Genomic DNA, 57,671 nt, shown 5'->3' with positions numbered 1-57,671 from the left:
GGATTAGATATACCTCTACACTAAATATTATCTTTTCGTCTTTGAAATAAACTGCGTATACGTGATGGTTTCTTCTCAACTTGGTTATCATCTAGCTGTTCCTTCGGTTGGCTATCAAAGGCGAATCGATTAGAAAGGTAATATAAGCCTTCTTCGAGAACAATTAAAAGAATGACAATTAATATTATCCAAAAAACCATATGGAGGTTCCTCCTGAACTAATTATTATCTTACATTTTACCAAAGTTGCAGAAATTATTTTATAGTTTTTTCATTTATTCTTTAATTTCGTTAACGATTGGAGAGATATCGTTATTGAAGTATCAAAATATTAATGAAAATGTGGCTGTTTATTGCTATGATAAATGAGGTGGAGAAAGGTGGCGATATGATGACAAAGCTTAGTCCAGAAGAAAAAAGAGAAATAGTGCGGGAAGAACTCCATCAATTAGTACAATCCAAATATATTTCGTTAAATATAGCGGCTAAAGTTGTGAATGCACATACAAAATTTTATATAGACCAGCCAAAAGAAAACACAGTATCACAAGAGAAGGAAAGTCCACAGCAACCAGTAGTAGAGCAACAAGGAAATGTGAATGAAGAGAAGGTGGAAGAATCACTAATACAAGACGAAATTATGCCGTCTGTAAATGAACCAAAACCACAAAAATTCACCAAACCTGTATTAGAACCAAAGAAATTATCTGCCAAAGAAGTAAGAGACCGAAACATTACTTGGGGGTTGAATCTTGGTATTATCCTTCTACTTATAGGAGGTTTAGTACTGGCTACAAGTTATTGGGATACATATGGTGATTTGACTAAGACAGGGTTTATTACAGCAGTAGCGGTAGTATTTTATGGCCTAGCATGGCTAACCGGTCGTATTCTCCAAATAGATAAAACGGCATTCGCCTTTTTAGTTTTAGGAAGTCTATACTTGCCGATAGTAGTTATATCTGCAGGGTATTTTGGGATATTTGGGGATTTCTTATCCTTCTCGGGAGAAGGTAAATATTTATTTGGTGCTATCGGGACATTTGTCTTGATTCCGATTTATTATTATTCGGCAACTAAATTGCAGTCACGATTGTTTGTGTGGTTTTCCTATATCTCCATTAGTGTATTTGTCGGACTAGTAATAGCTGCTATGCAGTTACCAGTAGATGGATTTTACTTAGGAATCATGTTTTATAATATGTTATTAATTCTTGGTTACCGCAAGCTAAAAAATCACGTGAACCTAAAGCAATTCATAGCCGAGTTTATTCCGTTTATTCAAGCGAATTTAATTCTTTCTACGTTGTTAATGCTTGTATTCTATGATCATGAAATAATATATAGCTTTAATTTGCTTTTAACGGCAATCTTTTATTTTTCTATGATTTATGTTACCAATCATAAATCCTATCATTTTGTTTTTACTGGAATGATTATTTACGGATCCTATCAGCTAGTTGAAAATTCTATTCTCGAGGGTGTTGGGGAAATTGTCTATGCTTTATTAGGGATTTTCTTTTTAGCATTGCCAAAGGTTATCAAAGACACCGGCTCGTTAAAGAAGATTTTCCAAATCACGAGTGCGATCGTGTCAACGTTAGCCTTTCTTTATATTAGCCTCCAAGGGTTAGTCTTACGAATGGGCGAAGGCTCCATCGTTTTACTGATTGCATACCTTTTGATAACCTTTAACTTTGCTTATTTAGCCTCAACGGCTAAAAATAAATTATTTAACTATCTTAGCCCGATATTCCTCATGAGTAGTGCTTATCAGCTTGCATTATTAGCGAAAACTTGGATGGGATATGAATCAACCATCCTACCATTCTTTGTATTAGCTTTCTTGTTATACACCGTAGGAGGATGCTTGGTGAAGGTATCCCTTTGGATTCCAATGAAAGAAAGTACACGGGATATTACTGGCATAACGATGTTAATCAGTATTTTCTTTGGATCTATCCATACAGGGGCAATGGAACTGAGTGTTATGCTTGTTCTGTTAAGTATCATTGGTATCGTGATGTACCACTATGAAACTCGTCCGGAGATGAGTCCAATTGCACCATGGATGCATGCATTGGCTCTAGGAGCAGCGGGTATGATTCTGTATCAACACTTCTTTATGGATATGAATTTATTCTATGAAGTGTCATTTAGCCCAATTCAGATAGTTTTAGGTGGACTTCTTGTGCTCTTTATTAGCTATGGATGGAAGAGTGTTAAAAGAAATACGTTTTTCATTATTAGCTTCTATGTTGCTCAACTTTTCTATGGGCTAGGGATACTTAATAGTCTTGGTTTAGGGGAAGATTCATTATCACGTATGCTTATTTGCATAGGTGGAATAGTTATGGCTTATCTCCTATATAGACAAACGAAATGGTTCTTTGTTCCGTTTGTGCTCAGTAGTATGACGTTAATTTCCTATTTGAGTTTACTAGTAGTCATTTATGAACAAGTATCCGTTGTACCGGAATGGTTCCAGTGGGTTCAATTTGTATTAGCTTCCATATTACTGCTGTTACTAGGCCTATTGTTAGGAAAGAAAGAACAATCGCTTTCCCGTGCCTTTTACTGGGTGGGGTATATATTCTTGCCACAGGCGCTATTAGTTAGTTTGGTTGTTGCTTGGGGAGATGGGCTATGGGCTTTCCTTATAGCAGCCACTGTTTATGGAATTACCATTAAGTTAGTAAAAACAGAATGGCAAGTGAAAACATTCCTTTATGCGGGAACAACCGCTTTATGGGTGTTTGTATTTCTTACATTCTCAAAACTCGATTGGTACACACATCTATCCTACTCATTCTTCCTGATTAGTCTGTTGCTGTTTATTGGTTGGCTAGTTGGAAGTGATGTATGGAAGAAGCGAATTCTATATTATTTTGTACCATTCTCGAGTATTGGTATGTTAAGTTTCATGCTTCAATATCCGTATGACCTACTGACGTTTGTTTCAACTATCGTATACGGTGTATTAGTATTAGCGGTGCTAAAGCGGATGAATTGGGACATCATAACCATTCTGCCATTACTTCTCATGTATGGTGGAGTGATGAACTTCAGTGGTAATGATCATGTAATAGAATACCAGTTATTGCTCCATGCCCTATTTGGTTTAGTATTAAGTGTAGTGGGATTACTAATCTATCCGCTGCTTTACCAAGTGAAGGAAAAGTTCATCACACTTGATTGCTTTACTATTCTAGGAATACTTGTGTTCTTAAACCTATATCAGATTGGTTCTGGAAGTTTACTGGATTCATTACTTCCTGGCATATTAATTGTTCTATTCGTATTCTTAAATAGAAAAAGAGTTTCAGATGTTCCCGTAAAATGGATGACTTTTATAGCGTTTGTCTATGTATTACAGCCATATTATGTGTTATTAGAACATTTCGAGCTTCCAGCGTTATTTACAAGAGAACTCTATGTACTACCATGGGTTGTAGTAGCTGTTGTTCTCCGAAGATATGGTTTAACCGATAATAAGTCACTGGCAAACAATATCCAGTGGTCAGTACTTGTAATCGTCGCATTACTTCTTGTACAGGATGGCTTAGCAAGCAATACAATCTATGATGCAATAATTGTCGGGATACTATCACTCGCGTCATTAATTGCTGGTATGGTGAAGCATGTCAAATCGTTCTTCTTTGTTGGTGCAGGAGTGTTATTATTTAATGTGTTTATGCAAACAAGACCATATTGGGGTCATTTACCTTGGTGGAGTTATTTAATTATCGCAGGTTCTTTACTATTAGCTATTGCTAGTTATAATGAATGGCAAAGGAAGAACAATACAGAAGGTAAAGAAACCCTTGTTAAGAAATTTGGGAGAATTGTAATAGAACGAATAAAGAAGTGGGACTAAACTAAAACAACGTAAGCATAGCAAGCACACAGGAGAATATCATTACTGTGTGCTTTTTTTCAAATAGATAAGTAAAAATATTACCCACCTGCATAAGAACAAATGACAGAGTGCAAGCGTATGATAGGAAATAGTGAATATAGGAGGAATAGCGATGGATAACATTGATAAAAGAAATCGTTTGGATGAAGCTCCTTTTAGTTACCGTGTTTTGAAGGATGGGTCTGTTTTCCTTTATTACTTTGGAAAACAAGTAAAAATACTAAAAGGAAAAGAAGCAACCAAATTTTTAGACAAAATGAAAATGGCAAGCGATGAAAAGGAATTACAATTACTTATGGCCAAAGTAACAGGTAATTTTAAGAGAGGAAATGAACGAAAATGACTGATTAGATCTACTTTGTGTTCTTAAGCATTTGACATGTAAGAGCTTTCAATGGGTAGAATAGAAGTATCATGCAAATGCAGACAAAGGAGAATATAAACATGTCACAGCAAAGCGTCATATTTTTTGATATTGACGGAACACTACTTAATCACGATAAACAATTACCGAGTTCTACGAAAGAAGCAATTCAGGAGTTAAAGAGACAAGGACATATTGTAGCAATTGCTACAGGACGTGGTCCATTCATGTACAAAGACTTACGTAATGAGTTAGGAATCAATACATATGTTAGCTATAACGGACAGTATGTAGTAGTAGAAGGGGAAGAGGTTTATGGAAACCCTCTAGATAAAACTGCTATTAAGAGACTATCGGAAATTGCGCTAGCCAATGAACACCCATTGGTATATATGGACCCTAACTACATGAAGGCAAATGTCCCTGAACATCCAAGAATTAATGAAAGTATTAGCACACTTAAGGTTGGAATGCCGTCTCACGATCCACTTTATTATGAAAATAATAAACTTTACCAAACCCTTTTATTCTGTACGGAAGAGGAAGAAAATCAGTATGTAAATGCATTCCCAGAATTTGATTTCATCCGCTGGCACAAAGTTTCTACGGATGTATTACCTAATGGCGGCTCGAAAGCGAAAGGAATTGAAAAGGCTGTTGAAAAACTGCAAATTCCAACTGAACGCGTATATGCGTTCGGAGATGGCTTGAATGATATTGCAATGCTATCAAGCGTCCATAATAGTGTTGCGATGGGAAATGGCGTAAATGAAGTAAAGGAAATAGCAAAATATGTGACTAAGCCGGTTGATGAGGATGGTATTCTTCACGGGTTGAGAATGGTTGGGTTACTGTAAGAAGAAATGCTGTACAAGCGGAAAAGCTTGGCAGCATTTTTTTCATTACAGCCAAGGGTTAGACATGGTATGATAGGATAAAGTTATTTAATAAAGGGATGTAGCAAATGAATTTTGTTTCGATAGATTTTGAAACGGCAAATGAGAAACGTCATAGCCCATGTGCCGTAGGGATTGTCGTAGCGAACGAGAAAGAAATAATTGATGAATACTATAGCTTAATAAACCCAGAGACATATTTCAGTCCTTTTAATATCCGTGTTCATGGAATACGTGAAGAGGACGTATTGGAGGTGAAAACCTTCTCAGAGATATGGCCTACCTTGAACGATTATCTCTCAGGAAATCTTGTACTGGCTCATAATGCAAGTTTTGATATGAGTGTTATTAGACAGACGCTTGACCGTGACCGGTTAACATATCCAGAAATGGATTATCTTTGCACTGCCAATATCGCCAAACAGGTATGGCCTGACATGGAAAATCATAAGTTGAATACCTTGGCATATCATCACGAGGTAGAGTTTCACCACCATAATGCGTTAGAGGATGCACGAGTAGCTGCAATTGTGATGCAAAAAGCACTGGAAGCTTCAGGAACGGAATCGATTGATTTATTTTTGGAGAAATTCAAGATTACGAAGGGACGAATCTTTGAAAGAGGATATTACCCACCAAAGATTAGAAAGTCAAAGAAGCACACAACATTGCGAGTTAGGTAAATGATTGTTATGCAGAGGATTTTTATATATAGAGTGCCAAAATAACTTGGCACTCTATTTTTTATAGCTATAAAGCTTCATATAATAAAAAGAAACATATCTCAGGTGTAATCCGTATAACAAATAAAGGAAGAATCGATTAATTGGAGGGATTTCAGATGAAAGATCCTAAATGGCTACTAGGTATTGTAATGGTAACTACTCTTGTGAGTTCGTTCGTCTTAATATTTACTGGTCTTTACAAGATAGGTGTTGTGGTGGGTGGAATATTTTTGTTCTTAGCAGCCGCGCTAAGTATATGGTATTCCAATAAAAATGAAGATTATGTGCACCAAAATAGTTACGTAAAAAACAGTGATCGGAGACGTCATAGATAAGCCGATGTGAGAGGAGTGGAGTCTTTACGACTTCAATTTTATTATATCAATGCTAGGTTTAATTTTCGGAATAGTATGTTAGTATGGGAATGGAAGTAGGAATTTTTTGCTGTGAATATTAAGTAAATGATTCAATTTAATTAATAAACGTGGGGGAAGTTACAGTACAAAGGAACAATAGAAAGTATGAAGCGAGGGAATAGAGTGAAGAAATATATGGTGTTCTTCGTTTGGTTAATTATTATCCTGATAATTTTGGCCGCTTTCGAAAAGAAATATTACGGTAAGTATACAGAATTGGGTGAGCATACCAACAGTAATACCACTGATTTACTAGATGAAAATGAAATACCGTATAAAATTGAAAATGGAATAATCTACATACCTGAAGATGCTTTTGATGATTTTATTTTTTGTTGTTCTTAACTCATTGATTAGTTTTACAACGATGTTCGGAAGTAAAGAAAAATCGAGTAGACATTAATAAGGTGGGAGAAGTATTGTCAGCAATCCATAATAGAGTTAAAAACATAATATTCGCTTTTGTTATTCTACTATTAATCGTGGTGAATGTATCCCAATATATCGAAAAACAAAAATATATCCAGTACATGTCTGATAACTTAATGGTTGATTTTGGTAATATGAATAGTAGTATTTTGCGCGCAAATAGTGTCTTAGATAGGATTCTGACGACTAAGGAATTATCTCAGGAAGATGCTAGCTTATTAAAAGATGCATCGGTCCTAATTGCATCGGAATTACAAGATTATCATCAAATAGCTGTCTATGACTTAAAGAGAGAGTCTATAGACAACCTTTCGGATACTTCCGAAACTGTTGCGTCAGATATTGCGATCTATTTTTCCGATTTATTTGGTAATCTGCCTTCTGTACATGGATCAGTGAAGTTAAATGAATATCAACTTGAAAAAATTAAGACGATAAAACAGTTAAGTGATAGATGGCGTGATGAAGTAGAGGTACATGCTGTAACGGTGAATCCAGGTCAAACGGTTGAGGAAACGATTGATCGATTTCTAAATGGAAACTATCAAGAGATTTATGAAAAGAATGCCATTACGAAAGAATACTGGGTGGACTTTTTAGTTAACCTGTCCAATAAGACAGAGGCTTATCTTAATCAGAAGAATTTAAATACAGAACATGGTTTTGGAAGCTATTTATCCTTGAATTGAGGGGGATTAATTCGTTTAGGATGGTCCTATTAGTAATTGACAGGGGGATTGTATATGCCTATTTGCCAAAAGTGCGAGGAAAAGTGGAATTGGATACAAACAATCAAAACCTTATTTAGATTGAAATGTCCATATTGTAAACAAAAGCAATATGAGTCTGCGTCATCCAGAGTTAGAAGTGGCATGGTCACATTAACTTTTCTCGTTGTGATATTACCATTAAATTCTTTGTTAGATGTTTCATTTGGGATGGGACTTGTTATTGGTATTATAATGGTGATTCTCATATTAGCCCTATATCCGTTCATTTTAACGTTGTCCAACGAAGAAGAGCCATATTGGTAAAGGTAGTAGAGAAGGTGGGAGGGATTGAATGTGCAAATAAGAAGAGCAGAGATAAGTGATGCTCCAGGAATTGCAATAGTGCACGTTGATAGTTGGAGAACGACTTATAAAGGCATTATCCCAGATGAATTCTTAAACAATTTATCTTATGAACAACGAACAGAATTATGGAAAGACAATATTGCTAGAGAAGATAACTATGTTTTAATTGCAGAGAATAACGAAGGTCAAATTATTGGTTTTGCAGATGCCTGGAAGAGAGAAAGTAATATTGTAGAAAAGTCCGGTGATTTGACTTCTATTTACCTACTGGAAGAATATCAAGGACAAGGAATAGGGAAGTTGCTTTTAAGAGAACTTTTTTTTCATTTTAAACAATTAGACTATGAAAAAGTATTTGTGGAAGTACTTGAGGAAAATAAAACTCGTTATTTTTATGAGTACTATGGTGCGAACTTAGTTAAAACGATTCCAATTAAAATTGGTGGAAAAATACTTAATGAATTAATTTATGAATGGAATAATGTAGACGAAGTAGTTGATAAATTTTAATTCAGCTTTGACTTAATACTAAATGAAGATATAAAAACTTAAACTAACTCTAATCAGATAGTCCCATACGAATGTTATCGAAATAGTAATGATGAACTGCCTCTAATTACGGAAGCAGTTTTTTTACGTTTATGTATACTTTTCCTGTTTTCAAACGTCTATTACATGTAGGGGGAGGGAAATGAGTAATAAAATACTCTTAACAGAATTAAATAAAGAATTGAATATTGTTTATCGGTACTTATTGAGTAAAGGTGTTCCACATCTTGATGCCGAGGATGCCGTCCAAGAAGCAGCTTATAAATACCTCAAGTACTCAGATTCGATAAAGACACCATATGTTCGAAGTTGGTTAATACGTGTTGCATTAAACTACTACTATGATCAATATCGAAAGAATAAAAAGTACATACTTAATGTTGATAATATGCTTATCGAGGAAGAATCTACTGAACTACCAGAGTTGATTCTAATGATGAAAGAACGAATAGAGGAACTTAACAAGCATCTCTTAAAGTTGAGACCCCTTTACGTGGAACTAATTCTACTAAAATATCATTCTGAATTATCATATGATGAAATAGCTGAGATACTAGGAATCAGCAATAGTTCGATAAAAACTAATCTGTTTCGTGCACGGAAAAAGTTGTTGAAGCTATATAAGGAGGGCGACTATGGAAGAGAATAAAAATACGAATCACAACCAAGAAAAGGACTTTGTTAGCAGTACCACATTTCAAAAAACTGTACGAAAATCTAAATGGAAACAAGTAAGTTTATATATCTTCATTTCTATTCTAACATTTAGTGTATTTTTTATTCTTATACAGGCTGGGACGAATAACCTCATAAATAAAAAGATGGATCAAGATATGTCAAAAATAACACAAGAATATTTGTCGGGAGGAAAAGGCGCTGGTATTGTAGATTTTGATGTAAAGTATACACATGGATTTTTAAGTACAGAAGCGGAGATTACTTATTATAAGAAAATTGGTGACAGATTGATTCCATGGGAAGTAGTTACGAAGGAATATCCTGCTTTTGGTAAAGTAAAGGAAACAACTCCCACTAGAGTTGAAAGTTACATCGTAGGCAAAAATGAAAGGACTGTTTTGTATAATCATTTAAACAACGAGCGAAGGATAAACTTTTACTACCCTCATATTGGGTATCATATTTTACCACAGGAATTAGAGATTGCTACAGGCTTAGATGAAAACACATTAATAGAGGTTGCCCTATCCTTTGAAGAATCTATGAAACTTAAAGATGTAGGGGAGATATTAGGAAGTAAGAATGTTCACTGGTTATGGGAAGATAAATCTAAAGCTAATCATTTTAATGAACTGAATGAAAGTGAAGTGGATTTTGACCACGTATTGCATGGGGAAGATGCTCACGGTTTTAGAATATATCAAGATTCTCCAATCTGGGAAGCGGAGAATTTGGATAAACAAACACTCATTAGTGGAGCAATCGTAATAGGTATACCGAGTGAATTGAAAAGATTTCTAGGGCTAGAAATTATTAGAGCTTCAGTAATTGGCGTAACGATGGATAACTATTGATAGGTGATTTTTAAAATTGATTTGAAAAAAGGAGAAATACGCTTTTGAACAGCAGTTATTAAATCAAAATAACATATGTCAAGAAAGTTGATGTCATTACGCTAGATGTGACAGACTAAAAATCTGGTTTTTATCAAGAAAATCTACAATAAAGTTAAGTAAGGATAAAAACAAGGTAAAAGGAGCGATCCCTTTTATGAACAATCTAGTATTTATGAAATGGGAAGGGCCTATCTGTCTAAAGAAGATTGAAGAAGAGGTAGATGTTAATTGAAGCAAATCCTATTGTGAGGAAAATAGAAATAAATAATATTGAACGGACTTAATGTTTGAGAAAGAAGGATAGCAAGTGGCTTAGAACCTCTAATATCCTTCTTTTTTCTATCTAACTAGAAAAATAGAAAAAAATGAAACCAAATACTTACTAACCATGTCTAAAGAGTGAAAGAAAGGAGGTACACAGTGGGAAATAAAGAATTGCATGCAATTGACCCAAATGATGAAATTGATATCAATTTTCAAGATATAGAATTTACGATTGAACAATTAATGGAACACTATTCCGAAAAGGTATACCTACTTGCGTATTCCTTTGTGAAGGATGGTGGGTTGGCCGAGGACATTTCACAAGAGGTTTTTCTAAAGGCATATAAGTATTTAGAAAACTTTCGAGGAGAGGCAGCCATAAAATCGTGGATATATCGCATCACTGTTAATACTTCCAAGGATTTTTTGAAGAAAAAGAGTCTGAAACACTTGTTATTGCAGAGTAATCTCCTTGAAAGTTTCAAGAAAACAGAGAGCACGGAAGCTTCCTTTCTAAAAGCAATCCGTAATGAGCAACTCTTACAAGTAATCTTAGCCATGCCAGTGAAATATCGTGAGGTCATTGTGCTTCATTATTTTTATGATGTGAAAATTAGTGAACTTTCTACTGTACTGGGCTTGAATATAAACACTGTAAAAACAAGGCTTTCAAGAGGAAGAAACATATTGAGAAAGAAAATAGAAGCAGCGGAAGGAGAGGTAATGGAGTGAAGGAAAATCTTAAGAAGGTTCATGAACATTACCACAAATATTATTTTAGTGACGAAATAGCTAGTAGGATTAAAAATAATGTTCAGCAGAATTTGAATGATCCGGATTTACAAGTACCAAATTTAAAAAAGCAGCACAGTATTGCTAAGAAATTCATTTATACTACAGCTGCATGCTTGGTATTATTTGGGCTTTTCATAGGATCGGCATTTGTATCACCACAAATGGCTGTGGTAGCTTCCAAAATACCGTTTTTAAGCAAGATCTTTGAACAGGAACCCTTACATGATGTATTAATGGAAACACTTAAGGAAAAAGGATATAAAATTTCTGGGGCAGGTTATGTCACTCAGGGGAAGATTTATTTTGTAAGGGTATCGGGGACAGAGGAGTATTATAATCAGGTTAAAGAAGAAATCAAAAATCTTACAGAAAATCTCATCTCGTCACGAGGATATGATAGTTTTAAGGTTGAAGTTGACATGGAACGAATGGAAGATGAATCCGATTTGGAAAAAGATCCTAAGTATCAAAAAGGTGAGCAGCTGATGGGGGTATTGAAAGAGGTTGTACCGAAATTACAGAAACAAGGCTATAAGATTCAATCATATGGTGTCGGATATCCAAATCCAGATACAGATGAAATCACTTTAGATTTTGTTATTGAAGATACCGAAAAACGTACGGATGAAATTGAAGCTACTATTTTAGAGGGAACGAAAGAGAAAGGGATAAATGTCGATTTCACTATCGAGTTCGAACCATTTAATGTCCAAGAAAGAGCGATTGAGAGTAAATGGACCACTGATATACTTCCAGTCATTTGGGAAGGAATGTTAAGTAAGAAAGAGTATAAAACAAAAGGTGTAGGGTATTCCTTTAAAAAAGGTACAATGAACATTTTTATCACGACTACTATCGATAAATCAGATAGAGAAGCATCTGAATTAGCAATCAAAATAAAAACATCCATTCAGGAGTTTCTACAATCAGATGATTTACGGGATATAGTTGGGGACACTCCTTATAAGGTAGTTGTGCGAGATAAAGATAGTAAGGAAATAAATTAATTCCTAAAGGCGATTCGAATGAATCGCCTTTTATTTATGTAGATACATGTATTTTGAAATGGTATGTTAGTATAAGACTATTCGGACATGGACGAGGGAAGAATAGGAATCTTAGGAATCTTAGGAGGTCATATATTGAAATCACATCAGGTAAGATTAGGTCTTTATCTATTAGCAATCATCATTACTTGTTTATTACTATTGACACCACTAATTTCAGACATTACGATAAACCATTCATTACTATCAAAAATATTAATAAGTGTACCATTTGTATTGGTGATAATTGGAAAGATGATATCAATATGGGAAAAAAAGGCAGGGAATAAGAGTTTCTCCGGTGATATTGGGATTAATATAGGCCTGATACTAGGACTAGTTTTCTTTGCTTTATTATAAGATGATGTTGTCTAACTAGATATCGCCCCTTGAAATAGTGTATCCTTTTACTATACATATTTTTGGGAAAACAGGAGGATTTTTCATGAACAAAAAACGCTGGTTTGCATTACTTACGGCGGCCGTTCTATTTGTAGTATCGATAGGATTCCAGCTCGTGACGAGTATTGCAACTACTAACTTTGATCAGTTATTTACTTTTCCAGAAAGTAAGTTTCAAGAAGAAGTTGTGGAAGACGGTTCAAATGGAAAGATTGTTGTACTTCATTTAGATGGGGTCATACAGGATACCGCACCAAGTACTTTAATAAACACGACATCCTACAATCACCGTCAGTTTTTAGAGATGTTGGAGGAAGCTGGTAAAGACCCTAATGTAGATGGAATTGTCTTACGTGTCAATACACCAGGTGGTGGTGTTGTTGAAAGTGCCGAAATACATGACATGATTCTAGAAGTGAAGGAAGAATATGAAAAGCCAGTTTATGTTTCGATGGGGAATACAGCTGCATCTGGTGGTTACTATATTTCCGCACCAGCTGATAAAATTGTTGCTCACCCAGCAACTTTGACGGGATCAATTGGTGTCATCATGGAAGGCTATAATCTAGCTGGATTAGCTGAAAAAATAGGGGTCGAAGTAAATACCATAAAGAGTGGTGAGCATAAGGACATCATGTCCACCTTCCGTGAAATGACAGATGAGGAAAGAGCATTGCTGCAAGAAATGATTGATGACATGTACGGGGACTTCGTACAGGTTATTGTAGAGGGAAGAGGGATGTCCGAGCAAACAGTTCGTGAGCTTGGTGACGGAAGAGTCTACACTGGAAATCAAGCGAAAGAAAATGGTTTGGTAGATGAACTAGGTTCTCTGGACGATACAATTGAAATGATGAAGCAAGAACATAATCTCGAAAATGCACTAGTAGTGAAATATAATAAATCGACTGGATTTGAACAGTTCTTAGGTATGTCTGTGCAAAACCTGATTGGCAAGGATGAAGAATTAGTTAATGTTCTAGAGATTATTAATGAAGCGAATACACCTCGAGCAATGTATTTATATTCAAACTAAGGAGGGATTAGGATGACTGAAAATACAATGGTATATCATGCTGAATCCTCTGAGAGACATGAGCGCTATGCAGGTTTTTGGATGCGTTTTTGGGCCTTTTTATTTGACCTATTAGTGGTCTCTAGTTTGAATGGAATACTATTATCACCTTTTAAATTTGTCAATGATGGTTATGCGATTACTATAGGGATCTGGTCCGTACCATGGATTATCGGTTCTATCATTATCTTCCTTTATTTCATACTCATGACCAAATTCTTTGGGCAGACTTTAGGGAAGATGATACTTGGCATTAAAGTAATCCGTAAAGATGGCGAGCCATTAAAGTGGAGTGATGTAATTTTTAGGGAAGTGGTTGGAAGGTTCATTTACCAAGCGTTTTCGTTCTTAGCTCTCCTTTATATCATTGTCGGATTTACGAGTGAAAAACAAGGGTTGCATGATATGTTTAGTGATACGAGAGTTGTTTTTGATAGATAAGGAATGAAGACACGGTTTTGGATAACCGTGTCTTTTTTGGTGTACATTTTTATGGGATTTCGTAATGGTAATTGATCTTCCAGTTAATAATCCATTTCGATAGCATTTCTAGCATTCATCATATCGTTTTCTAATAATAGGTTCATATCATAAGCAGGATACAATCCGTTCTCATACATATAATTAAAGACATCTGCATGGGTCTGAATAGCTTTTTGTAAATGATTGGTTAAGGTCTCTCTAACGGTAGGTGTAGCGGTTTCTGTTATAGCAATTGCATAATTACGTACAGAGGTTTTCGCAAGAGCTAGTAGGTCGCCTGCGTAAAATCCTTTTTCCATTTCTGGTGTGTTCATAGCCTCTGTTCTAGGTGCGAGTGCGTAGAACTGCAATAGTTCTTGAAGGTTAACTTCTAGCCCATTTATGGTATTTTGATACAATCCTCGAAGTCTTTCATCCTGGACGTCACCAATGGATTTCTTCAATTTCATTAAACCTATTGATTGGAATGCTACTAGTTCATGAATTTCTAATGTTTCGTGCCACGCCAAATGTTGAGGCTGCCTTTCCCATGTTTCTTCCATCATATTTCCCCCTAGGTAAGTAGTCATTTAAACTATATGATTTTTTAGGCTATAGAGTAGCTTGTATGGTCGAATTTAGGCGAATATCACGAAGTTTTGCCATGTGTATTGCTAATGGTATATTTCTGAATTAAAATAATAAATAGAATATTTATACAAATTAAATCACCGAATTATATTGGGGGAGGAACGTATATGAATGTCGATTTAAAGGGACTGGACGGACTAGATAAGTTATTGGAACGTGCCCGAAGAAATACATTAGGGGACTTACTAACCAGAACTCGAGAAAGAATGCCTGATAAGTTTGCAATTGCATATCGGGACAAGCGATTGAACTATGAAGAGCTGGATGACTTAGTCAATCAGACAGCCCAAGCATTCCGGCAAAGAGGGATGAAAAAAGGCGATATGATAACGGTGATGTCAAAGAATAGCTTAGACTTTGTTATGGTCAATTTTGCTTTAGCCCGAATGGGTGCAGTTATGATTCCAATCAATTATATGTTAACAAGTCCGGAAGTTGCGTTCATCCTAGAGCATGCAAAGGTAAGTGGTTTAATAGCTTCAGAAGAATATGCGCCTGTGTTAGATCGAGCTAGCGCGGGCATGGAAATGTCTTTTCGATATATTATGGACTTAGAAGAAGCGGATATTTTACCTGATAGCCTGGGGGATTGGATTGCATTAAGAGATATACGAATGGACCAGCCTATCGATTTAGTTGAGGAAGATCTATCAGATGATGATTTAGCTCATGTTTTGTACACAAGTGGAACAGAATCGAGGCCAAAGGGTGTCATGTTGACACATAAAAGCATTGTCAGTGAATATGTGAGCTGTATTGTAAATGGAAATATGTCTGAGAATGATGTGTTAATACATGCTTTACCTATGTATCATAGTGCACAACTCCATTGCTTTTTAGGACCAAGTATATATTTGGGGTCAAGTGGTATTATTTTGGACGGAGCTAGTCCCGAAGTTATTTTACAAACGATTGAAAAAGAGGGTGCTACACAATTATTCTGTCCACCGACCGTATGGATCGCATTACTTAGACATCCAGAATTTGATACACGTAATCTATCAACTTTGGAAAAATGTTATTATGGTGCAGCCATTATGCCTAGAGAGATTTTGAAAGAGCTGTCTGAACGCTTACCAAATGCAAAGTTTTGGAACTTTTATGGGCAAACAGAAGTTGCTCCGTTAGCAACAGCCCTACAGCCGGAGGACCAACTAAGAAAGCTTGGTTCAGCAGGAAAACCAACATTAAATTTGCAAACAAAAATTGTTGATGAGAATGACAAAGAAGTACCCCGCGGTGAAATTGGAGAAATCGTTCATCGAACACCACATGCCATGAAAGGTTATTTGCATGATCCTGAAAAAACTGCTGAAGCATTTCGCGGTGGCTGGTTTCACAGTGGTGACCTTGGAGTCATGGATGAGGAAGGTTACATTACCATTATTGACCGTAAAAAAGATATGATCAATACAGGTGGTGTCAATGTATCCAGTCGTGAAGTGGAAGAAACGATTTATCAGCTTGACGGTGTATCCGAAGTAGCGGTTATTGGGATACCAGACCAATATTGGATTGAAGCAGTGACAGCCGTTATCGTACTAAAAGAAAGTAGTAAACTGACAGAAGAAACGGTAGTGGAATATTGCCAGGAAAAATTATCGAAATTTAAAGTACCAAAATACGTTGCTTTTGCTGAATCATTACCAAAAAATCCAAGTGGTAAAGTATTGAAACGAGAGCTACGCGATGAATATGAAGGATTAGGTGAAAAATAGATGAATGGAGCACAGTTGCTGTGCTCTTTTTATGCGGGGATTTGTTATAGTGGGAGAGCATGGGCTTGATTAAGCCCAATCAATAGTCCCTGTCCATCCCAATATAGTCCCAACTCATCTACGCAAAATTCCACTTGGATAATAACCTTCAATATAGAAATACTATGAAATGGAGGTGTTTAACAATGGCTGAAAAAAGTGATAACTGGAGTAAAAAGCGTGTTATATCTAGTGTTAATCCACAAGGGTTAACGGAAGAAACTGCAGATCACCGTCCAAAAACTCAGCTCGAGGATAGGGCAAAGAAAAGAAATACAAAAATCTAGGCAGGTGTCGGAATGGATAATACGCTTCAATACTTACGTGAGTCTTTATCAAATTATGATGAGGATGCGTTAAGTCTGTCTATTTATGATAAACTTCAGCATAATACTTATGAGAATGAAGAGGATTTTATTAAGGATTTAAATGATAAAGAATTACAGTATCTGGAACAAATCCTAGAGCGAGAGATTGATTATGCAGAAAATGTTCAAGATGATCTACGAGTTGGACAATTACGTGAGGTATATGAACTAATTTTCTAATAGAGTTAATAGGATGAATAGCTCATTTTCCATAACTGGATGACATTGACATTGCTATTTCTATTAGAACATAGTAATATAAGGATACGAGCTACGATGTACGTATTTTATTAAGTTTTAACCTCTAAACGTATAATAGGGAGTTTTAAATTGAAGCTCTAATGCCGTGCCGCCATAGCGTGCGGAAGGCAGGAAGGTTTCTGCGAACACCCACTTGGTGAAGTGGTGGTTTAAAACTTTTTATGACAGATACGGCATATGTGGCTGCTAACTTTACAATGAAACGACCAGTTTCCCCTAGGGAGACTGGTCATTTTTGTTTATGTAGAACTTGTACGTTTTTCGGTAGCGATTCTGTTGCAATCCAATCCTCTACTATTTGGTGGAAAAACTTTGGATTTGCTAGAGACACACCATGACCAATAGAAGGAATTATAATTCCTTTACTGTTATTGTTCTGGTGAACCAATTCTTTAGCAGAGTCCCTCATTATTTTCTTTTCCTTTTCTCCTACTGTGATAAGTATTTTAGTCGATGAATCCTTAAAATTTTCCGGTGTTTGAAATGCCATGTTCTCCCTCATCACTTGGATAAAAGAGTCATATGTCATACTGATCGTTTCCTGATAATAGGATTCAAATTGTTCTTCACGGATATATAGCACTTTGGCTTGTAATTTGGCAAATTGCTTCAACTTTACTAGTGGAAAAGAAATCTTTAGTAGAGGGTATATTAATTTCGAACTATACTTCATTGGTTTTGTGAGGGCACTATTAATGATAGCAAAGTCGATAAAATCTGTCTCATCACTTAGCATTTGAACAAGTATTTGTGCACCTAACGAAAACCCAACAACTATTATGGGTTGCTCGCTTTTTCTATCCTTTAATAAATCTAATATCGCCCTAGCGCTATCTTGAATCGTAAAATGCTCTTCTTTACTTAATCCGTGACCAGGCAAGTCAGGAACAATACAATGGTAGTTTTCCGAGAAGTAATTGATTTGTTCATCCCACATCCAGCCACTGACCCCACCACCATGGAGAAATACGAGAATTGGCATATCTTTCTTTCCGTATTCCATAAGGTACATATGTATTCCCCTCCAATATAATATCTATATTCATCCTACCATTTATATGGGCTAAATAGATATAACGAAATGTTTTCAATGTGTATTTGGTAAATGTATTATGAATTGTTAAAAAACATGGTTATAATTTTATCGAGGAGGGGATATGGATGAGATTTCAATATGAACAGTTAGACCATGTACAAATAGCCGCCCCTAAAGGTGGAGAAGAGCAAGCAAGGAAGTTTTACCGTGATTTGTTGGGATTTCAAGAGGTTGATAAACCGGATAAATTAAAGGCACGTGGTGGAGCTTGGTTTTCAAATGGGCAAGTCCATATTCATATTGGCATAGAAGAACCTTTCCAACCAGCGAGAAAAGCACATCCAGCTATCCGGGTGAGAAATATTGAAGAAATGAAACAGTATTTGAATTCATCTAATGCATTGTATAAGGTAGATCATGAATTATCAGGTGCAAACCTATTTTATATGGATGATCCATTTGGAAATCGTATAGAATTTTTAGAATGGGAATAAACCTGCAGATACAGATAATAGACACAGTGATAAAGATGGGATAAAAGGATTACATGTATCATAGATAGGGGATTTCTACTAATACATAGTGGGAATCCCTTTTTCTATGGTAAAATCATTAGAAAAATATTAATTTTAATCTCAGGGGGGAAATCGTTTGAAAAAGAAAATAGGAATTATTAGTGGAAGTATTGTTGTAATTGTTGCAATAGGGTTATTAGTAGCAGGTAACTATTTTTATAGCGAAGGAATCAAACGTGGTACAGATATCGAGTTACATAGTGAGTCAGAAAGCGTGAATGCCCAAGCGAGTCAAACCGCATTATCGATTATTGAAGAAGCTGAAAAGTGGTATAAAGAACAAGAACCGAAGATTTTAGAGATAACCTCATACGATGATTTAGTTTTGAAAGCTGGATTTATCGAAAATGAATCCGAAACAGGGAAGGCTGTCATACTTGCTCATGGTTACCGTGGCAATCGAGATCATATGGATGACCTAGTCAAATTCTATTATGACCAAGGATTTGATGTATTAATGCCGGATGCTAGAGGCCATGGAGAAAGTGAAGGGGACTATATCGGGTATGGTTGGCATGATCGATTAGATTATAAGAAATGGATTGATTTACTACGAAATGAATTTGAATCAGAACAAATATTGTTACATGGTAATTCAATGGGAGCAACGCTCGTATTGATGACAAGTGGTGAAGAACTACCGGAGGAAGTGAAGGGAATTATTGCCGATAGCGGATACACTTCGGTGAAGGAAGAACTAAGACATCAATTAAAACATCTTTATCATCTACCAGCTTTTCCGATACTTGATGTAACTAGTGTCATTACGAAAGTTCGTGCCGGTTATTATTTTGGAGAAGCTTCTGCTCTGGAGCAAGTAAAGAAGAATACCCGTCCATTATTTATCATTCATGGAGATTCAGACGAGTTAGTACCAACTAATATGGCATACGAACTATATGAGGCAGCAGGAGGAGAGAAAGAGCTTTGGATTGTACCAGATGCAGGTCACACAAAAGCTTATTCGGTAGCAACAGAAGAATTTCAGGAAAGATTACTAGCATTTATCAATAAAACTGTCTCTAAGGAATAAATAGCTAAATTTATAAATTGTCCAGATAGGGAGTGAACTTTTGAAACCTAAGTGGTTCATATGGGTTATTATCTTATTTGTTCTAAATACATTATTTACCTGGTTGGCGATACATGTTTCTGAATTTATCGTCATGCTTGGTAGGCTGGATGAGTTTAATGGGTATTTGCTTACAGATGAGCAAGAAAAGTTCTATCTACTGATGTTTGCTGCTCTTATGTTTATCGCACAGTGCATGATATTTCTAGTAGTCATTACGATTATGAAAAGGAAGCAATTTACTAATATCTTTATAATGTATAATCTAGTAGTTCATTTCCTTCTTTATATATGGTACTTATATTCAGCTTATCAATTCACAATCATTAAATCTTAATAATGGCCAGTATCTACCATCTCTGAAAGGGGGAGATACTGGCCTTAGTATTTGTAATTACTCATCATCAGTCAGGAAATATTCCATTACCAATTCATCTTCAATTGTTTCATTTGTCATGTTAAAACCGATACTGTTGTAAAAAGCAATCGCTCCTTTGTTCTCGGGGACTACAGATAAGCGTATCCTCTCGCAATCATCATGCTTAGCAATCATCTCTATTAATGCGCGCATCGCTCCTCTCCCATAGCCTTTTCCTTGAAATTCTGCACCAATCATAAATCGCGGAATCCAATGCTTATCCTCTGGATCATTGTCTGGAATATATTCTACTGCAGCCAAGCCTATTACTACATCATTGTGGCAGATGGCATACGGTGTAAAGGTATTATCAACATATGCCCACGCAATAGTAGCAATATTTCGGGCGACAAAATCCTTCTGATCCTCTGAGACTTCTAAACGAACACAATCACGTATATTTTCAGTTGTTACAGATTTTATTTCTATTTTCATATTCTTGTTCTCACTCTCAACAAATTTAATAAAATAGGATATTTTCCGTTATGGGAGGTCCTGGAGTGGACTTAGCCCTTGCTGTCACCTATTATGTGAAATTGTTTTAGTTCACGCATAACTCTTGATATAGGTAATCCAACGACATTAAAATAATCACCGATAATACGTTTGACCAGCACAGCTCCGTGGCCTTGAATACCATATGCCCCAGCTTTATCAAATGGATCTTTTGTTTTGATATAGTCGTATATTTCCTCAGCTGTTAGAGTCCAAAACTCAACAGATGTTTTTTCTACGAAGGAGACTTGATTTGTATCAGAGCGAATGGATACACCTGTATAAACATCATGTGTGTTTCCGCTTAAATTGGAAAGCATCATAAATGCTTCTTGTTCATCTCTAGGCTTTTCAAAAATTTTGCTATTGTATGCCACAATGGTATCTGCTGTAAGGATTATTTCATCTGGTTCTAATAGTTCGGTATGCTTTGCTTTTAACAAGGCTAATTGCTCTGCTTTTTTTGAAGGGTCCTGTGTCTGAACTACAGATTCGTCAAATGTTTGCTTGCGAATCGTAAATGGAATATGTATTTGTTCTAGTAATTCCCTTCTTCTGGGAGAGGTTGAAGCCAGTACGAGTTTGTTCATCGTTTACGTTCCTCCATATGAAAATTCTATTGTATCCAGTATACTAAAAGTATAAATAGAACTATATATTGCTACACAAAATTTGTGTACTTTTTCCTTACAATTTGATATTTTATTTATACGTGTCTAAGAGAGAGAGGTATGAAATGGAACCACAATAAACGAATGGAAAATCAATTACAGCATTGGTATTAGGCATTTTATCTATCGTTATACCGTGGGTTGGATTTATCTTAGCGATTATTGGTCTCGTGTTTGCTAATATCAGTATAAAAGAGATGACTGTTTCTGGTGAGTCTGGCAGAGGCCTTGCAATTGCGGGACGTGTCATTAGTATTATAACGTTGAGTTTATATGGACTATTAATTTTAATTATTATGTTAATTATTGGTATTTCATCCTTATCTTATTATTAAGGTTAAGCCAGGTTCCGGGTACTCGGAACCTGGCTTTTTTCTATCTAAAGGACTTCTTATAAGTGGAGGTTCTTTTGTTCATAATAAGCTTATTTTGAATCATTTCATCCGTTATCTTGATAAGTCCAACATTATTGTGGGTATGCATGACTTTTCCGCTAGTGGTTGACAAGTAATTGATTTCTTCATGCCAGATAATTTGTTTTTTCTTTACTACAGATAGCTTTCCAAATGACAAATTACTGCCTTTATCGAAAGACCTGATGAAGGTTTTTCGCTTTCTGGTAATAGAGTTTAAGGCGACAATTAGTTTAAGAGATTTTCCCCAAATACCTGAAAAACTCATATTATGAATCGGACTGCTGGTGAATTGGTTAATAGTTAGTTTTCCTTTAAGTTGGTTATAAACCGTGGAACGGAGCGCATTAGCATAATGAACATCACCAGATAGGATAATACATGGTTGTGGATTCCATTGGAACAAATGTTGAATGAACCGATTAAATCCTCTACCGTTGTATTTCCATGCTTCGAAATCAAGTGCATAACGTACAGGTAAACCTATAGCTCGTAGTGGATAGACGAACTTTTTTAAAAACGATTCTATAATACCTAAACCATAAAAGGGTGTTGGTGAAATGATAATTAATGGACTTCCAACGGCCCACTTACTCCTATTCAGTGTTCGGGTTATAACATTCCAGCCATCTTTTCCAATTAGTTCGGGAGAATTTTTTCCCTCTTGATACACCGACCCAACACGCAACGGTTTTGGTCTATAATCAAAATCCCTCATAGTTCGAATATCTAGAAATAATGATTTTGGATTTGTTGGTGCAACAAAGGACCAAATTGGAAGCTTCGTTAATTGTTTGGCCCATCGCTCAGGAAAGATGGAATTGGTTACATAATAGTGAAATTGCGAGGTGAAAAGAGGGAGAAAGGACTTGAAACCTTTTGGATCATTTCCCCACCCTTGAAACAACCAATAAGCAGATAATCCATTGGTGATGGTGTGAATCCCGAGTTTAGCGTGGTACACATTATCCACCCACTCAGGAGAAATATTCCAGTCGTCCGTAATATCATGGTCGTCAAATATCATATAGGTAGGTGTATTGGCTAGTACTCTTCTCATTGCGGACAGGGTAGGAATAAATTCTTCTACCTCGCAAAGTTCCTTTTCATAACGCTTTTTTAAATGTTTGATTTCCTTTTTTCGTTTTCGTTTTTTAAAGGCAGGATAGATAACATAGTACCTATCTTTATGAAGCAGTTCATCAAAGGTAGGAAAATGATTATCTCTGTTTTCCCATAGCGCAGGACTTAAGGTGAGAAGGTATTTTGCTGCATATTCTTGGTAACGTATTAAATGATTTTTGGCTTGATGTGAAGTGAATTTAGCAAAGTTTGACATGATAATTTGCCTTCCATTCAGCTGGTCTATGCAGGTACGGAAAGGCTTCATATTTAAACGGGAGTCTAACGTATGCAACTGCTGCAATTCCTCTCCAATAACTTCTTGGGCCACATGTTGAAGTTTATAGAACATCGGATCGGCGACATCATCAGCATAGATTTGATCCCCCATTAAAAACAGAGAATTAGGCCTTTCTTGAATATCTACCGCTTTTTGTTCAATGACTTTATCTACGGTAACCATGACACTTTGATCTGTTCCATGTGGTTTTTGACAGGAACCATAGAGAATATTGGTATCAGTTTTTTCTGGAATGATAAAGGTGGGATATCGTAGATTCCCGTAAACGATATTATTAGGGTATTGTTTATTTAAAAGATTAAGGTCACCTAAATCGATTTGCTCGTACCTATTCTTAAATAGAATGTTATAGCCAATCAGACTGTCAAGAGGGAATACACTAGCAAATGGAGTTGTTTTGATTAAATAGGTATAGAGATTTTTACCGGATTGAATCATATCAGAACTAACTTGTATGCGTAGTGGTTCATAGTGAATGGACTGTGTTTCCGTGTCGTTGCTAATCGAGTAAAAGAATGCATCAATTTGTACATATCGACTTGTTGACAACCATATATATACTTGATTTTGTTCTACACGCCTAATAATCGGACCTGCTAATAATAAAGGTAGTGTCATAAGAGACGTCCCCTCCTTACTAAGGATAGTCTATTCAAGGTGTTTGGGGATGATTGGTTATTAGCCTATGTCAGAACGACTAGTACATAGACTGAAAATTTAGTATAATAAATAATTATAGCGGGGGGGATAGGATGAAGCGACCAAAGATAATCTTAAATATCTTTTCATCTGTAGATGGTAAAACAGCAACAGCAAGGGGACGGAATGTTTCTGAATGGACGGCTGCTGGGATTGATGGAGAGGCTCACGAGTATACGAATCAGCTTTATGATGAATTAGATTGTGACGGGATGGTCTCCGGGAGTGAAACGCTACTGGTTTTTGGTAACCATTGGGTTGAACTTGATAGAGCATTATATGAGCCAAAAAAATCAAAAGCATACATTGTTTTTGACGGCAGGGGAAGAATTGATTGGTATCAAACAGATGGATTATTGGTTGTGACGAGAGAGGATGTTCCCGACGATTATATTGAGCAGCTCAAAGAAAAAGAAATATGTTATATCCAAGCAGGGAGAGGAGATTATATCGACTTACAGCTTGCATTGGAAAAGTTATATGAGAAAGGTTTTAGACGATTAGGTTTAAGTGGAGGAGCAGGACTGAATGGAGCATTTTTACGAAAGGGTTTAATTGATGAGGTAAGTATTTCGTTTGCACCATTGGCTATAGGGGGGACAAGTACTCCTTCCATATTTGATGGTCCAGAACTTACGAGCATAAATGATATTTTGAAGCTAGAATTAATCACAATGAAAAAAATAGAAACAGGAATGGTTTGGCTGCATTATAGGTCTACATAGTGGGAGGATAAAAATGGCCAAAAAAATATTATTCTTTGCATATCCTATGTATGCAGACTTTGAAATCGCACATACACTTTTCTTTTTGAGAAAAGTAGGAAATGCTACTATTACTACAGCGACAGTGGATGGAGATCCGGTTGAAAGTGTTGCTGGACTTATCACCAAAGCACATGCAGTAATCTCAGATGTTGATCCAAGAGATTATGATATGGTTCTCGTTTCAGGTGGGGATGGAATTGCGAAAGTAGTTGATGATAATAGAATTCGGGAATTCTTAATCAGTGCGAGGATGGCAGGGATCCCAATTGCCTCCATTTGTGCATCTGCCGTATTATTAGGTAAAGCTGGTCTATTAGCGGGGAAACAATTTACATGTACCCCCAATACGTACGAAATGTTTAAGGCAGTTTTTGATGCGGCGACATATACTGGAACTAGATTAGAAATAACGGACAAAATGATTACTGCAAAAGGGACAGCGTTTCCGGAATTCACCTTAGCGGTTTTAGATACGTTAGCATTATGGAAAAATGAAGAACAGCGAGATTATGCTTTGCGGTTTTGTAAGGGAGAAGTATAAGTTGATAGAAAAAATAGTTGGTTTACCACCAGTTATTACAAATGAATCTGAGGTGCTTATCCTAGGGTCAATGCCTAGTGTACGCTCATTGGAGCAACATGAATATTACGGTAATCCAAGAAATCATTTTTGGAACCTTATTTATGGGATATTCCAAGAAGTACCATCTGATTCATATGAGGAAAAGATTTCCTTTATCAAAGAAAAACATATAGCATTATGGGATACCATTGGTTCCTGTTATCGAGAGGGGAGTCTAGATTCTAATATTCGAGATGAGGAACCCAATGATATCCCACAATTACTAGTAGAATTTCCCACCATAAAACTCTTGGCGTGTAATGGAACAAAGTCATACAATACTTTGAAGAAGTATTGTAAACCGGAGATTTTAAAAGGTGTATCGGTTATAAAACTTCCTTCCTCTAGTCCAGTTCCAGGACGTTTTAACAAATCTTTAGAGGAAAAAATGGGAGTTTGGAAACAAATATTACAATATCTTTAGTAATTGATGTAATTTTCTAAAAAAACAGTTGTAGTGTGCTTATCCAATTCTGTATAATTGACTTTGGGAGTGTCGTTCGCCTGATGATAGGGGGTGAGTCGTAAGCTGCAACTTACGACTCGGACAATTTCGTAGGCTGCGGCGACTTCCGTTCTTGGTGAAAAAGGTAATTATCCTGTTCCTTTATGAAAAGTCAGGGTGATTACTTTTTTTCACGGGAGTTCACAACTAACAATACAAGCGTTGAGAACATTAACATTAACTCAATAGTCTTGTCAATTGGAATCACAAGCTTCAGCCCCTTCCTAAGGGAAATTTTTTGAAGCCGCCGGTAACTCCAATTCCTTCAGTCGATTCTCCGCCTACAGTATTGTCCACCTTATTATACTACAAATATACGGGTCTCGTATCGAGATTATTGCGAAATGGTAAAATATTCTCAGAATTTAATTTATTACTTCAAAATACCTACCTGATGCGGTTTTAATAGAATTTTGTCTTCTTAGTGCTATAGATATACACCGTTCTATTATTAGTTAATTTTTATATGCTTAGTCTCATCATCTTTATATTTTCGATAAAATTGAACCATTGGTTTTAAGGTATCCTTTAAGTCAGGGCATTTAATTCCTGACGCTTGTAGGTCTCGAACTGCTTGGCTAGTGTCATAAGAGGAATGAATTGTGAAATAATCCATCGCTTCAGCTTCTGCCTGGAGCAATTTTCTTATTGGTTTTATATGTAAAGCTGTTTTGGTAGCCGATAAGGGGATATGCACTTTTGGAACCCTTCCAAGATATTCTTCGGATAACATTTTCTGTATTTCCCACATTTGATAAGGACTTGGATCTGTTAGATGATAGGTATTTCCTTCGCCATTTGGATTTATGGCAAGGTAACTAGTTGCCTTTAAGACATAGTCTGAAGGAACAAAGTTTCCTTCTGGTGTTCCTTGACCAAAGTAGGGAATAATAGGTGAAAAGCGTAATTTATCTAATACATTTAGCATGAAGTATAAGCCATCGAATTTAATCGTTTCACCAGTTTCAGAATGACCTTTTATAACACTAGGACGAATAATCGTAGTCGGAATATCCTTCATATCCTTCTGCACAATAACTTCTGCCAGGAACTTCGTATGTTCATAATGATTGCGGAATTCTTGTCCTACCATTAATTCATGCTCATAGATTTTCCCCTCTCTTTTACCAGATACATAGGCAGTACTAAAGTAAATATAGCGTTGTAAATTTGATATATTCCGTAGCCATTTATTCAGGTTTGCGGTACCGTTTACGTTCACCTCATATGCGATGTCTCTTGGAACTGCTAAATCGTAGATGGCTGCTAAGTGAAAGACATGGGTTATCTTAAGTTTTAAATCGTGCATTAACTCGGGATTTATTGATAGATTTTCTTTAGTTATATCTCCGGTGACAATGGTAATTTGTTCTGTTGTTAGGTTACTTTGCTTGATGTTCTTTAAGGTTTCGATAGCTAACTTTTCCTGACTTGGTAGCACTAATAAATAAATATGATGAATGCTAGAGTGATGATCAATAATTAATTGTTCCAGTAAGCTTGATGCAAGAAAGCCAGGAAAACCAGTAATAAAATATGAATACTTCATAAAATACCTCCTTCTGTTCATTACTATTCGTTAGTACAATCGGAATATCCTCCTTTCCATAAAATTAACCAGTTAAGAAGCTGTCATCGTATGATAGAATATGAGGTGATAATCTAAAATAACACGATTCCGAGAAAGTTGGATATAATGAAATATTTCATGTTGCGATTTATAGTGTTTGTCGGTCTATGGTCTTATATGATAGTTCAATATAGTGAAAATATAGGGCTCAGTATTATGAGTTTCTCACTAGCAATAGGTGTATTCTTTTTCCTTTCTTTACAGCAAGCTTCGGTTTATTTATACATATTAATCTCCCTCATAATTGTAGGGCATGGAATTTGGTTAACAGAAAAATTGTTCATTACGATTATCTTGTTACTCTATATGATGATTATTGCTTCATTACGATTAAATGCCAAATCTATAAAACTATTCATCATCTTTAATTTAGTTCTATCTTTGTTAGTCAGTATGTTTATAGCTGAAAATACAATTGAGATTCTGGTGGTTATTGTACTTATCTCTTTTATCCTAATAGTCTCCAATCATTTTCAAACAACTTGGAAGGAACAACGACGATTATACGAGGAATTATTAGTCGAATATCGAAAGCTCAAGCGATTTAATCTATTAGCTGAACAAGACGCCCGAGTGGAGGAACGTAACAGAATTGCGCGGGATATCCATGATTCGGTTGGACATCGTTTAACTGCTTTGATTATGAAATTAGAGATGCTAGCGATTCAATCTGAGAATAGTGAATACCGTGAGTTAAAGAAAATGGCAGAGGAAAGTTTAGGGGAAACAAGACAGGCAGTAAAGGCATTACAGGCGGAGGAAAGTGAAGGTATTGCTACAGTTGTTAATATGATTCGGAAATTAGAAGCGGAAAACCAAATCGTGGTACAGTTTACGATTCAACAAGGAGTACTGACGGTTCCTCTTTCCAATGAAAATAATGTAGTCTTATATCGTGTCATTCAAGAAGCTCTTACAAATGCTATGAGACACGGTCAATCTAGAGAGGTAAGAGTGGTGTTAGGTAAGTCTGCGATTGGGGATGTTTCGTTTGAAATCTCGAATGCTATATATAAGGTGAAACCAATTGTTTTTGGGTTTGGTTTAACAAATATGCAAAAGCGATTAGAGGAGATTAATGGAAGACTTGATGTATTCCAAAAGGATGATCGATTCTACTTATCAGGAATAATTCCAAAAGTAAATTAGGGGGAAGCTTATGTGGCGGATTTTATTAGTGGAGGATCAAGCTATAGTAAGACAAGGGTTAAAAGTCATTTTAGAACAGGATAAGAATATAACGGTTACGCATGAGGCGGAGAATGGCGCTCAGGCCATCGAGATTTTGCAGAAGTTTACGGTGGATTTCATCATGATGGATGTTCGTATGCCAATTATGAATGGAATTGAAGCTACTCGGTATATCAAGAAACATTGGCCTGACGTAAAAATCCTAATTCTAACTACGTTCAATGATGACGAATACGCAGTCCAAGCATTAAAGGAAGGTGCAAACGGCTTTCTGTTGAAGACATCCGATTCGAAAAAATTGATTGAAGCAGTGTATAGCTGTATGCAGGGTGGTATGGCGATTCATGACGAGGTAGCCGCAAAGGTCATGCCAAAATTATTACAAAATGCCCGAAAAGAAGAAGTAACAGTAGATTTAACTATGAGAGAGTTATCCATTTTGAAATTAGTAGGCGAGGGGAAGACGAATAAGGAAATAGCAGACGAGCTATTCTTATCAATAGGAACGGTTAAAAATCATATGACACAAATCCTACAAAAAACCGGATTGCGTGATCGAACACAACTAGCAATCTATGCTGTGAAACATGATATTTAATTAAAGATGCCTTCATGAAATTGTAATAATTTGTTAGTTATTATGTTTTCCTCATCCTTTACAATAATAGTAGATGGAAAAGGTAAGGGGTTGTTCAATATGCTTGATATCATGTTAGAGGAGTTTCCTTTTTCCTCCTTATGGAATGCTGGAGTATTTCTTTTTATTGCATTTACTGCCGTTATCTATTTATTTTTACTGCCTCAGGAGAAAGGTCATTCCTTTACGCGTAAAGTGTCATTCTTATTCGGGCTAGTTTTGATATTCATAGCTGCTGGCAGTCCTCTTAATATTTTTGGGAGGATTCAATTTAGTGCGCATATTATCCAGGTTATTATTCTTAGTTTTATTGCACCACCATTACTAGTTATTGGAATGAAGTATAACCTGTTTAAGAAATTACCTCTGTTGGAAAAATCAGTATTATTCATGTCTAGACCATATATAGCCATCAGTTTATTCTTTCTTGTGCTATATGCATATCATTATCCGCCAATATTTGATCAAGCAAGAGTAGACCTTTATGGGAATTATATTTATTTATTCCTTTTATTTGGTAGTGCAATGCTTCTATGGGGTACACTTATTCCGATTCCAGGTAAGAAACAACTTTTGTATTACCACTTATTTTGTGTACTAGGGATTATTCCACTAGGCATTATACTGATGTTGTCGAAGGATGTTTTATACCACGCCTATACAGACTTAGATACGTTCACACAAGCTCTGCAAGTATGTCTACCACCTGGTCAGCAAATCTCGGAGGAACTAGTACTACTCATATTACCGTTCCAACCAATCCCAGAACAACATCTAGGAGGCGTTATTTGGATAATAGCAGGATTCATTAGTTTTATAGCTTCATTCATTATAAAGTCTAAGAAAAAGGATTGAGCATATGCTTAATCCTTTTTAAAATATACAAAATGACTTAAGTCATATCGAATAGATCAGATCTAATGACTTACGGTAGTAGGATGTGTCTTGTAGATAACGTATCCTTACATTAGGAGGAGATACGAATGATTGAATTAGTAAACTTATCGAAAAGATTTAAACAAATGTACGCTGTGAAAAACTTAAATATGTTTATCGAAAAAGGAGAGATAATTGGATTGCTAGGCCCAAATGGTGCAGGAAAATCAACTGCCATATCGATGTTATCTTCCTTAATAGAGCCGACAAGCGGTGACGTACTATACCAAAATAAAAGTATCTTGAAAAATCCGTCAGCATTTCGAAAAATAGTCGGGATGGTTCCTCAAGATATCGCCTTGTATGAGGATTTGACTGCAGAAGAAAATCTCATGTTTTTTGGTCGAATTTATCAATTGAGTGGTAAAGAGTTATCCCGAAAAGTGGATGAAGTTCTGGAGCAAATCGGACTTCGTGACAGAAAGAAAGATATTGTTAAAAAATTCTCTGGTGGGATGAAACGTAGGCTCAATATTGGTGTTGCTATGTTGCATGACCCGGAATTATTAATCATGGATGAACCAACAGTTGGGATTGATCCGCAATCAAGAAGTTATATTTTAGAAACAGTGAAGCGTTTTAATGAAGAGAGACAAATGACGGTCCTATATACAAGCCATTATATGGAAGAAGTAGAGTTTTTATGTGATCGTATTTATATCATGGATAAAGGTAATCTTATTGCCGCGGGAACGAAAGATGAAATTAAACAGATTCTTTCCTCTGAAAACACAATATCCATTACAGTAGAAAGGTTGAATGATGCCTTTATTGAAGCATTAGAGCAACATCCTATGACAAATCGAGTAACTATTGGGGAGAAGGAAGTAACCATACTTGTGCCTCGAGAAACGAAGGCATTCTCTGAAATTATTAAACTAGCCGAATCTACAAAACTGGATTTGGTCTCAGTAGATAATAAAACACCAACCCTGGAGGATGTGTTTTTACATTTAACAGGAAGAGCCTTACGGGATTAGGGGTGAGGGACTGTGATATGGCAGATTATTAAAAAACAAGGTTTATTGTTTTTACGTAACCCACAACAATTACTCCTTCTTATTGCGTTACCGATTATTCTAGTAATGATTCTAGGCACAGCTTTAAGTGGAATGATGAATGGAAGTTCTTCTCCACTTTCCTTGAAAATTGCTTTTTTAGAGTCGGAAGGTGAAGAAGAGCAAGTAAAGGCATTTTTAGCTGATGTAAAAGAGCAGCTTCCAGTTGAAGCTTTTGCGGAAATAGAGGCCAATTTAGGAAACATGTTGCCAGTCTCCACTATCAAGTCGGTTTTCGATAGTGAAGAAGTTCGTGATTTTATCGAAGTAGAGTACCTAAAACCTTCTGAACGAAATGAAATAATCAAGGATGATTCGTATACAGCGGTTATTGAAGTGCCCAAGAATTTTTCTTATGACTTGTTAACTACCATGATTGTTGGGGGTACCGCTCCAACTCTTAAGGTAACGTATAATGAAGAAAAGCAAGTAGGTACAAGTATTATAGCTAGCTTTCTAACACAGATGCAGAATCAGTTTACAAAGCAAAATTTCTTAGCGCAACAAGGTATTCAACTCTCAGAATTGGCTGTGGAAGAAATGAAAGCTGAGATTGTTACTGTGAATGAAAAAAATCCAATCGAGGCTACTTCCTACTATACGATAGGCATGGTAGTCATGAATGTCCTATTCATTGCAGGAGCCATCAGTTATTATGCTTTTCATGAGAAACAAATCGGCGTATTTAATCGGATTATTTTGGCAGATGTTTCAAGATGGGTTTACTTTACAGGGGTATTTTTAACAGGGATGATATTCTCCTTTATACAGGCGATTGTAATCTTTGCATTTTCTTGGCTCGTGTTTGGGATTAGCTGGCCTGACGTAGGTTTATTTTTATTGGTTACAGTAGCATTTTCCTTTGCGGTAGGTGGTCTTACTGTATTTCTGTCAGCATTGAACTATAAATTGAACTCAGAAATGATCACGAATTTCTTTATGAATATTATCGTTATCCTACTATCTGTATTAGGTGGTAGCTTCTTTCCGATAGGAGATTATGTACCAGCAATCCAATCAATGGGGAATATGACGCCAAACGGTTCTGGATTATCAGCATATATCAGTATTTTAAGAGGGGAGAACATTGCTGCAATCAGTGAAAACCTATTATTTTTAGTAGGCTTTGGGATGATCATGATTCTTATTGCCGTCCTATGTTTTCCAAAGAGAGGAGTGTCGGCATGATTGGAATACTACAAGCAAAATTCAAATCATTTATCCGTAATCCTTGGACCTTTGTCACTTTTACTGGAATGTCACTAATATTTGCTTTGATTTTTGGTGGTGCGGGTGTTGATAAAGCCTTTATACCAGTTTATTCGAGTGATGAAACCATAAAGGATTCCTACATTGGAAAACAGCTAGTGAAACAGGACGCTTTTCAATTTAGTTGGATGTCCGAAGAACAATTGCTCGAGAAGATTGAAAAAGGAAATGCGGAGAATGGCGTTATATTACACGAAGATGATTTCGAGATTATCGTTGGGGTAGATTCTTTTAATACGGAGTTAGTAAATGAGATGATTTCTAGTGTATATCAGGATAAGGCTGAGCGAGAAAGAATTGTTGAGCTTGCAAATCAGAACAACAAGGATTCAGATTTTATACTAGCGAAACTAGATACTGCACTCGAAAATCCTATATTTGATGTACAGACAGCAACCTTCCGAGGGGAGGGAGCTTTTGTCTACGATAATTCTTTACACAGAGTATTTGGCTTTTCGTTATTCTTTGTTATCTATACCATCGCTTATAATGTGTTACCAATCTTGGTTGAGAAAAAAGAAGGAATATGGGATCGGATGATTCTTTCCCCATTGAAAAAGTGGGAAATGTATATAGCGAATTTACTTTATAGCTTTTTCATGGGCTATGTACAGGTGTTGGTTATTTTCTTAACATTTCGGTATATAATTGGGGTGAATTTTCATGGTGCTTTTTTCGAAACGTTATTGTTACTAATTCCTTACGTATTTGCCATCGTTTCATTGGCTATTTTGATCACCGCTTTAGTCAAGAAGGTGCAACAATTTAATGCGGTGCTACCAATTGTTTCAGTAAGTATGGCGATGATAGGGGGAGCTTATTGGCCAATTGAGATAGTTGAATCCGAGGCATTGTTAGCCCTTTCTAAAATAAATCCTCTAACATATGGAATGGAAATATTAACTGGTTCAGCGGTATATGGCTACTCACTACCAGAATTGTTAGTGCCAATTAGCATCCTCATCTTGATGGGAGTGGTGTTAATGGGATTAGGAATACATTTAATGGAAAGAAGACATATCTAAAGAAATTTATAGGTTGATTGCCTTGATGGTAATCAATCTTTTTTTCAAATATATACCAGAAAAATTATTAATTTTGTGTGAATATTTCTAGTATAATAGTATTATAGACAACAAGAGTTACACATCTAGGGGGAAGAAAGGTGAAGAAAAAGGTACTTAAAATAGGAATAGGACTATTTGTCGTTCTTTTATTAATAGATGTTATTGCAAGTTTTTATTTCTATAGCTTGGCAATTAGTCGAGGACAGAAAGATTTCTTGAGTGGAAATAAGGATCTAGAGGTTTCGGCTGAAACAATGAATGTTCTACTAGAGGGTGGCTGGCGTGATTGGGTAGCCAATCAGGAGTTTGAATTAATGGAGATGACTTCACGAGATGGCCTTCTTTTACAAGGTTATTTTCTGGAAGCGAAAGAGCCAACAAACAAGCTAGTAATTGCTGCACATGGATACTTGGGTAGAGGCAGTGATATGGGGTTATATGGTCAACACTATTATGAGGAATTAGGCTATCATTTCTTTACAGCTGATTCCAGAGGTCATGGTAGAAGTGAAGGGGACTATTACGGTTTTGGCTGGCCAGATCGATTGGATTATGTGGACTGGATTAATCTATTGGTTGAAAAGCTAGGAGCCGATACAGAAATTATACTCCATGGTCTTTCGATGGGGGCAGCGACCGTTCTCATGACAGCTGGGGAAGAGCTACCGGATAATGTGAAGGTTGTTGTCGCAGACAGCCCTTATACCAGTGTTCAAGATTTATTCTCTTATCAGATTAAGAGAATGTTTAATCTTCCACCATTCCCTTTTATTCATTCTACAAGTCTCGTGACGAAGGCGAAGGCAGGGTATTCATTTACAGAAGCGTCAACATTGAAGCAGGTGAAGAAGATTGATGTTCCTGTATTATATATTACCGGGGATGCCGATACATTTGTTCCAACGGAAATGACCCACGAGCTATATGAAAATACGAAAAGTGAGGCTGAAATTGTTACTTTTGAAGGGGCGAATCACGGCGAGTCCTTTGTAATGGATGAGGAAAGGTATGTTGAAGTAATAAATACGTTTTTAAACGAGCATTTGGAAAGTAATTAGAGAAGGCCCAGACTGATTTGTCTGGGCCTCTGTTATTAATTCTATAAATATCTATCAAACCAACCACAAATTTGGTTTAGGCGTTCTACACGCATTTCTGGTTTTCCGCTACGACTTAACTCGTGGTTTGCACCAGGGAAGCGTACAAATTCTGTTTCTTTCTTAAGATGTTTTAATGTTACATAGAATTGCTCAGCTTGTTCAATAGGGCAACGATAATCCACTTCTCCATGTAAGATAAGGATTGGTGTTTCCACTTGATCTGCATACTTTAATGGAGAGATTTCCCATAGTGCTTTCGGATCCTCTAATAAATCATATCCATGTTGCCATTTATTAAAGAAATAACCAATGTCACTTACTCCATAGAAGCTCAACCAGTTACTAATGGAACGCTGAGTTACTGCAGCTTTGAAGCGATTTGTATGTCCTACAATCCAGTTGGTCATAAAGCCACCATAGCTTCCACCTGTTACCCCTAAGCGGTCCTTATCAATGAAGTCATATGTTTCGAGTGCATAATCAACTGCAGACATTAGGTCCCTGTAGTCGCCACCACCATAATCACCTCGACAAGCATTAACAAATTCTTGTCCATATCCATAACTACCACGTGGATTCGTATATAGTACTACATATCCTTTAGCCGCAAGTAACTGCATTTCATGGAAAAATGTCTGTCCATACATCGTATGTGGTCCACCATGGATTTCTAGTACGAATGGATACTTTTTGCCTTCTTCAAATCCATAAGGTTTTAATAACCAACCATGGATATCCCAGCCATCCTCCGCTTCAAATGTAACTGGCTCTGGTGATCCTACTGCTACCTCATTAAGAAATTCGTTGTTAGCGTCTGTAAGCTGCACTTCTCTTCCGTTTGAATTAAGAAGGTAGAAGTTACATGGATTTGTTGGGGTACTTACACCGACTACAAAGTTTTCTGTTTTCGGGTTATATGAAAAACCAAATACATGGCTGTCCACCGCATAAAGTTGTTTTAACTCTCCATTAAGATTTGCTTCATAAAGATTGGTAGCTCCTAAATCAGAGCCAATGAAAAACACACGATTTTCATCACTAGACCATATTGGGCCATTTTCCGAACTACCCAAACGAGTATCTCCAACAATTAAATCCCCAATTTGAAAATCCCAATCCTTACTTAGACATGTATGTTCCTTTGATTGGATATCAAAAATAAATAGTTCTGTTAATGTTGCATTTAAGTACTCCTGTTGATGCCCCAGGTAAGCAATCTTATTCCCACTTGGAGAGAAGCGAGCCGTATAATAAGAACCATTTCCGTCTGTCAGTCTAGTTATCGCTTTTGTTGCAGTATCTAAAGTATATATATCGCTTTTTAGCTCGTAATCAGCATCTTCTCTTATATTTGCTACAAATAGAATAGTCGAACCATCTGGTGAGATATCAAGATAATTATAATGATAATCTCCACTAGTTAATAGCGTAAAAGTTTCCGTCTCTATATCATATTGCACGATATGGGATTTCTTTTCGTCTAGGAATCCTTGTGCATCTGATTTATATTTTAAGTTTTTTACAATTAGAGGTTTCTTGCTTTTTTCTTCTTTTTCTTTTTGGCGCTCTTCTTTTGACATCTCTTCTTGGTTGCTAACATCTTCATCTGCTTCTAATGTTGCTGTGAAGAAAATGTACTTTCCATCCTTAGACCATTCTGGATTGACCGCTCCATTCTTAAATGTGGTAAGTTGTCTAGCTTCACCGCCATCAAGTGATAATAACCATAGTTGTTGTACACCACTTCGATTGGACTGGAATACAACAGCTTTCCCGTCTGGAGAGAATCGTGGGTTACTATTTTTGTCATGACCAAAAGTCCAACGTTTCGTTTCTTTACTCTCAATTTGTTGTACAAATAAATGAGACTCATATTCTTTTTTATCATTGATTGTGGTCGATACATATGCATATGTATTTCCATCAGGTGATAATTGTGGATCACTAAATACTTCTAATTTCATAAAATCTTCTGTTGAGATTGCACGTTTAGCCATTAATCAAACCTCCACTTGTTGAATTTTCAAACTTGTTTTTATTCTAAACTATTTCGTAATACGAAGCAATTGGTAAATCATAGAATATGAGATTTTTTTCTATTTAAAAAGCTGTCTCGTTAATGGAGGTTAATCCGTTAACTGAGACAGCTTTTATTTATACGTTCGTAATTAAATTTTCTAGAATATTAGCATCTTTTTCATAGGCCTTCTGGAGCTTTCGTGTAATCTCTCCTGGTTTTCCATCCTGTATTTTTTGACCATCCACCATAATAATTGGAGTAATCTCTGATGTGCTACTAGATAGGAATAGTTCATCTGCTTCCTGAATATCATGAATCTTAAAGGGCTCTTCGACTAGTTGTATTCCTACGTCTGCCACAAATCTTTCTATTGCCATTCGAACACAGCCATGCAAAATATTTCTAGTTGTAGGGTGGGTATATATTTTTCCATCCTTAACTAAATAAACATTGGATGATGAACATTCCGTTACGATTCCATCCCGATGAAGTATAGCTTCATAGCACCCTTGCTCAAAAGCAGTCTGCTTTGCTAGGACATTTGGTAATAGATTTAAGCTCTTAATATAACAATTTTGCCAACGCTCATCTGGATGAGTGATAACGGAGACACCGTTTTTGAGATTTTGTAGATTTCGAGGTAACGCTTGAACATACGCATAGAAATTAGGCTCCACATTTTTGGGGAAGATATGATCCCTTGGCGCTGAACCTCGAGTAATTTGCATATAAATCTTGCCATCTTCCGTCAGATTGTTTCGTACTACTAATTCCGATAATAATTCTTTTAGCTCTGTTTTAGATACAGAGAAGGTAAGTTTAATCGCTTCTGCCGATCGATATAATCGGTCGATATGTTCATCAAGTAAATAAAATGAACCATTATAAATTCGAATTACTTCATATATACCATCACCAAATTGAAGCGCACGCTCCTCAAGTGGGTATTTCACACTATCACGATGGATAAATTTTGACTGAGATAATACAACAGGAAAGACTGACACTTCCATTCGCCTCCTTAATGATTATGACTATTTTATTACGGGAATTGGCTGTTGTAAATGATTGTTTTTAATATTTTATTCTATTTGTTCAAATGAGTTAGTAAACTAGTATCTAGAGGTTCGCTAAAGTTAGATGACATATCGCTAAAGATTGGTTCTTCCCAGCTAAAGATTATGTCTAATCTACTTTTTTCGACAGATTTTAATTTTTTTCTTGCATATGTTTAAGAGACTTGCTATAATAATTCTTGCATTCACAAAATGCACAGAACTTGATGAAATAGAAAATGCGGGTGTAGTTTAATGGTAAAACTCCAGCCACGAGCTGTACTTCTACCGAATAAACTCCGAGTTGCCCTGAAGCATATACATCCCTGAATAATCTTGTAGATGCAGGGGCATGTATTGCGGTGAACTTAACTAAATAGAAAATCTACACTTTTATGCGGGTGTAGTTTAATGGTAAAACTCCAGCCTTCCAAGCTGATGTCGAGGGTTCGATTCCCTTCACCCGCTCCATACATATGTCTTAACGCAGTGTTTCGTAATAAACTTACGAGATGTTGCGTTTTTAATTTTATAGAACATATTGAATAAAACTGGAAGGGAGGCGTTGCAAGTGAATACAGCACAACTAAAACAAGAAATTATCGAGTACAGTAAGAGCATAGGAATTGATAAAATAGGTTTTACGACTGCAGATGTTTTTAGTGAGCTAAAAGAGCGGTTAAAGCGGCAGCAGGAACTTGGTTATCAATCTGGATTTGAAAAAGGAACAAACGAAGAACGAACCGAGCCAAAGCGTCTGTTGCCAGAAGCTCAGTCAATCATTTCAATTGCAATGGCCTATCCTTCTCGTATGCGAAAAGATGCTCCAAAGAGCACAAAGGATGAGCGAAGGGGATTTTTCTGCCGCGCGTCTTGGGGAGTAGATTATCATAATGTACTGCGAGAACGTCTGAAGAAGTTAGAAGCTTTTATCCATGAAAAAGTGGAAGATGTAATAACCAAAGTGATGGTAGATACCGGTGAGCTTTCGGATAAGGCAGTTGCGGAGAGAGCGGGTGTAGGATTCGTTGGAAAAAACACCCTACTCATTACAGAAGAATATGGTTCCTTTGTATATTTAGGTGAACTGATTACCAATATTCCGTTTATACCTGATACACCAGTAGAAGACGGATGTGGTGACTGCAGAATTTGTGTCGATGCTTGTCCAACTGGTGCAATTATCGAAGGTGGTCAACTCAATGCACAACGATGCATTGCATTTCTTACTCAAACAAAGGACTTCCTTCCTGACGAATTCCGCAGTAAGCTTGGTAACAGAGTATATGGTTGTGATACTTGTCAGCTTGTATGTCCGAAGAATCGAAAAGTAGATTTTCATATTCACCCTGAATTTGAACCTGAAGACGATATTGCGAAGCCGAAACTAAAACCGATGCTCTCCATATCAAATCGTGAGTTTAAAGAAACCTTTGGCCATATTGCTGGTTCATGGCGAGGTAAAAAGCCGATTCAACGCAATGCTATTATTGGACTTGGTCATTACCGAGATGTAACTGCAGTTGATGACCTAATTGCGATAATGAATCATGACCCGAGACCGGTAATTAGAGGAACAGCAGCATGGTCACTAGGAAAAATTGGTGCTGAAAAAGGATTTGAAGCGATACAAAAGGCAATGGAAAAAGAAACGGATGAAGATGTCCTATTCGAAATGGAGAAGGGATTAGCCTTCCGAAAGATTGAGAAGAATATTTTATAAAAAACTATATGAAAATACCTCGTTAGACATGCATCCCCTCCATATATATGTTATTGGAGGGGATTTTTATGGACTTAATTGAAAAAATCTGGGGGGAACTACTTGAGACGAATGTGGAAAGTCTCAAATGGTGGGAACAACAAAAGGCTCTTTATGAAAAGCGCCAAGCAAAGATTGTAAGAATCAAGGGGAAAGGACATGTTTATCACCGACTACGCTACGATGATGAAGAAACAATCTACTACCATCTACACCTGGCTGTCTTACTTAAACAAGGGGAGCATTTTATTAGAGAAGAGCGGGTGGTACCGAACGTAATACGAATAAAAGCAGGAGATATTATGGAACATCGGGAACTTAATCTTGGCGTACCTAAAGAACAAAAGGGTAAGCTAACACTACTCAATGATGATAACGATACAGTTCATGAGCGTTTCTCGTATGATCGTCGAGCGGCAGTTCAATATGCAGAAAGATGGTGGAATAGCTATAATCCGGCCTATCGAAAATTTGATGTGGATTGCACTAATTTTATTTCCCAGTGCCTTCGTTCAGGTGGGGCACCAATGAGGGGAGCACCAAATCGTGGTCGAGGTTGGTGGTACCAGGGGAATAATTGGAGTTATAGTTGGGCAGTTGCCCATTCGTTAAGATGGTATTTAGCCGGTTCTACCCAAGGGTTAAAAGGTACAGAAGTTGAATCACCGATGGAGTTACAACCCGGTGATGTAATTTGTTATGATTTTGAAGGTGATGGCAAATGGAATCATAATACTATTGTCGTTACAAAGGATGCTAATGGTGCACCGTTAGTAAATGCCCATACCCATAATAGTAGACACCGATTTTGGTCCTATGAAGATTCCACAGCCTATACACCAAATATAAAATATAAGTTTTTCCGTATCGGAGATTAATGATATAATAGATTAGTTGTTCGAAACAAAGGAAAAAAGAGCAAGGAGAAATGCATTGTGAGTTTACACGTTGTACTATATGAACCAGAGATCCCAGCTAATACCGGGAACATCGGAAGAACATGTTTAGCAACGGATACCAAACTACATTTAATCCATCCGCTGGGCTTCTCAACCGATGATAAGGCGGTTCGCCGAGCAGGACTTGATTATTGGAAAGATGTTGATATGGAAGAGCATCTAACCATTTTTGACTTATACGATAAATATCCAAATGGTAAGTTTTATTATATTGAAAACTTCGGTTCGAAGCATTATACCGATTTTGATTTTAGTAATACTGAAGAAGATCTTTTCTTTGTTTTTGGAAAAGAATCAACAGGGATACCTAAGGACTTATTGATTGGTAAAGAAGACCAATGTCTACGCATTCATATGAATGATAAGGTCCGTTCCTTAAACCTGTCTAATACAGCAGCCATTATTGTGTATGAGGTCATGAGACAGCAAGGCTTTCCAAAGCTAACATAAAAAAACGTCATCCAACTCAAGAGTGGATGACGTTTTTTGTTATGGTGTAAGTAGGAAGAAGGAACTACGTTTTTGTCAAGTGGGACAATATCACCTGGATCCAGGACTATATTTAGTTAATCCGGCCCCAAATCTCATCACATCAGTTCCGCCCGCTAACATAAAAAACCTAAATCCCCAAAATCAGTAGGAGAAAACAAAAAAACTAGCCCGTTAAGAGCTAGCTTCATCCAACCTTATTGATTTTTCTTCGGTACTCCAGGTTTTGCATCATAACCAGCAGTAAATATTGCTACAAGGAATGTAACAGTTACACCCAAAATAAGCGCTAATCCCATTATGAAGTTCCTCCTTTGTGAAAATCCATATGTATGAAAGACATCTAATTATATCTGTCCCCATTATAGCGAAAAAATGCATGAATGTGAACTAAGTTTCATAACAATTCCCTAAAATGACAAATTTGAATATTCACTATCTTTTTAATTCGATACAATTCTAGGATAATGCGCATAAGATATATTGTTTCCCACTTGAAAATAAGGTATATTAGTTGATGAAGAAACAAGTCAGTTCTATAATTGAACTGTTATTAAAAAACCGTTTTCATACGGAGAAATGTTAACTTCTAATGGGGGTATAAGACGTGGCACAAAATGACGAATCTTCACAAAGATTCTGGGGTGAGTTTCATGGTCCTAACATGGGGTATGTGGAAGAACAGTATGAATTATACAAAGAGGACCCTCAAGCAATTGATCAATCGTTAAGAGAGTTGTTTGATCTGCATGGTGCTCCTAATTGGTTGAAATCGTCTTCCAACCAAGAGAATTCTGCAAGCACTTCCATAAGCGATGTTAAAAAAATTACCTCAACAGTGAAATTAGTTGAGGCTATTCGTCGTTTCGGACATTTGGAAGCAGATATTTACCCAGTAAATGTACTAGAGGATAGGAAGTCTGAACTACTTAATCCTAAAACTTACAATCTAACAGAAGCAGATTTAAGAGAAATTCCTGCAGCTTGGGTATGGGAGAAAGCACCAGTTGGTGTGGAGAATGCTCTCGATGTTGTACGCGAATTAAGAAAATATTATACGGGTACAATTACATTTGAATATGACCATGTTGATAGTGAAGTAGAACGAGATTGGTTATCGGATTATATTGAATCAGGTAAAGCTCGCTTAAATCTCACAGATGATGAAAAGAAACAATTATTGGACCGTCTAGCAAATGTGGAGGGCTTTGAAGCATTTTTACAAAAAACATTTGTTGGTCAAAAACGTTTCTCAATTGAAGGATTAGAATCCATGGTTCCGATGCTTGACCACATCGTTAAGCATGCAATCGATGATAAGGTAGGGCATATCATGATGGGGATGGCCCACCGAGGTAGACTAAGTGTACTAGCTCACATATTAGGAAAACCAATTGATAAGATATTTTCTGAGTTCCACCATTCTCCTAATAAAGAGTTGATGCCTTCTGAGGGATCAAGAGGAATCAATTATGGGTGGACTGGAGATGTTAAATACCATTTTGGTGCCGTAAGAGATGTAAAGGATGGGGATGAGACGAAGATAAAGATTACCCTTGCTCACAATCCATCTCATCTAGAGTTTGTAAACCCAGTCGTGGAAGGGTTTGCACGTGCAGCACAAGACTTTCGTTTCGAAAGTGGCTATCCGAAACAAGATGTCCAAAAAGCAATTCCAGTATTAATTCACGGAGATGCTGCATTTATTGGGGAAGGTGTCGTTGCAGAAACTTTAAACCTGGCTAATCTTCCGGGATATAGTACAGGTGGAACACTGCATATCATTGCGAACAACTTACTAGGGTATACAACAGATCATCATGATGGCCGTTCCACTCGTTATGCGAGTGACTTAGCAAAAGGATTTGAGATTCCAGTCATTCATGTTAATGCGGATGATCCGATTGCTTGTGTGTCTGCAATTAAATTGGCGTTTGATTATCGTCAAAAGTTTAACAAAGACATTTTAATCGATTTGGTAGGGTATCGTCGTTATGGTCACAATGAAATGGATGAACCAAGAGTAACACAACCTAAATTGTATGGTTTAATTGATAAACATCCAACAGTAGCAAATGTATTTGCAAAAGAACTGGCTGAAAAAGGGATTGTAACGAAGGAAGTATTCGAGCAAATGGTAGCGGATGTTGAGAGTAACCTGAAAGCCATTTACGATGGTATGGGCGAAATGGAAATTGCCAAAGTGGAATGCAAGCCGATGCCAGATGCGTTAAACACGGATTTAGAGAAATATGAAACAGCGGTATCAATGGATGCATTAGAGCAGCTTAACGAGGAGCTTTTTAAACGTCCAGATGGATTCACAGAAAACAAAAAGCTTGCTAGAATTTTCAAGCGTCGCAGAGAGGCATTACAGGATGGAAATCTGGTGGACTGGGGTGCAGGGGAAGCACTAGCGTATGCATCTATTCTAAAAGATGGTATACCGATTCGCCTAACCGGTCAGGATTCTGAACGTGGAACTTTCGCACACCGTCACGGTGTATTAAATGATGCTGTAACAAATGAAAAATATAGTATCTTCCACGGTGTTGATTCTAAAGCATCCTTTGATATTAGGAACAGTCCATTATCTGAAGTAGCTGTATTAGGCTTTGAATATGGTTATAGTGTTCAAGCTCCGAATACGTTAGTTCTTTGGGAAGCACAGTTTGGTGACTTTGCCAATGTAGCTCAAACAATCTTTGACCAATTCATTTCTTCTGCCCGTGCAAAATGGGGAGATAAATCCAATATGGTCATGTTGTTACCACACGGCTATGAAGGTCAAGGACCAGAACATTCTAGTGCAAGATTAGAACGCTTCCTACAAATGGCTGCAGAGAATAACTGGATTGTTGCATATGTAACATCTTCTGCTCAGTTCTTCCATTTGATTCGTAGACAGGCAGCTTTACGTGATAAGGAAGAAGCGCGACCATTGATTCTAATGACGCCTAAGAGTAGTCTACTGCGAAATCAACGCATTGCATCAGAAGCAAAAGATTTCACAGAAGGAAAATTCCAACCGCTCCGAAACCAGCCTAATTTAAAGGTTAGTAAAACGAATGCAAAACGTTTGCTTATTGGAACTGGAAAAGTCATGGTGGATATTGAAGAAACAATTGTAAACTCTGAAGAAAAATTTGACTGGCTACGCGCGGTTCGATTAGAACAAATCTATCCTTTCCCAACGAAAGAATTGGAAAAAGTATTGTCTGAACTTCCAAATCTGGAGGAAATTGTTTGGGTACAAGAAGAACCGAAAAACATGGGTGCATGGGATTTTGTAGATGATTATCTAAGAGACTTATTAAAACCGGGTCAAAACTTGCGTTACATTGGACGCCCAGATCGATCCGCACCGGCTGTTGGTGATCCAAATGTGCATAAAGCAGAACAAGAGACAATTATACAACAAGCAATTAACCCGACATTAGGAGGAGATTCCAGTGAAAGAAATTAAGATACCTGAACTTGCCGAATCAATTACAGAAGGTACAATTGCCCAGTGGTTAGTTAAAGTAGGGGATAAAGTCGAAAAAGGGGATCCTGTAGTAGAACTAGAAACTGATAAAGTAAACGTTGAAGTGAATGCTGAAGTTTCAGGTGTTATTACGGAAATCCTAAAAGAGGAAGGCGATGATGTTGAAGTAGGAGACATTATTGCAAATGTTAGTGCAGAAGGCGGAGCTGCTGTTGAATCCGTAAAAGAGGTAGCACCAGCTGCAAAAGAAGAGACTCCAACAGAAGCGCCAAAAGCTGTAGAGTCGCCAAAAACGCCAGAAGAGCCAGCTTCTAACCGTGATGTTATTGCGTCACCAGCAGCTAGAAAACGAGCTCGCGAATTGAATATTGATCTTAGTACGGTTACAACTCGTGACCCACTTGGACGTGTGCGTCCTGAAGATGTTGAGGCGGTAGCGAATGCACCTAAACAACAAACAACACCTGCAAAACAAGAACCAGCTGCTCCAAAAGCTGCGGCTGCAGAATTCAACAAGCCAGTTGAGGTTGTTAAAATGTCGCGTCGTCGTCAGACGATTGCAAAACGTCTAGTTGAGGCGCAACAAACTGCCGCAATGCTCACTACTTTTAATGAAGTAGATTTAACAAATGTTATGAAGCTTCGAAATGAGCGCAAAGAAAAATTCGTGGAAAAGCATGGTGTTAAACTTGGCTTCATGTCGTTCTTCACGAAGGCGGTAGTTGGAGCACTAAAAGACTTCCCACTACTAAATGCTGAAATTAATGGTACTGATCTTATCGTGAAAAAGTATTACGATATCGGTATCGCAGTATCAACTGATGAAGGTCTTGTCGTTCCAGTAGTGCGCGATGCTGACCGTTTAGACTTCGCTGGAGTAGAACGTGAGATTGCTAACCTTGGTAAGAAAGCTCGTAATAAGGAATTAGGATTGAATGATCTACAAGGCGGAACATTTACGATTACAAATGGTGGAACATTCGGGTCTATGCTTTCAACACCAATCTTGAATGCTCCACAAGTTGGTATCTTGGGAATGCACAATATTATTAAGCGCCCTGTCGTTATGCCAGATGATTCTATTGAAGTACGTCCAATGATGTATTTAGCACTTTCCTATGACCATAGAATTGTGGATGGTAAAGAGGCTGTTCAGTTCTTAGTTCGTGTGAAACAACTATTGGAAGATCCATATGATTTATTACTAGAAGGTTAAGATAGCAGTTTAAAAGTCTTAAGAAGAGTCCCTGCTATAACGAAAGTTGTAGCAGGGATTTTATTTTTTCCGCCAGATTCATCTTACAACGATTTTAAAAAATACACAGTAGCGTTGTCCATAAATAGTGGACATGCTTTAAAACACATTATCAATATTACTTGTATCTCTGATTTTTTATTTTTGTCAATTACAATTTGTTATTGCATTTTGAAATTAGGGTATTCTATTAAGAGTAATATATACAACTAGGAGGATTTACAACGAATGGATATTATTCTTGGTATACTTGCCATCATTATAGTTTTAGGTTTATCATACCTACTTTCCAACAACAAAAAGATTATTAACTATAGAGGGATAGGTATTATGATCCTAGCCCAATTGATAATTACATGGTTTATGTTTTCCACTACAATAGGTCAAACCATCATAAATGGAATTTCCTCTGTATTCAACAAACTGATTGAGTTTGGTACTGCTGGAGTTGATTTTATACTCGGAGGAGTAGTAGAAAATGAAGGTGGAATTTTCTTCTTCGACGTTCTATTACTAATTATCTTCTTTGCGACTATTTTATCTGTATTAACGTATTTAAAGATACTACCACTTATCATCAAGTATATTGGTGGAATTATCTCCAAAATTACTGGTCTGCCTAAGGTAGAATCATTCAATGCGGTTAATAGTATTTTCTTTGGTCAATCAGAAGCGTTAATTGCCATTCGCTCTCAGTTCCATCATTTAACTGCAAATCGTTTATACATTGTAAGTGCTTCAGCAATGGGATCTGTATCGGCTTCCATCGTAGGTGCCTATATGCAGATGCTACCACCTGAATATGTTCTTGTAGCATTACCACTGAATATGTTTAGTGCATTAATCATCTCTTCTGTTATTGCGCCTGTAAATGTACCAAAAGAAGAGGATACAGTAGACATTACGGATGTTTCGAATGACAAGAGTATTTTTGAAGCGATGGGTAATGGTGCATTAGAAGGTGGGAAAATTGCCCTAATTGTTGCAACCATGCTAGTTGCTTTTATCGCATCCCTAGAGCTTGTCAACTGGATTATTGAAGCTATATTTGCAGGCGTTACGTTACAACAGATTCTTGGTTATGTATTATCCCCAATCGGTATCCTGATGGGTATTCCTGTTAGTGAAGTAATTGAAGCTGCCGGCATTATGGGTACGAAGATTGTAACAAATGAGTTTGTTGCCATGTTAGAGTTCCAGGACATGCTAGGTAGTGTATCTGAAAAGACAGTTGGTATCGTAACAGTCTTCTTAACTTCATTCGCAAACTTCTCATCAATCGGTATTATTGCTGGAACAGTTCAAGGAATTGATCGTGAAAAAGGCGGAGAAGTATCGAGATTTGGTCTAAAACTTTTACTAGGTGCAACACTAGCATCTATTCTTTCTGCAACAATTGCTGGTTTATTCATTTAGAGACCATAAAACTCATCTGCGTATTAATTAGCAGATGAGTTTTCTATTATTGTCTTATATCGTTTTTGAACAATTAACAATCTTCCTAGTAGACATAACGCGCCTACACTTAAGCCAACTATAATTCCAACCCAATAGCCAAAAGGTTCCAATGAAGTGTAGTTAGCCAATAACCAGCCAGTTGGTAATCCAATCACCCAATAAGAAACTAGTGCTATAACAAGTGTCATATTAACGTCTTTATAGCCTCGAAGTGCTCCTTGAATAGGTGCACCGAATGCATCAGCTAATTGGTAGACAATAGCAAAGCCAATGAATTGAACCGTTAATGAAATCACCGCTGAATCCTCGTTATATAACGCAGCAACGGCATCTCTGAATAGATAAAGAATAATTCCATTGAATAAGGCAATAAATATACCACCACTTATTCCGATATAACTATAAACTTTTGCGTCATTTAAGCGTTTAGCACCGACCTCATATCCAACCGTGATCGTTAACGCCATTCCAACACTTAATGGTATCATATACAATAAGGATGAAAAGTTCATCGCCGCTTGATGCGCGGCTATCGTGTTCGTGCTATATACACTCATAAATAACGTGACAGCTGCGAAGATACTGGTTTCAAAGAAAATTGCAAAGCCGATAGGGATTCCTATCTTTAATTGTTCTAACCAATCTCTAACCTTTGGTCTACTCCATTTGGTAAAGAGTTTCAAATCCCGAAATGGACGAATCTTCATTAATATGATAATCGCTAGGACACTAGTTAACCAATACGATAGTGATGTAGCAATTCCAGCACCTATACCACCTAATGCTGGTATACCAAACTTCCCAAAAATAAATAAGTAATTTAAAACCACATTAATTGGAAGAGAGATTAAGATAATAAACATCGAAACCCGTGTTTGACCAAGGGCATCCATTAAACAGCGTAATGTGTTAAAAATAAATAATGGGATAATACCAGTACCTAATGAAATAAGGTAGTATTTAGAGATGTGTCTAACTTCAGCTTCTAAATCCATAAGATTTAATACAGGATTTATGGCCAATAATCCTAATAGGATAATCACTAAGGCTAATCCAATGGATAAGTAGAGTGCTTGTTGTGTTTTATAGGTAATTTCATTATCTTTTTTGGCACCTAATAATTGAGCAATAATTGGTGTGATAGCTAATAGGATACCATTGATACCTGTAAATATTGGCACCCACAGACTAGATCCTATAGCTACCCCGGCTAAGTCTTCTGCTCCAGCTCGCCCAGACATAACGGTATCAAAGAAGGTCATTAAATTTAGGCTGACTTGCGTAATTAAAATAGGGAAGAATATCATGAAAAACAATTTCGTTTTTTCTTTAATGGTACTTGTCTGATACATATTATGCTTCCTTTTTCTTGAATTTTTTAATAGGATAGAGAGGTAATGGATTTACATGCATAAAGTTTATTATACGACTATGCCATGTAATTGGAAAGAGGGGACTTCTAAAGCGTATGAGAAACAAACGAATTCTATTCACAGGCGGTGGGAGTGCAGGTCATGTCATCGTTAATTTAGCATTAATACCTGTATTTCAGCGTGAGGGATGGGAGATTGACTATATTGGATCAAAGGAAGGTATTGAACGCACGTTAATTGAGCAATTGGATGACGTTACCTATTATCCAATTTCAACTGGAAAATTACGTCGCTATTTATCATTAGAAAATATCAAGGATCCTTTTAAAGTGGTAAAAGGTACTTTACAAGCTTGGCACATTATTGGGAAGCGGAAACCAGCGGTAATCTTCTCGAAGGGTGGATTTGTTTCCGTACCGGTAGTCCTTGCCTCTAAAATGAGAGGAGTGTCTGCTGTCATACATGAGTCAGACTATACACCGGGGCTTGCCAATAAATTAGCAATTCCATTTGCCAAAAAAGTATTAGCTACTTTTCCTGAAACGATGGAATTTCTACCAGAAGGTAAAGCCGAGTATGTTGGAGCAGTAATTCGAGAAGAACTTTTTCAAGGTAGCAAGGAAAAGGGACTAACATTAGCTGGTTTCACTCAGCAAAAACCTGTATTACTCATCATGGGTGGAAGCGGTGGTGCTCAAAAAATTAATGATACCGTCAGAGCTTCACTGGATGTGTTATTAGAAAAGTTCCAGATAGTCCATATCTGTGGAAAAGGAAAAATGGATGCAAGTGTTCAAAGGCAAGGATATGCACAATTCGAGTATGTTACCGATGAATTAAAAGATATCTTTGCGGCTACTGACTTTGTATTGTCTCGCGCGGGTTCTAATGCTATTTTTGAATTTTTAGCATTACAAAAACCAATGCTACTTATCCCGCTCTCAAAAGAAGCGAGTAGGGGAGACCAAATTATCAATGCTAAGTCCTTTGCAGATAAAATGTATGCAAGAGTGTTAGAGGAAGAGGATTTAACAGAGGAAACTCTATCGAAGGAACTTGACAAATTAATGCAGCAAGCACCTATCATCATAGATAAAATGAAACAGTATCAAAGTGAAAGATCTCGTGATCGTGTAGTAGAAATAATAATGAATTCTATGAAATAGGGATAACTGTTCTTGATTCTAATTCTAATGAATCAAGAACAGTTTTTTTTGTAGAAAAAGATTTTCATACTGATATATGCAGTTGATAACTGCATTAAATTAAGTATGTTAGGAAACAATATGCAAAAGAATAATGTTTTTAGGAGGCAAATCGTGAATCAGAACATCCATCTAACTTCAGGAGAGATTGCATCACTCTGGACGACCTATATGAATGACAGTTTATCACATCAAGTTTTAAGATTTATATTAAAAGATATTAGTGATCCAGATATAAAGCCAATTATACAATACGCTTTTGATTTATCTGAAAAACATTTGAAGGATTTAACTACGCTCTTTTATAAAGAAAACTTTGCGATACCAAATGGTTTTGGTGAAGATGATGTGAATATTGAGGCACCTTGGTTATATACGGATACGTTTTGTCTAACCTATGTTAATCATATGGCTAGAGTTGGTATGGTATCGTATAGTGGCCTTCTCTCCATGAGTACGAGAAAGGATATTCGAGAGTATTTTTCTGCAGCATTAAAAGATACAAGCTATCTCTATAATCGCACATTAGAAATTCAACTTTCTAAGGGTATCAATGCTAGACATCCCTATATCGAAGTACCTAAGGAAAATGATTATATTGATAGTAAAAAGTATTTAAGCGGCATAAATCCTTTTCATGAAAAACGTGCACTTAATTCCATAGAAATATCATACTTATACATGAACATAATGACAAACTCGATGGGGATGAAATTGTGTATTTCATTTGCACAAACCTCTGGTTCGAAACAAGTTCAGGAATTTATGTTGAGAGGTAAGGAAATTGCTAAAAAACATATCAAACTTTTTGTTGATACCTTAATGAATGATGATATAGATGCCCCACATGTACCAGATGTTGCAGTTAGCGATTCTAAAAAAAGAACATTCTCTGATAAAATGATGATGTTTCATATTTCTTTATTAATGCAAGCGGGTATTGGTAATTATGCAACTGCTGCGGCTGCCAGTCAGCGAAGCGATCTAATGGTGAATTATGAGCGTTTATCATTAGAAGTTGCAGCATACTCGAAAAGCGGGGCAGATATTATGATTGAGAATGGTTGGTTAGAGCAACCTCCAGGAATGAAAAATAGAGATAAATTAGCAAAAGAATAAAATGAAAAATCCGAACCCATTCAAGAGAATTGAATAAAAGTTCGGATTTTCTTTCGTACAATTAGTTGTACGAAGGATCTTACTTCTTCTTAAATGGCCACCAATTAGCATTACCGAATAATCTCACCATTACTGGTACAAATAATGGTAACATGACGATAGCATAAAGGAATAAGCCAATTAATACGACCGTTGCTATTTGCAAGATAGATAATACGCCAGAAGGTAGCATTGCCCCGAATGTTCCTCCTAAAATCACAGCTGCTGAAATAATTACTGTTCCCATTTTTTTCATTGCAGTAATCATTGCTTCTTTTAGGTTTGTCTCACGGTATTCATTGAAACGATCCATTAGGAAAATACTATAGTCTATACCTAGTGCTGTTAGCATTACAAAGGCAAAGAACGGTACTGCCCATGTTAATCCATCATAGCCCATGATATTTACAAAGATAATCTCACTAAATGCCATGGAGGTAAAGTATGTTAAGATTAACGATCCAATTAAATATATTGGCATAATGATAGAACGAAGCAGGATAATTAGGATAATAAAGATACCTGCAATCATATACAATACTGTACGAGAATAATCTTCATCAGACACATTTTGGAGATCATTGTTCGTGCTACTTATTCCACCTAGTAATGTATTACTTGAGTCAAAGATAGTATCTTGTTTTACTTCATCCACTTTAGCATGAATCATATCTACCATTTTTAATGCTTCTGTCGAATATGGGTTATATTCTAAGACAACATCTAACTTTACGATTGTTTTATCATATGAAAGATACATGCTTGCACCTTCCATGAAATCATCATTTTCTAGTGCTTCTTCAGGTATCATCACGATTGGATTGTTTTCATCTGTTTCAATCTCAGATAAATAGTCTTTAACGGTGGTTAGCCCATCGTTTATTTGGTCTAATCCATCTGCTCCTTCTGTTAATCCAGAAGATAACTGACCTAGTTGGTCTTGCATTTCTACAAATGCTGTTTTTAATTCTTCTTGACCACCATAAATTTGAGTAAGTCCATCCTGAAGGCTAGGAAGATTAGATACAACTTGCCCTTGGCCACTCGCTGCTTGACTTAATCCTGACTCTAAATCTCCAACACCTGAAATTAATTTCTCAATGCCTGCAGATAATTGTTCCTGCGCAGAAATGGATGCTGCGAAATTGTATTGTTGATTTTGATCATTAAGCTGTTTTAGTGGTGTAATTACTTGATTCCGCATAACTTGCTTAAGATTACCAAGAGGTTCAACCTGTTGGTTTAAGGCTTCAACCGTCTTATATGCGATCATAAAGTCTGTATCTTGCTGTAAGTCTGGATGCTTCTCTAATACAGTACTTAAGCTACTATACACTTGGTTAATCGTAGTTGGTAATTGGCTAAGTGTACTAAATTGCTGATTGTTTAAACTTTCTAGTCCTGTTGCCAATTGCTTGTAACCATTTAGTAGTTCTTTATTTCCTACAATGGTTTGATCCAGATTGTCCTTTATCGTTTGTAGATTATTTTTAATTTCCGTTGCACCCATTGCCCCTGAAGAAATTCCTTCTTCAATTTGCTTCAGTGCAGCTTGAATTTCGCCAATACCAGTATTGGCTGAATTAGTTCCTTCTAGTAATTGGTCGACACCATTTTGCGCTTCTTCTAATTGCGGTGTTGCATTTTCCAATTCACTAGCAGCTTCCTGTAAGCCATCTTCAATTTCTGATAGTCCATCTGTACTCTTTCCGATGCCATCAGCAAGTTGACCAGTAAAATTATCTACTTTAAAGTCTTCAATTATGGAACCAGTTGGTCTTGTCGCACTTCGAACTTGATTAACACCAGTAAGTTTTGCTAGTTCTTCGGAAATCCGTTCGATTTGTTGATATTCTTCAACTGTATCGATAGGTTCATCAGCTTTTAAAACAACCGTAGTAGGCATGGTTTGACCGGGTCCGAAGCTATCGGAAATATAATTAAATCCTTTTACTGACTCATAAGAATCACCGATTTCTTCCAGTGAGTTATAGGATTTATCTCCATCATACGTAATTAATGCTGGAACAACAATGACTGCAACGATAAGCAGTGCAATGATTGGTCGAGTCCATGCAAATGTACCGATTGTACCCCAGAATTTACTTTCCTTATGAGATACTGATTTATCGAATGGCCAGAATAATTTTTTGCCTAATACGACTAGGAAAAACGGTACTAGGGTAGCTAGAGCCACTAACATCACTGCAACCCCTACCCCTACAGCTACGGCTGATTGGTAAAGAGAGAAGGTGGAAAGCCCAATTGTAGCAAAACCAATTAGTACGGCAATACCGGCAAATACGATTGTTTTTCCACTGTTTTTGTACGTGCGGATTACAGCTTCTTGAATAGAAGCATCCTCCGCTAATTCTTCTTTAAATCTACTTATTAATAAGATACAGTAATCCGTACCAATACCAAACATGACCGCAACCATAAATATTTGCGTAAATGTTGATAGTGGAAAATCTACCGTGTCAGCTAATATTGATACAATACCTTGTGCAGCTAGATAGGAAATCCCAACAGTTAACAATGGGATAAATGGTGCAACAAGAGATTTGAACACGATAAATAGGATGATAAGAATTAATCCTACTGTAATAATTTCGGTTTTCTTTAATCCCTCTTCAGAGTTGGTGATAATATCTTGTGAAATAAATGCTTCACCCGTTAAGTAGTGTTCAATTTTAATATCATCAACGACTTTATAAATAGCATCTCGAGCTTCATCTATTTCTTGGTTTTCTAGTGATACCTCAAATGGGATCATAATGGTTTTTTCATCGGAGGAAACCGTTTGCTCCTCAATAGCAGGATCATCTGTAAATGCTAGAATATCGGAAATTGCTAATGTATCCTGATTCTCATTTAATAGATTGATAGCTTTAGCAACCGAATCTTTTTCGGCTTGGTTAAAGCCATCTTTCTCATGGAAAACTAGTACAGCACTCGTTTTATTTCCTGTTTGGTCACCTGACATCGATGCTAACAGTTCTTGGGCTTGTACAGAGGGGGAATCCTCTGGTGCTGAGATTTGTCCCTTTTCTCGAACTAAATCTTGTAAATTCGGGGCAAATACGAATAGAGAAACAGCAGCTACAATCCATACGACAGCAATAAACCATCGATAACGAATAATATGTTTCATACCTTTATCTCCTTTCTATTCCTCGCTCATAATCTTGGCTAGCTTTTCTAATGAATGTATGAAGGCGTTAATTTCTTCTTTTTCAAAATTAGATAAATACTTACCTAATATTTCAAATATCGCTGTTTCAGTCTGGTTTATAAAATCCAAACCTTTTTGCGTTACATAGAGATATACTACTCTTCTATCTCTTTCATCACGTTTCCTTTCAATCAAGCCTTTATCATATAACCGATTAATCTGTGCAGTCACAGCGCTCTTTCCAACACCGAATTCGTTGGCTATGTCCGTACTAGTACAATCTTTATGTTTCAAAATATAATGCAAGGTTGAGAATTGATCGGTTGTAATATCAGAATGTATCTTATCTTTTAAAATGATATTAACTCTACGATAAACTTGATTGATAGAGGATTGGTAACGTTCAACGAGTTCTTTTAGCTCCAATATTTAACACACCTCCGACGTGAGAAAAATAGTTCACAATATGAATAGTTCACCTTTTGAACTATATTATCATAGCAGGATATGATTTACTTTGCAATTACTTTATTAAAAATGGCATCAAAACTATTTTGATGCCACTTGAGTATACGCTTAATAATATTCGGGAAGGTGATAAACCTAATTATCTGTGGACCTCTCCCTGTTGAACGATTCTAGCCTTAACATCGTACTTCACTTCTATTTGAGGGAATTTAGCATCCCATTCTTCATCAGTTAGTTTTCCGTCTTTATTCTGAATTCGATAGGTTATCCCATATCCAAAAGCATCTGAATTCACTTCTTTTAAATGGGATAAGATGTTTTCGTAGTTTTCTTTGATCTTTTTTTCTATTTCATTCTCTAGTTTTGAAACGGCTTCTGGTAAATCTAACTTTAATGGTACATTAATCTCTTGAAGATTTAATTTTATATTTACGTTTGTATCATATTGAAGTTTCTCTTTGTTTTTTAGCTTGATTTTGGATTTGCCTTTCTCAACCACCAAAGACATATCGATGTGATCAAATTGCTCAGCATGCTTCATGTCAACGAGGTAAGGTTCTAATGCTTTAATTGGAACGGTAAGGTTTAAAAAGTAATTACGTAAGGTTCCTTCCATCATTTTAAAATAACCTTCATATTCTAACGGAAGCTCACCGACCATTTTATCGTCTTTAAACAAAGCAATACCAACTAAAGCAGGTAACCCATCACGTAACCCCAATATCGGTAAAATAGGGTCGATGCCTTCATTTCTAATCGTAGTGGAAAAACCCGGCAATGGCACTTCAGGGAATAATTGCTCTTCCGTTCCGGGCTGAATCAGCCCTCGTAGGAATTCACCTAAGTTTGTATTAATACTCTCTTCTTCAACAGTGAATAATTCACTCGCTTTGGAATCTGCTACTGCTAACAATAAGGTGTTTGGGATATCGGCATCTCTTCTCAATGTATCTAAAATAGGATTTAAACCTTGTTCTGCTAAGTCTCTACCGTATATTTCTAGGTCTATTTTCCCTGGGACTATTTCCTGACTAACACTTTTATTAGCGTCCTGTACAGCTGCTTTAAGGGTTTTACCACTTCCAGAGACTGTTTTCGTTGTACTCGGAGCGTCCTTCATAAACTGCAAGATTGCCATGGTGATTTCGAGCTCCTGATCCTCTGTAGAATCGACTCCTCGTGATAATATAATTCCTAGATCCTCTAGTTGTAAGGTTTCAATACAACTTGTAAGTAATAGTAAACTACATAGCAAGATAGAAATTCTTAATAGTTTCAACCACTACCACTTCCTTGTCGCTTTTTCCACTTATTCTTCACGAGGATGATGGGAATTAGAAGGAACGGATAAACATACGTAATCCAAAATCCATATTTGGCTACAATGTCAGTAACCTGAAAGACTTCATACCCATATTCGAAGAAGTTAACTAAAATTAGAATAAGCGCTGTGATTAACCAAAGTGATATTTTTTCAGGTAATTTATATAAACGCCTTAACCCATAGACCATTGCCCATAGCAGGAGAACTAGATTCGGTAGAATAACCATAAGCCACATCACAACGACAATGTAATCTAACCGTTCGATAAAGGTAAAGGAAGCGGTTTTAAATAGAATTAGTAATGACCAATCAATATGTTCTAACGCTTCAGCACTAAAATAACCAATCGTAATAATCATTACAAGTAACACAATGAAGGTTGAAAAGGTAACTCCTAAGAATGTCGGTAGTTTTGCTTTGTTTTTATTTTGGATAAACGGATAGATTATCATTAGTATTTCGAATCCTGAAAGTGTGTAAGCTGTTGCCCTGGCTCCTCTTAATAGGTCCGGAAATGAAGTTTCAAACATAGGTAATAAGTTATACCAATTCATTCTCGTCATCGGGTCATACAAAACAAATAACAACCAAATAGTAGATAGGAATAAAATAAATGTAACTCCTACCACAACACGTAGTCCACCAAAGATAGTGTAGAGGACTAAAATCATGATCAAAATGCTAAGAGCTAAATTAGGAAATGTGTGATATAGAAAAAGTTGTATAACTTGAATATAGGTTAGTAAAATCGAAAAAAAACTAACTCCTAAATGTACTATTAAAATAGTTCCTAATAATTTACCTAGCCATTGACCGAATATATCGACTTGTATTCCGAAATAATCAGCACTCTCATATTGATTAAGAATCCAAAACATTGCAAGTAATAATATACAAATATACGCAAAGGCAATCAAAATAGAAATCCAAGAATCCCTATGTGCTTCTGTAAATATAAATCGTGGTGCGCCAATTATTCCAACACCTATCTGTATACTGGAAATAATAAAGAAAAGGTATAGTGCTCGAATGCTATTTCCTGGTTGAATGGATACATCTACTTTCATACGTCACCTACTAATCAATATCACGAGTCTTATTTGCATCTTCTTTACTGTATCTTCTGATAGATTTAGGACGATAAGATTTGGCACGTTTACTAGTATGGTTAAATGGGGTCCGGAATAGTATTTTATTGAAGTCCTTTATTTGTAATGGATAAATTGGCGTTAAATATGGTCTTCCTAGTGATGTTAATCTAACTGCATGAATAATGATTAGTGCCAATCCAAATACAATACCTAATAATCCGAATAGCCCCGCTAAAATAATTAATGGAAAACGGATTAACCGGATAGTTGTACCAAATAAGTAACTAGGAGTCGTAAAGGAAGCAAGTGCACTCATCGCAACTACAATAATGAGAATATTACTTGTAAGCCCCGCCTCCACTGCAGCAGTACCTATTACAACACCTCCAACTATACCCATTGTTTGACCGACTTTTGTCGGTAAACGTGCTCCAGCTTCTCGTAATAGCTCAAGAATGAGCTCAAGTAGAATAGCTTCAAATAAAGGAGGAAATGGAACTGCAGCACGAGATTGCCCAATGGAAATAAGAATCTGAGTTGGAATAATGGCATACTGATATGTCAGTGCTGCTACATATGTTGGTGTAACAAGAATAGAGAAAAACATGGCTAAGAAACGCAATATACGTAAAAAAGTACCAGCCTGCCAACGCATATAAAGATCCTCTGTTGACTCTAAGAAGCTGAACATAGTAGCAGGAGCAATAAAACCTGAAGGACTATTTTCAACTAAAATTCCGACTTTACCTTTAGTAACACCATAGGTAAAGCGATCTGGA

Annotated in this window: 56 protein-coding genes, 1 tRNA gene and 1 other RNA gene (1 of these 58 cut by a window edge); 43 read left to right on the top strand and 15 right to left on the bottom strand. The window is 36.6% G+C overall.

Annotated features, from left to right (window positions below; genetic code table 11):
- Positions 1–20 precede the first annotated feature (20 nt).
- Positions 21–200, bottom strand: a complete 180-nt coding sequence (locus G5W_RS0102455; protein ID WP_010093879.1) for a hypothetical protein — start codon at positions 198–200, stop codon at positions 21–23.
- Between the two features lie 191 nt (positions 201–391).
- On the opposite strand from G5W_RS0102455, the gene G5W_RS0102450 reads away from it, so the two are divergent.
- The 16 genes from G5W_RS0102450 to G5W_RS0102375 all read left to right on the top strand — a co-directional run bounded on the left by G5W_RS0102450 (position 392) and on the right by G5W_RS0102375 (position 13,971).
- Complete coding sequence (locus tag G5W_RS0102450) at positions 392–3,877, top strand: hypothetical protein (protein ID WP_010093877.1); 3,486 nt, start codon at positions 392–394, stop codon at positions 3,875–3,877.
- A gap of 154 nt (positions 3,878–4,031) precedes the next feature.
- On the top strand, positions 4,032–4,262 hold the full coding sequence (locus tag G5W_RS0102445; RefSeq protein WP_010093875.1) for a hypothetical protein: 231 nt from the start codon (positions 4,032–4,034) through the stop codon (positions 4,260–4,262).
- Positions 4,263–4,363: 101 nt separating this feature from the next.
- Positions 4,364–5,140, top strand: a complete 777-nt coding sequence (locus G5W_RS0102440) for a Cof-type HAD-IIB family hydrolase (protein ID WP_010093874.1) — start codon at positions 4,364–4,366, stop codon at positions 5,138–5,140.
- A 107-nt stretch (positions 5,141–5,247) separates the two neighbouring features.
- Complete coding sequence (locus tag G5W_RS0102435; protein ID WP_010093873.1) at positions 5,248–5,862, top strand: 3'-5' exonuclease; 615 nt, start codon at positions 5,248–5,250, stop codon at positions 5,860–5,862.
- A gap of 158 nt (positions 5,863–6,020) precedes the next feature.
- Complete coding sequence (locus tag G5W_RS0102430) at positions 6,021–6,239, top strand: hypothetical protein (protein ID WP_010093872.1); 219 nt, start codon at positions 6,021–6,023, stop codon at positions 6,237–6,239.
- 186 nt (positions 6,240–6,425) lie between these two features.
- Complete coding sequence (locus G5W_RS0102425) at positions 6,426–6,665, top strand: lipoprotein (RefSeq protein WP_010093871.1); 240 nt, start codon at positions 6,426–6,428, stop codon at positions 6,663–6,665.
- A gap of 74 nt (positions 6,666–6,739) precedes the next feature.
- Positions 6,740–7,438: a hypothetical protein gene (locus tag G5W_RS0102420; protein WP_010093870.1), complete on the top strand. Its 699-nt coding sequence runs from the start codon at positions 6,740–6,742 to the stop codon at positions 7,436–7,438.
- Positions 7,439–7,492: 54 nt separating this feature from the next.
- Complete coding sequence (locus tag G5W_RS0102415; RefSeq protein ID WP_010093869.1) at positions 7,493–7,783, top strand: TIGR04104 family putative zinc finger protein; 291 nt, start codon at positions 7,493–7,495, stop codon at positions 7,781–7,783.
- A 30-nt stretch (positions 7,784–7,813) separates the two neighbouring features.
- On the top strand, positions 7,814–8,335 hold the full coding sequence (locus G5W_RS0102410) for a GNAT family N-acetyltransferase (protein WP_010093867.1): 522 nt from the start codon (positions 7,814–7,816) through the stop codon (positions 8,333–8,335).
- Between the two features lie 181 nt (positions 8,336–8,516).
- Positions 8,517–9,023, top strand: a complete 507-nt coding sequence (locus tag G5W_RS0102405) for an RNA polymerase sigma factor (RefSeq protein ID WP_010093865.1) — start codon at positions 8,517–8,519, stop codon at positions 9,021–9,023.
- Entirely contained in the window at positions 9,010–9,906 is an 897-nt protein-coding gene (locus G5W_RS0102400; RefSeq protein ID WP_010093864.1) for an anti sigma factor C-terminal domain-containing protein, read from the top strand. Before G5W_RS0102405 ends, G5W_RS0102400 begins: the two co-directional genes overlap by 14 nt.
- 462 nt (positions 9,907–10,368) lie before the next feature.
- On the top strand, positions 10,369–10,944 hold the full coding sequence (locus G5W_RS0102395) for a sigma-70 family RNA polymerase sigma factor (protein WP_010093863.1): 576 nt from the start codon (positions 10,369–10,371) through the stop codon (positions 10,942–10,944).
- On the top strand, positions 10,941–12,014 hold the full coding sequence (locus tag G5W_RS0102390; protein ID WP_010093862.1) for a DUF4030 domain-containing protein: 1,074 nt from the start codon (positions 10,941–10,943) through the stop codon (positions 12,012–12,014). Before G5W_RS0102395 ends, G5W_RS0102390 begins: the two co-directional genes overlap by 4 nt.
- 135 nt (positions 12,015–12,149) lie before the next feature.
- Positions 12,150–12,413 (top strand): hypothetical protein, encoded by a 264-nt coding sequence (locus tag G5W_RS0102385; protein ID WP_010093860.1) that lies wholly within the window; start codon positions 12,150–12,152, stop codon positions 12,411–12,413.
- Between the two features lie 85 nt (positions 12,414–12,498).
- Positions 12,499–13,491: a signal peptide peptidase SppA gene (gene sppA, locus G5W_RS0102380; protein WP_010093858.1), complete on the top strand. Its 993-nt coding sequence runs from the start codon at positions 12,499–12,501 to the stop codon at positions 13,489–13,491.
- Between the two features lie 12 nt (positions 13,492–13,503).
- Positions 13,504–13,971 (top strand): RDD family protein, encoded by a 468-nt coding sequence (locus tag G5W_RS0102375; protein ID WP_010093857.1) that lies wholly within the window; start codon positions 13,504–13,506, stop codon positions 13,969–13,971.
- An 83-nt stretch (positions 13,972–14,054) separates the two neighbouring features.
- Here G5W_RS0102375 and G5W_RS0102370 read toward each other — a convergent pair whose 3' ends face one another.
- The gene (locus tag G5W_RS0102370) at positions 14,055–14,555 is read right to left on the bottom strand and encodes a spore coat protein (RefSeq protein ID WP_010093856.1); all 501 of its coding nucleotides are present in this window, start codon (positions 14,553–14,555) and stop codon (positions 14,055–14,057) included.
- Positions 14,556–14,750: 195 nt separating this feature from the next.
- On the opposite strand from G5W_RS0102370, the gene G5W_RS0102365 reads away from it, so the two are divergent.
- From G5W_RS0102365 to ssrS, 4 genes are all read left to right on the top strand, one after another.
- Positions 14,751–16,361 carry an acyl-CoA synthetase gene (locus tag G5W_RS0102365; RefSeq protein WP_010093855.1) on the top strand — a complete coding sequence of 537 codons (1,611 nt, stop codon included), beginning with the start codon at positions 14,751–14,753 and terminating at the stop codon, positions 16,359–16,361.
- Positions 16,362–16,546: 185 nt separating this feature from the next.
- Positions 16,547–16,687 (top strand): small, acid-soluble spore protein L, encoded by a 141-nt coding sequence (sspL, locus tag G5W_RS23100; RefSeq protein ID WP_010093854.1) that lies wholly within the window; start codon positions 16,547–16,549, stop codon positions 16,685–16,687.
- 12 nt (positions 16,688–16,699) lie between these two features.
- Positions 16,700–16,948: a hypothetical protein gene (locus G5W_RS0102355; RefSeq protein ID WP_010093853.1), complete on the top strand. Its 249-nt coding sequence runs from the start codon at positions 16,700–16,702 to the stop codon at positions 16,946–16,948.
- 85 nt (positions 16,949–17,033) lie between these two features.
- A non-coding RNA gene (gene ssrS / locus G5W_RS23095) (6S RNA) lies at positions 17,034–17,219 on the top strand.
- 39 nt (positions 17,220–17,258) lie between these two features.
- Here ssrS and G5W_RS0102350 read toward each other — a convergent pair.
- Entirely contained in the window at positions 17,259–18,041 is a 783-nt protein-coding gene (locus G5W_RS0102350) for an alpha/beta fold hydrolase (protein WP_010093852.1), read from the bottom strand.
- Positions 18,042–18,190: 149 nt separating this feature from the next.
- Here G5W_RS0102350 and G5W_RS0102345 point away from each other — a divergent pair, with 149 nt between their 5' ends.
- From G5W_RS0102345 to G5W_RS0102335, 3 genes are all read left to right on the top strand, one after another.
- On the top strand, positions 18,191–18,559 hold the full coding sequence (locus G5W_RS0102345) for a VOC family protein (protein WP_010093851.1): 369 nt from the start codon (positions 18,191–18,193) through the stop codon (positions 18,557–18,559).
- A 157-nt stretch (positions 18,560–18,716) separates the two neighbouring features.
- On the top strand, positions 18,717–19,673 hold the full coding sequence (locus G5W_RS0102340; RefSeq protein WP_010093850.1) for an alpha/beta hydrolase: 957 nt from the start codon (positions 18,717–18,719) through the stop codon (positions 19,671–19,673).
- 40 nt (positions 19,674–19,713) lie between these two features.
- Entirely contained in the window at positions 19,714–20,049 is a 336-nt protein-coding gene (locus G5W_RS0102335) for a hypothetical protein (RefSeq protein ID WP_010093849.1), read from the top strand.
- Positions 20,050–20,106: 57 nt separating this feature from the next.
- Here the strand turns inward: G5W_RS0102335 and G5W_RS0102330 are convergent, their stop codons facing one another.
- Together G5W_RS0102330 and G5W_RS0102325 are read right to left on the bottom strand one after the other, a co-directional pair.
- A complete protein-coding gene (locus G5W_RS0102330; protein ID WP_010093847.1) occupies positions 20,107–20,565 on the bottom strand; it encodes a GNAT family N-acetyltransferase in 459 nt (152 codons plus the stop codon).
- Between the two features lie 71 nt (positions 20,566–20,636).
- Entirely contained in the window at positions 20,637–21,215 is a 579-nt protein-coding gene (locus G5W_RS0102325; protein ID WP_010093846.1) for a Maf family protein, read from the bottom strand.
- A gap of 185 nt (positions 21,216–21,400) precedes the next feature.
- Between G5W_RS0102325 and G5W_RS20225 the strand changes: the two genes are divergently transcribed.
- Positions 21,401–21,631, top strand: a complete 231-nt coding sequence (locus tag G5W_RS20225) for a DUF4190 domain-containing protein (protein WP_010093844.1) — start codon at positions 21,401–21,403, stop codon at positions 21,629–21,631.
- A gap of 40 nt (positions 21,632–21,671) precedes the next feature.
- Here G5W_RS20225 and G5W_RS0102315 read toward each other — a convergent pair whose 3' ends face one another.
- Positions 21,672–23,750, bottom strand: a complete 2,079-nt coding sequence (locus tag G5W_RS0102315; protein WP_010093841.1) for a metallophosphoesterase family protein — start codon at positions 23,748–23,750, stop codon at positions 21,672–21,674.
- A 134-nt stretch (positions 23,751–23,884) separates the two neighbouring features.
- On the opposite strand from G5W_RS0102315, the gene G5W_RS0102310 reads away from it, so the two are divergent.
- Genes G5W_RS0102310 through G5W_RS0102300 form a run of 3 tightly spaced genes read left to right on the top strand, consistent with a single transcriptional unit; the run spans position 23,885 to position 25,644 of the window.
- Positions 23,885–24,556 carry a RibD family protein gene (locus G5W_RS0102310; RefSeq protein WP_010093839.1) on the top strand — a complete coding sequence of 224 codons (672 nt, stop codon included), beginning with the start codon at positions 23,885–23,887 and terminating at the stop codon, positions 24,554–24,556.
- 13 nt (positions 24,557–24,569) lie between these two features.
- Positions 24,570–25,139 (top strand): DJ-1/PfpI family protein, encoded by a 570-nt coding sequence (locus G5W_RS0102305; protein WP_010093838.1) that lies wholly within the window; start codon positions 24,570–24,572, stop codon positions 25,137–25,139.
- A 1-nt stretch (position 25,140) separates the two neighbouring features.
- Positions 25,141–25,644 (top strand): DNA-deoxyinosine glycosylase, encoded by a 504-nt coding sequence (locus G5W_RS0102300; protein ID WP_010093836.1) that lies wholly within the window; start codon positions 25,141–25,143, stop codon positions 25,642–25,644.
- Positions 25,645–26,176: 532 nt separating this feature from the next.
- Here the strand turns inward: G5W_RS0102300 and G5W_RS0102295 are convergent.
- Entirely contained in the window at positions 26,177–27,274 is a 1,098-nt protein-coding gene (locus tag G5W_RS0102295; RefSeq protein ID WP_010093833.1) for an SDR family oxidoreductase, read from the bottom strand.
- A 237-nt stretch (positions 27,275–27,511) separates the two neighbouring features.
- On the opposite strand from G5W_RS0102295, the gene G5W_RS0102290 reads away from it, so the two are divergent.
- The 7 genes from G5W_RS0102290 to G5W_RS0102255 all read left to right on the top strand — a co-directional run bounded on the left by G5W_RS0102290 (position 27,512) and on the right by G5W_RS0102255 (position 34,571).
- A complete protein-coding gene (locus G5W_RS0102290; protein WP_010093832.1) occupies positions 27,512–28,504 on the top strand; it encodes a sensor histidine kinase in 993 nt (330 codons plus the stop codon).
- Between the two features lie 10 nt (positions 28,505–28,514).
- The gene (locus tag G5W_RS0102285) at positions 28,515–29,144 is read left to right on the top strand and encodes a response regulator transcription factor (protein WP_010093831.1); all 630 of its coding nucleotides are present in this window, start codon (positions 28,515–28,517) and stop codon (positions 29,142–29,144) included.
- Between the two features lie 99 nt (positions 29,145–29,243).
- Positions 29,244–30,038: a cytochrome c oxidase assembly protein gene (locus tag G5W_RS0102275; protein ID WP_010093827.1), complete on the top strand. Its 795-nt coding sequence runs from the start codon at positions 29,244–29,246 to the stop codon at positions 30,036–30,038.
- A 128-nt stretch (positions 30,039–30,166) separates the two neighbouring features.
- A complete protein-coding gene (locus tag G5W_RS0102270; RefSeq protein ID WP_010093825.1) occupies positions 30,167–31,099 on the top strand; it encodes an ABC transporter ATP-binding protein in 933 nt (310 codons plus the stop codon).
- Between the two features lie 12 nt (positions 31,100–31,111).
- On the top strand, positions 31,112–32,365 hold the full coding sequence (locus G5W_RS0102265) for an ABC transporter permease (protein ID WP_010093824.1): 1,254 nt from the start codon (positions 31,112–31,114) through the stop codon (positions 32,363–32,365).
- Positions 32,362–33,471: an ABC transporter permease gene (locus G5W_RS0102260; protein WP_010093823.1), complete on the top strand. Its 1,110-nt coding sequence runs from the start codon at positions 32,362–32,364 to the stop codon at positions 33,469–33,471. The genes G5W_RS0102265 and G5W_RS0102260 overlap by 4 nt, the downstream gene beginning before the upstream one ends.
- 140 nt (positions 33,472–33,611) lie before the next feature.
- The gene (locus G5W_RS0102255) at positions 33,612–34,571 is read left to right on the top strand and encodes an alpha/beta hydrolase (RefSeq protein WP_010093822.1); all 960 of its coding nucleotides are present in this window, start codon (positions 33,612–33,614) and stop codon (positions 34,569–34,571) included.
- A 41-nt stretch (positions 34,572–34,612) separates the two neighbouring features.
- Here G5W_RS0102255 and G5W_RS0102250 read toward each other — a convergent pair whose 3' ends face one another.
- Together G5W_RS0102250 and dat are read right to left on the bottom strand one after the other, a co-directional pair.
- A complete protein-coding gene (locus G5W_RS0102250; RefSeq protein WP_010093820.1) occupies positions 34,613–36,610 on the bottom strand; it encodes a S9 family peptidase in 1,998 nt (665 codons plus the stop codon).
- A gap of 157 nt (positions 36,611–36,767) precedes the next feature.
- Positions 36,768–37,640: a D-amino-acid transaminase gene (gene dat / locus G5W_RS0102245; protein ID WP_010093818.1), complete on the bottom strand. Its 873-nt coding sequence runs from the start codon at positions 37,638–37,640 to the stop codon at positions 36,768–36,770.
- A 445-nt stretch (positions 37,641–38,085) separates the two neighbouring features.
- Between dat and G5W_RS0102240 the strand changes: the two genes are divergently transcribed.
- The 7 genes from G5W_RS0102240 (at position 38,086) to G5W_RS0102205 (ending at position 47,056) form a co-directional block, all read left to right on the top strand.
- Positions 38,086–38,159, top strand: a tRNA-Gly gene (locus G5W_RS0102240).
- A gap of 100 nt (positions 38,160–38,259) precedes the next feature.
- Complete coding sequence (queG, locus tag G5W_RS0102235; RefSeq protein WP_010093816.1) at positions 38,260–39,411, top strand: tRNA epoxyqueuosine(34) reductase QueG; 1,152 nt, start codon at positions 38,260–38,262, stop codon at positions 39,409–39,411.
- 68 nt (positions 39,412–39,479) lie between these two features.
- Positions 39,480–40,328, top strand: a complete 849-nt coding sequence (locus G5W_RS0102230; RefSeq protein ID WP_010093815.1) for an amidase domain-containing protein — start codon at positions 39,480–39,482, stop codon at positions 40,326–40,328.
- A 57-nt stretch (positions 40,329–40,385) separates the two neighbouring features.
- Positions 40,386–40,859, top strand: a complete 474-nt coding sequence (locus G5W_RS0102225; protein ID WP_010093814.1) for a tRNA (cytidine(34)-2'-O)-methyltransferase — start codon at positions 40,386–40,388, stop codon at positions 40,857–40,859.
- A 646-nt stretch (positions 40,860–41,505) separates the two neighbouring features.
- Positions 41,506–44,364, top strand: a complete 2,859-nt coding sequence (locus G5W_RS0102215; protein WP_010093811.1) for a 2-oxoglutarate dehydrogenase E1 component — start codon at positions 41,506–41,508, stop codon at positions 44,362–44,364.
- Positions 44,351–45,601, top strand: a complete 1,251-nt coding sequence (gene odhB, locus G5W_RS0102210; RefSeq protein WP_010093809.1) for a 2-oxoglutarate dehydrogenase complex dihydrolipoyllysine-residue succinyltransferase — start codon at positions 44,351–44,353, stop codon at positions 45,599–45,601. The genes G5W_RS0102215 and odhB overlap by 14 nt, the downstream gene beginning before the upstream one ends.
- 267 nt (positions 45,602–45,868) lie before the next feature.
- Positions 45,869–47,056 carry a NupC/NupG family nucleoside CNT transporter gene (locus tag G5W_RS0102205; RefSeq protein WP_010093807.1) on the top strand — a complete coding sequence of 396 codons (1,188 nt, stop codon included), beginning with the start codon at positions 45,869–45,871 and terminating at the stop codon, positions 47,054–47,056.
- Positions 47,057–47,079: 23 nt separating this feature from the next.
- Here the strand turns inward: G5W_RS0102205 and G5W_RS0102200 are convergent, their stop codons facing one another.
- Entirely contained in the window at positions 47,080–48,450 is a 1,371-nt protein-coding gene (locus tag G5W_RS0102200) for an MATE family efflux transporter (RefSeq protein WP_010093805.1), read from the bottom strand.
- Between the two features lie 116 nt (positions 48,451–48,566).
- Here G5W_RS0102200 and G5W_RS0102195 point away from each other — a divergent pair, with 116 nt between their 5' ends.
- Both G5W_RS0102195 and G5W_RS0102190 read left to right on the top strand, forming a co-directional pair.
- Positions 48,567–49,637, top strand: coding sequence for an undecaprenyldiphospho-muramoylpentapeptide beta-N-acetylglucosaminyltransferase (locus G5W_RS0102195; RefSeq protein WP_010093803.1), 1,071 nt, complete (start codon positions 48,567–48,569; stop codon positions 49,635–49,637).
- Between the two features lie 153 nt (positions 49,638–49,790).
- Positions 49,791–50,795 carry a DUF3231 family protein gene (locus tag G5W_RS0102190; protein ID WP_010093802.1) on the top strand — a complete coding sequence of 335 codons (1,005 nt, stop codon included), beginning with the start codon at positions 49,791–49,793 and terminating at the stop codon, positions 50,793–50,795.
- A 79-nt stretch (positions 50,796–50,874) separates the two neighbouring features.
- Here the strand turns inward: G5W_RS0102190 and G5W_RS0102185 are convergent, their stop codons facing one another.
- The 5 genes from G5W_RS0102185 to G5W_RS0102165 all read right to left on the bottom strand — a co-directional run.
- Positions 50,875–53,988: an MMPL family transporter gene (locus G5W_RS0102185; RefSeq protein WP_010093801.1), complete on the bottom strand. Its 3,114-nt coding sequence runs from the start codon at positions 53,986–53,988 to the stop codon at positions 50,875–50,877.
- 15 nt (positions 53,989–54,003) lie between these two features.
- Positions 54,004–54,435 (bottom strand): MarR family winged helix-turn-helix transcriptional regulator, encoded by a 432-nt coding sequence (locus G5W_RS0102180; protein WP_010093800.1) that lies wholly within the window; start codon positions 54,433–54,435, stop codon positions 54,004–54,006.
- Between the two features lie 181 nt (positions 54,436–54,616).
- A complete protein-coding gene (locus tag G5W_RS0102175; RefSeq protein ID WP_010093799.1) occupies positions 54,617–55,756 on the bottom strand; it encodes a Ger(x)C family spore germination protein in 1,140 nt (379 codons plus the stop codon).
- Complete coding sequence (locus G5W_RS0102170) at positions 55,753–56,868, bottom strand: GerAB/ArcD/ProY family transporter (protein WP_010093797.1); 1,116 nt, start codon at positions 56,866–56,868, stop codon at positions 55,753–55,755. The genes G5W_RS0102175 and G5W_RS0102170 overlap by 4 nt, the downstream gene beginning before the upstream one ends.
- 10 nt (positions 56,869–56,878) lie before the next feature.
- A protein-coding gene (locus tag G5W_RS0102165; protein ID WP_010093796.1) for a spore germination protein crosses the window boundary here: on the bottom strand, positions 56,879–57,671 show its 3' portion. Its footprint extends 737 nt past the window's final position; only the last 793 of its 1,530 coding nucleotides appear in the window; its start codon lies beyond the right edge, outside the window — the gene reads right to left on this strand; it ends in the stop codon at positions 56,879–56,881.

It is taken from the genome of Ornithinibacillus scapharcae TW25, from assembly GCF_000190475.1.
Classification (GTDB): Bacteria; Bacillota; Bacilli; order Bacillales; family Amphibacillaceae; genus Ornithinibacillus; species Ornithinibacillus scapharcae.
Note: the sequence above shows the minus strand (reverse complement) of the source record. Positions and strands in the feature narration are given on the sequence as shown.

Coding starts and splice junctions, on each gene's coding strand:
- G5W_RS0102455 (WP_010093879.1), bottom strand. CDS start 200: ATGGTTTTTTGGATAATATTAATTGTCATTCTTTTAATTGTTCTCGAA.
- G5W_RS0102450 (WP_010093877.1), top strand. CDS start 392: ATGACAAAGCTTAGTCCAGAAGAAAAAAGAGAAATAGTGCGGGAAGAA.
- G5W_RS0102445 (WP_010093875.1), top strand. CDS start 4,032: ATGGATAACATTGATAAAAGAAATCGTTTGGATGAAGCTCCTTTTAGT.
- G5W_RS0102440 (WP_010093874.1), top strand. CDS start 4,364: ATGTCACAGCAAAGCGTCATATTTTTTGATATTGACGGAACACTACTT.
- G5W_RS0102435 (WP_010093873.1), top strand. CDS start 5,248: ATGAATTTTGTTTCGATAGATTTTGAAACGGCAAATGAGAAACGTCAT.
- G5W_RS0102430 (WP_010093872.1), top strand. CDS start 6,021: ATGAAAGATCCTAAATGGCTACTAGGTATTGTAATGGTAACTACTCTT.
- G5W_RS0102425 (WP_010093871.1), top strand. CDS start 6,426: ATGAAGCGAGGGAATAGAGTGAAGAAATATATGGTGTTCTTCGTTTGG.
- G5W_RS0102415 (WP_010093869.1), top strand. CDS start 7,493: ATGCCTATTTGCCAAAAGTGCGAGGAAAAGTGGAATTGGATACAAACA.
- G5W_RS0102405 (WP_010093865.1), top strand. CDS start 8,517: ATGAGTAATAAAATACTCTTAACAGAATTAAATAAAGAATTGAATATT.
- G5W_RS0102400 (WP_010093864.1), top strand. CDS start 9,010: ATGGAAGAGAATAAAAATACGAATCACAACCAAGAAAAGGACTTTGTT.
- sppA (WP_010093858.1), top strand. CDS start 12,499: ATGAACAAAAAACGCTGGTTTGCATTACTTACGGCGGCCGTTCTATTT.
- G5W_RS0102375 (WP_010093857.1), top strand. CDS start 13,504: ATGACTGAAAATACAATGGTATATCATGCTGAATCCTCTGAGAGACAT.
- G5W_RS0102370 (WP_010093856.1), bottom strand. CDS start 14,555: ATGGAAGAAACATGGGAAAGGCAGCCTCAACATTTGGCGTGGCACGAA.
- G5W_RS0102365 (WP_010093855.1), top strand. CDS start 14,751: ATGAATGTCGATTTAAAGGGACTGGACGGACTAGATAAGTTATTGGAA.
- sspL (WP_010093854.1), top strand. CDS start 16,547: ATGGCTGAAAAAAGTGATAACTGGAGTAAAAAGCGTGTTATATCTAGT.
- G5W_RS0102355 (WP_010093853.1), top strand. CDS start 16,700: ATGGATAATACGCTTCAATACTTACGTGAGTCTTTATCAAATTATGAT.
- G5W_RS0102350 (WP_010093852.1), bottom strand. CDS start 18,041: ATGTACCTTATGGAATACGGAAAGAAAGATATGCCAATTCTCGTATTT.
- G5W_RS0102345 (WP_010093851.1), top strand. CDS start 18,191: ATGAGATTTCAATATGAACAGTTAGACCATGTACAAATAGCCGCCCCT.
- G5W_RS0102330 (WP_010093847.1), bottom strand. CDS start 20,565: ATGAAAATAGAAATAAAATCTGTAACAACTGAAAATATACGTGATTGT.
- G5W_RS0102325 (WP_010093846.1), bottom strand. CDS start 21,215: ATGAACAAACTCGTACTGGCTTCAACCTCTCCCAGAAGAAGGGAATTA.
- G5W_RS0102315 (WP_010093841.1), bottom strand. CDS start 23,750: ATGACACTACCTTTATTATTAGCAGGTCCGATTATTAGGCGTGTAGAA.
- G5W_RS0102310 (WP_010093839.1), top strand. CDS start 23,885: ATGAAGCGACCAAAGATAATCTTAAATATCTTTTCATCTGTAGATGGT.
- G5W_RS0102305 (WP_010093838.1), top strand. CDS start 24,570: ATGGCCAAAAAAATATTATTCTTTGCATATCCTATGTATGCAGACTTT.
- G5W_RS0102295 (WP_010093833.1), bottom strand. CDS start 27,274: ATGAAGTATTCATATTTTATTACTGGTTTTCCTGGCTTTCTTGCATCA.
- G5W_RS0102290 (WP_010093832.1), top strand. CDS start 27,512: ATGAGTTTCTCACTAGCAATAGGTGTATTCTTTTTCCTTTCTTTACAG.
- G5W_RS0102285 (WP_010093831.1), top strand. CDS start 28,515: ATGTGGCGGATTTTATTAGTGGAGGATCAAGCTATAGTAAGACAAGGG.
- G5W_RS0102275 (WP_010093827.1), top strand. CDS start 29,244: ATGCTTGATATCATGTTAGAGGAGTTTCCTTTTTCCTCCTTATGGAAT.
- G5W_RS0102270 (WP_010093825.1), top strand. CDS start 30,167: ATGATTGAATTAGTAAACTTATCGAAAAGATTTAAACAAATGTACGCT.
- G5W_RS0102260 (WP_010093823.1), top strand. CDS start 32,362: ATGATTGGAATACTACAAGCAAAATTCAAATCATTTATCCGTAATCCT.
- G5W_RS0102250 (WP_010093820.1), bottom strand. CDS start 36,610: ATGGCTAAACGTGCAATCTCAACAGAAGATTTTATGAAATTAGAAGTA.
- G5W_RS0102230 (WP_010093815.1), top strand. CDS start 39,480: ATGGACTTAATTGAAAAAATCTGGGGGGAACTACTTGAGACGAATGTG.
- G5W_RS0102205 (WP_010093807.1), top strand. CDS start 45,869: ATGGATATTATTCTTGGTATACTTGCCATCATTATAGTTTTAGGTTTA.
- G5W_RS0102200 (WP_010093805.1), bottom strand. CDS start 48,450: ATGTATCAGACAAGTACCATTAAAGAAAAAACGAAATTGTTTTTCATG.
- G5W_RS0102195 (WP_010093803.1), top strand. CDS start 48,567: ATGAGAAACAAACGAATTCTATTCACAGGCGGTGGGAGTGCAGGTCAT.
- G5W_RS0102185 (WP_010093801.1), bottom strand. CDS start 53,988: ATGAAACATATTATTCGTTATCGATGGTTTATTGCTGTCGTATGGATT.
- G5W_RS0102170 (WP_010093797.1), bottom strand. CDS start 56,868: ATGAAAGTAGATGTATCCATTCAACCAGGAAATAGCATTCGAGCACTA.